Annotated in this window: 33 protein-coding genes, 4 tRNA genes, 1 other RNA gene and 1 pseudogene; 5 read left to right on the forward strand and 34 right to left on the reverse strand. The window is 35.4% G+C overall.

Features of this window, described 5'->3' with window-relative positions; genetic code table 11:
* From A9G42_RS00840 to A9G42_RS00895, 11 genes are all read right to left on the reverse strand, one after another.
* Nucleotides 1-198, reverse strand: a 198-nt coding sequence (locus tag A9G42_RS00840; RefSeq protein WP_218837730.1) for an ESPR-type extended signal peptide-containing protein, incomplete at its 3' end; no start/stop codon positions are given.
* Between the two features lie 238 nt (nt 199-436).
* Nucleotides 437-646, reverse strand: a complete 210-nt coding sequence (locus A9G42_RS00845) for a hypothetical protein (RefSeq protein WP_065652362.1) — start codon at nt 644-646, stop codon at nt 437-439.
* 246 nt (nt 647-892) lie between these two features.
* Nucleotides 893-1,267 carry an IS3 family transposase gene (locus A9G42_RS00850; RefSeq protein ID WP_179854577.1) on the reverse strand — a complete coding sequence of 125 codons (375 nt, stop codon included), beginning with the start codon at nt 1,265-1,267 and terminating at the stop codon, nt 893-895.
* Nucleotides 1,268-2,697: 1,430 nt separating this feature from the next.
* A complete protein-coding gene (gene era, locus A9G42_RS00860; protein ID WP_065582467.1) occupies nt 2,698-3,603 on the reverse strand; it encodes a GTPase Era in 906 nt (301 codons plus the stop codon).
* Nucleotides 3,600-4,277, reverse strand: a complete 678-nt coding sequence (gene rnc / locus A9G42_RS00865) for a ribonuclease III (RefSeq protein WP_442902718.1) — start codon at nt 4,275-4,277, stop codon at nt 3,600-3,602. Before rnc ends, era begins: the two co-directional genes overlap by 4 nt.
* A 2-nt stretch (nt 4,278-4,279) precedes the next feature.
* A complete protein-coding gene (gene lepB, locus A9G42_RS00870) occupies nt 4,280-5,281 on the reverse strand; it encodes a signal peptidase I (RefSeq protein ID WP_065587888.1) in 1,002 nt (333 codons plus the stop codon).
* A 48-nt stretch (nt 5,282-5,329) separates the two neighbouring features.
* Nucleotides 5,330-7,126 carry a translation elongation factor 4 gene (gene lepA, locus A9G42_RS00875; protein WP_065652364.1) on the reverse strand — a complete coding sequence of 599 codons (1,797 nt, stop codon included), beginning with the start codon at nt 7,124-7,126 and terminating at the stop codon, nt 5,330-5,332.
* Between the two features lie 149 nt (nt 7,127-7,275).
* On the reverse strand, nt 7,276-8,187 hold the full coding sequence (locus tag A9G42_RS00880) for a MucB/RseB C-terminal domain-containing protein (RefSeq protein ID WP_065580196.1): 912 nt from the start codon (nt 8,185-8,187) through the stop codon (nt 7,276-7,278).
* A gap of 78 nt (nt 8,188-8,265) precedes the next feature.
* Complete coding sequence (locus A9G42_RS00885) at nt 8,266-8,940, reverse strand: RseA family anti-sigma factor (RefSeq protein WP_179854578.1); 675 nt, start codon at nt 8,938-8,940, stop codon at nt 8,266-8,268.
* Nucleotides 8,912-9,484, reverse strand: a complete 573-nt coding sequence (rpoE, locus tag A9G42_RS00890) for an RNA polymerase sigma factor RpoE (RefSeq protein WP_065566482.1) — start codon at nt 9,482-9,484, stop codon at nt 8,912-8,914. Before rpoE ends, A9G42_RS00885 begins: the two co-directional genes overlap by 29 nt.
* Before the next feature lie 220 nt (nt 9,485-9,704).
* Complete coding sequence (locus A9G42_RS00895; protein WP_143426070.1) at nt 9,705-12,209, reverse strand: class I adenylate cyclase; 2,505 nt, start codon at nt 12,207-12,209, stop codon at nt 9,705-9,707.
* A 92-nt stretch (nt 12,210-12,301) separates the two neighbouring features.
* Here A9G42_RS00895 and A9G42_RS00900 point away from each other — a divergent pair, with 92 nt between their 5' ends.
* Nucleotides 12,302-12,913: an NUDIX hydrolase gene (locus A9G42_RS00900; RefSeq protein ID WP_065652366.1), complete on the forward strand. Its 612-nt coding sequence runs from the start codon at nt 12,302-12,304 to the stop codon at nt 12,911-12,913.
* Between the two features lie 363 nt (nt 12,914-13,276).
* On the forward strand, nt 13,277-14,077 hold the full coding sequence (locus tag A9G42_RS00905) for a YdgH/BhsA/McbA-like domain containing protein (protein ID WP_065580192.1): 801 nt from the start codon (nt 13,277-13,279) through the stop codon (nt 14,075-14,077).
* 260 nt (nt 14,078-14,337) lie between these two features.
* Here the strand turns inward: A9G42_RS00905 and A9G42_RS00910 are convergent.
* From A9G42_RS00910 to A9G42_RS01010, 22 genes are all read right to left on the reverse strand, one after another.
* Nucleotides 14,338-14,412, reverse strand: a tRNA-Gln gene (locus tag A9G42_RS00910).
* A 26-nt stretch (nt 14,413-14,438) separates the two neighbouring features.
* Nucleotides 14,439-14,523: transfer RNA gene (locus A9G42_RS00915), tRNA-Leu, on the reverse strand.
* 37 nt (nt 14,524-14,560) lie between these two features.
* Nucleotides 14,561-14,637 (reverse strand) — tRNA-Met (locus A9G42_RS00920).
* Between the two features lie 116 nt (nt 14,638-14,753).
* Nucleotides 14,754-15,851, reverse strand: a complete 1,098-nt coding sequence (locus tag A9G42_RS00925) for a CCA tRNA nucleotidyltransferase (protein WP_065652367.1) — start codon at nt 15,849-15,851, stop codon at nt 14,754-14,756.
* Nucleotides 15,852-16,469 carry a TIGR04211 family SH3 domain-containing protein gene (locus tag A9G42_RS00930; protein ID WP_065652368.1) on the reverse strand — a complete coding sequence of 206 codons (618 nt, stop codon included), beginning with the start codon at nt 16,467-16,469 and terminating at the stop codon, nt 15,852-15,854. It lies immediately after the preceding gene.
* A gap of 924 nt (nt 16,470-17,393) precedes the next feature.
* Entirely contained in the window at nt 17,394-19,109 is a 1,716-nt protein-coding gene (locus tag A9G42_RS00935; protein WP_082211737.1) for a carbohydrate porin, read from the reverse strand.
* A gap of 581 nt (nt 19,110-19,690) precedes the next feature.
* Entirely contained in the window at nt 19,691-23,161 is a 3,471-nt protein-coding gene (gene recB / locus A9G42_RS00940) for an exodeoxyribonuclease V subunit beta (protein WP_065652369.1), read from the reverse strand.
* Nucleotides 23,140-23,583 carry a phosphohistidine phosphatase SixA gene (sixA, locus tag A9G42_RS00945; protein WP_218837731.1) on the reverse strand — a complete coding sequence of 148 codons (444 nt, stop codon included), beginning with the start codon at nt 23,581-23,583 and terminating at the stop codon, nt 23,140-23,142. The genes recB and sixA overlap by 22 nt, the downstream gene beginning before the upstream one ends.
* 42 nt (nt 23,584-23,625) lie before the next feature.
* Nucleotides 23,626-23,922 (reverse strand): YfcZ/YiiS family protein, encoded by a 297-nt coding sequence (locus A9G42_RS00950; RefSeq protein ID WP_065567220.1) that lies wholly within the window; start codon nt 23,920-23,922, stop codon nt 23,626-23,628.
* Between the two features lie 328 nt (nt 23,923-24,250).
* Nucleotides 24,251-26,017, reverse strand: coding sequence for a DEAD/DEAH family ATP-dependent RNA helicase (locus A9G42_RS00955; protein WP_082211739.1), 1,767 nt, complete (start codon nt 26,015-26,017; stop codon nt 24,251-24,253).
* A gap of 354 nt (nt 26,018-26,371) precedes the next feature.
* Entirely contained in the window at nt 26,372-27,226 is an 855-nt protein-coding gene (nlpI, locus tag A9G42_RS00960) for a lipoprotein NlpI (protein ID WP_065652371.1), read from the reverse strand.
* Nucleotides 27,227-27,252: 26 nt separating this feature from the next.
* Entirely contained in the window at nt 27,253-29,367 is a 2,115-nt protein-coding gene (gene pnp / locus A9G42_RS00965) for a polyribonucleotide nucleotidyltransferase (RefSeq protein WP_065652372.1), read from the reverse strand.
* 313 nt (nt 29,368-29,680) lie between these two features.
* Complete coding sequence (gene rpsO, locus A9G42_RS00970; RefSeq protein WP_065567223.1) at nt 29,681-29,950, reverse strand: 30S ribosomal protein S15; 270 nt, start codon at nt 29,948-29,950, stop codon at nt 29,681-29,683.
* Between the two features lie 162 nt (nt 29,951-30,112).
* Nucleotides 30,113-31,036: a LysR family transcriptional regulator gene (locus A9G42_RS00975; RefSeq protein ID WP_065567224.1), complete on the reverse strand. Its 924-nt coding sequence runs from the start codon at nt 31,034-31,036 to the stop codon at nt 30,113-30,115.
* A 257-nt stretch (nt 31,037-31,293) separates the two neighbouring features.
* Nucleotides 31,294-32,064 (reverse strand): TSUP family transporter, encoded by a 771-nt coding sequence (locus A9G42_RS00980; protein WP_065588590.1) that lies wholly within the window; start codon nt 32,062-32,064, stop codon nt 31,294-31,296.
* A complete protein-coding gene (gene aroC / locus A9G42_RS00985) occupies nt 32,061-33,134 on the reverse strand; it encodes a chorismate synthase (protein WP_065588591.1) in 1,074 nt (357 codons plus the stop codon). Before aroC ends, A9G42_RS00980 begins: the two co-directional genes overlap by 4 nt.
* Before the next feature lie 30 nt (nt 33,135-33,164).
* Entirely contained in the window at nt 33,165-34,058 is an 894-nt protein-coding gene (gene prmB / locus A9G42_RS00990) for a 50S ribosomal protein L3 N(5)-glutamine methyltransferase (protein ID WP_065588592.1), read from the reverse strand.
* 146 nt (nt 34,059-34,204) lie between these two features.
* Nucleotides 34,205-34,292: transfer RNA gene (locus A9G42_RS00995), tRNA-Ser, on the reverse strand.
* A 73-nt stretch (nt 34,293-34,365) separates the two neighbouring features.
* Nucleotides 34,366-34,455, reverse strand: coding sequence for a cytochrome bd-I oxidase subunit CydH (gene cydH, locus A9G42_RS14595; RefSeq protein WP_141672040.1), 90 nt, complete (start codon nt 34,453-34,455; stop codon nt 34,366-34,368).
* A 25-nt stretch (nt 34,456-34,480) separates the two neighbouring features.
* Complete coding sequence (prc, locus tag A9G42_RS01000; protein ID WP_065652373.1) at nt 34,481-36,562, reverse strand: carboxy terminal-processing peptidase; 2,082 nt, start codon at nt 36,560-36,562, stop codon at nt 34,481-34,483.
* Between the two features lie 9 nt (nt 36,563-36,571).
* Nucleotides 36,572-37,120 carry an RNA chaperone ProQ gene (gene proQ / locus A9G42_RS01005; protein ID WP_065652374.1) on the reverse strand — a complete coding sequence of 183 codons (549 nt, stop codon included), beginning with the start codon at nt 37,118-37,120 and terminating at the stop codon, nt 36,572-36,574.
* Nucleotides 37,121-37,188: 68 nt separating this feature from the next.
* The gene (locus A9G42_RS01010) at nt 37,189-37,545 is read right to left on the reverse strand and encodes a DNA-binding protein (protein WP_065567230.1); all 357 of its coding nucleotides are present in this window, start codon (nt 37,543-37,545) and stop codon (nt 37,189-37,191) included.
* 177 nt (nt 37,546-37,722) lie between these two features.
* Between A9G42_RS01010 and A9G42_RS01015 the strand changes: the two genes are divergently transcribed.
* The 3 genes and pseudogenes from A9G42_RS01015 to A9G42_RS14200 all read left to right on the forward strand — a co-directional run.
* Entirely contained in the window at nt 37,723-37,986 is a 264-nt protein-coding gene (locus A9G42_RS01015; RefSeq protein ID WP_065567231.1) for a helix-turn-helix domain-containing protein, read from the forward strand.
* A gap of 224 nt (nt 37,987-38,210) precedes the next feature.
* Nucleotides 38,211-38,573 (forward strand): outer membrane protein assembly factor BamE domain-containing protein, encoded by a 363-nt coding sequence (bamE, locus tag A9G42_RS01020; RefSeq protein WP_065652375.1) that lies wholly within the window; start codon nt 38,211-38,213, stop codon nt 38,571-38,573.
* 84 nt (nt 38,574-38,657) lie between these two features.
* Nucleotides 38,658-38,798: pseudogene (locus tag A9G42_RS14200) on the forward strand (IS256 family transposase); the annotation flags it as partial.
* Between the two features lie 1,097 nt (nt 38,799-39,895).
* Here the strand turns inward: A9G42_RS14200 and ssrA are convergent.
* Nucleotides 39,896-40,260: a transfer-messenger RNA gene (gene ssrA, locus A9G42_RS01025) on the reverse strand.
* Nucleotides 40,261-40,530: the final 270 nt, after the last annotated feature.

Below are 40,530 nucleotides of genomic sequence, written 5' to 3' on the forward strand. Positions count from 1 at the left end.
ACTGATACTGACAAAACCCAATGATACAGAAATAAGAAAGGTTATCGGACTTAAATTGGCAAAAAGTGATTTTAATGCGGTTAGGCTTGAAGTTGAGTTGCTTTTTTCACCGCCTATCGGTGTCTTAGCAATATCAGCAACCACCATCTGCATGTTACGCTTTTTGTTAAAAATAACTCGATATAACTTCTTATTCATTGCTAATTCCTTATCCTTGATTTCTTGATTTTATTCGATATTGCCTCTGTAGTTCTAATACGGCATAGCTGACCGCGGTCTTGCCGTTTACTCATCAATAAGCTAATTACCTAACCTTCCAAGCAGCCACGCTCTACCTGTTATGTCAGTCTCTTTAATGGAATAAACCACGGTAATTGGTCTCGCTCCATTAACGCTACATGATCAATGTTAAAACAAGGTGCTTCAGTCGGAAAATCTATCCCTTTTGTGGTAACGTTCGGGGGGGTAATAAACGAATAGCGGGGGCGGTAGAACTAAGCCAATTTTGTCGTGCTTTTTGTCGTTCTTGCTGGTGGGGCAACTGCTGATCGCCCCGTGCCTGTATTGGGTGAACTTCAGCCAATACAGAGGTAAAGGGTAAGATCACAAAGGCTAAACTTACTAGATATTTTATAGAAACTTTCATCGGAAAACTTATTATCGTATCAATTTTATTCAAATGCTAGACAAAATTTGATCAGGATATTAAATGGCATTAGGCTCAATGTCCATATAAAATATTATTAAATAATATCTTTTTATATTATTTTTAAAGATATTTTTATTGCTTATGCAAGTTTACCTATTTTGGTTTTTATTGTAATTTTCTTGGATTAAAACATGAGGTGCAATTCGTTGGTATGCCGAACTTTTTAGCACAAAAAATATAAGGTTATAGATTCATTTTATATTCAATCAATGACTGATAATTTAAAGACAAACGAAACCTGTTATCATTAAACCAATCCACATAGTGATTAAATTGCAACCTAAGCTGTTTAAGTAAATCGAAAATCGTGTTTGACACAAATTCAGTCTTCACCGTTTTAAATGTCGCTTCAGCAACCGTATCATCATAGGGACTTCTCTTATTATTTAATGAACGCTGCATGCCAAATTCCTTTAAACATTCACAAAGTAAATAATTATCAGATTCTTTTTCTCTATCTGAATGAAATAACTTAACTAAATTTAAATTAATGGGAATTTGACTGATAGCATCCATAACCAATTGAGTATTCTTATGCCTTCCAGCACTTCGTCCCACGATTTCTCGATTGCTTACGGTTGATTCGTTGCTTTTTCTGTATCAACACAATATTTTTTACAGGTATATTTCGACACCAAACCCTTTTCTTGTATAATTCGACCAATTCGGCGTCTAGATAATATTATGTCTTGCTTTCTAAGCTCTGCCTGTAGTCGACTATGTTACATAGGCTTGATAGTTATCGTTAAACTTTTTTTCGCTTTTTCACCAAGCATTTTATCTGTTTTTTTCTGATTAATTGTTGTTGATAATAAAATCGATTTTTTGACATTTGTAAACATCGACATAATGCTCGTAAGCTACATCGGTATTAATTTTCTGTGATTAACTTGATTTTTGCCCTATTACTAACTTAGCTTGCTTTAGAATGTTATTCTCCATTAACAAACGCTTATTTTCTTTACGTAGGACTATAAGTACATTTTCTTGAGTATTACGATTGCCTTGAGCAGTAAACTCTTCGGTGGTTTGATATTGTTTTATCATATTATCTAATGCGAATTTAGTTAGGTCATACTCAGTGACAATATCCGCTCGTTTTTACCATTTTGATATAGCATTACCAACTATTTTTTATTCGCAAGTAAAACTGCGTTTTTCTCTTCTTGACATGTAATTTATCATTGTTGATGCCTTTTTGTTTATCATAACAATGACCTTATAAAGCGAGTAATAATTAGTGTAACCTATCCATGCTTATTGAGTAGCTGAGCTACCGCTTTTTTATTCTTTCCGACTTGTAATAATACGAAAATCGGGAATCGTTCCTTCCTAGAAAGGTGATTATAATGCATAGCAACCTCCAAACTATGGTGGTGCGAAGTAGCGAGTATAAATCATCTTTCTATTTTCTTCACTCCACCGAGTTTAAAATTGCACTTCGTGTTTTAATCTAAGAAAGCAAAAATAAAAAATCAAATAAAATCAATATCTTTTCTGACTGCTTTTTTAAGTGGCAAATAGCTTATTTTGGGAGGATTGTTATGGTTTTTGGCGTTTTGACTTTTGTAAATAAAATAAACGATTGATGATAACCGCCGATCTAGAGGATTTTATGCGCAATCCCCCAGTATCCCTCGTGCGGTTGCAGAATCATATCTTTTAACAACCATTGGCGGGTTAAAAATAGGAATATTTTTTCCTTAAAAAGGATTCAGAAAAGCTATTGATTTTATTAAGTTTTTTATTTGTGTTTTTAAGTTAAATCCAATAATTTTTGTAAAATAAATAGCGTTTCAGTATAAAATTAAATTTTGTTTTTGCTGGTATACTCTGTCATTGAATAAGACAAAACAACCTGTTTCAACTATAAACAATGAACGTATTTTTCTATAAAAACCACCTAGTAAAACTTTAATTTTATTAGGCGGTTAAAGAAAGTTAGGTATCTTTATACCTAATTTGTTACAAAAAATCGCTTAAAATTTTTAATCATCACTATAGCCTAAGCTTCGTAAAGCTCGCTCATCATCAGCCCATCCCGCTTTAACTTTTACCCAAAGTTCTAAATGGACTTTGTTGTCAAAAAAGGATTGCATATCTTTGCGGGCTTCGATGCCTATTTTTTTGATTTTTTCGCCTTTATTGCCGATGACCATTTTCTTTTGCCCATCGCGTTCAACTAAAATCAATCCGTTAATTCGGTACATTCCGTTGCGTTCATCCACTTTGAATTGTTCAATCTCAACCGTTACCGAATAAGGTAATTCATCACCTAAAAAGCGCATGAGCTTTTCACGGATGATTTCTGATGCCATAAAGCGTTGCGAGCGGTCGGTTATGTAATCTTCAGGAAAATGGTGTTCACCTTCTGGTAAATGTTTTTTGACGATATCTTTTATAATATCAATACATTCGCCTTTTTCAGCGCTAATTGGTACAACATCAATGAAATTTGCTTTTTGGCTGATCGTTTGTATATGTGGTAATAATTGTGTTTTGTCACTAACGTTGTCAATTTTATTAATCACTAGCAATATAGGGCTTTTGCAGTCTTTTAACTTGTTAGCGACCATTTCATCATCATCATTCCAATGTGTCCCTTCAACCACAAAAATAACAAGCTCAACATCACCAATTGAGCTACTTGCCGCTCGGTTCATTAAGCGGTTAATCGCCCTTTTTTCTTCAATATGAAGTCCTGGTGTATCAATATAGATAATTTGATCGTTATTTTGTGTGTCGATACCGATAATGCGGTGGCGGGTCGTTTGCGCTTTACGTGATGTAATCGAAACTTTTTGTCCAAGCAACTGGTTTAATAGCGTTGATTTACCTACATTTGGTCGCCCGACAATGGCGACAAACCCGCAATGTTGTGTTGTTTCTATCATTTTATACCTAATTGGTTGAGAGCTTCTTGTGCGGCAGCTTGTTCTGCTTTTCGGCGACTTAAGCCCCGCCCCAAATACTCGTGGCTATCGTCGTCAATTTTACATTGAATTAAGAACTCTTGTTCATGATTATCACCTGTGACTTCAAGAATTAAATAACACGGACGAGGGCGATGAGTTCCTTGTAAATATTCTTGTAATCTTGTTTTGGCATCTTTTTGTTTAATGCCAGGTTGGATTTGGCTTAATCGCGTTTGATACCATGATAAGATTAACAGGCGTATTGTTTCGATGTCGCTATCTAAGTAAATGGCTCCAATAATAGCTTCGACAGCGTCAGAAATAATGGATTCGCGACGAAACCCTCCACTTTTTAATTCACCTTGCCCCAAAATAAGGTGATCGCCCAACTTGAAATCTTTTCCAATTTCGGCAAGTGTTTGCCCACAAACCAAGGTTGCTCGCATTTGGCTTAGATCACCTTCATCTTGTTTGACAAAGCGATGATAGAGTTCATCAGCAATGACGAAACTTAAAATAGAATCGCCTAAAAACTCTAAACGTTCGTTATGCAGTTTATTAGCACTTCGGTGAGTAAGTGCTAATTCAAGTAAAGAGAGATCCTGAAACTGATAGCCGATAGATTGTTGAATTTCAGTAAATGTTTTCATAATGATTAATGTATGCCACCAATACGATTAAAGCGGATACCTGTAGGCCATTCGTTTGGTTGTTTTTCAAAGCTGATCCAAATTGCTGTAGCTTTACCAACAAAGTTAGCTTCAGGCACAAAACCGAAATATCGACTGTCGCCGCTGTTATCACGATTGTCGCCCATCATAAAATAATGACCTTGTGGTACGATCCAAGTAGCATCAGGTTGACCATCTTGGTGATAATAATATCTTGGGTTTTCTTGTGAACCTTGTGTGATTAAGATTTCGTGCGCTCTGTCGCCTAAGGTCTCTTGTTGAATTTTCATATTCAATGTCACAATAGATTCAGAGTCGACAATACCTTTATCAGCATATTGTTCTACAGTATAAAAACTAGGGTTTGGTTTCAACTGTTCGTGAACTTCTTTCCAATTGCTTGACTTAGGTTCGCTGTAATGCAAATCAAGTGGTTGCAATTGTTGGCCTTGGCAATTTATATCGGTTGGTTGGCAGGCCGGGTAGATTAGAACTTGCTTTTCTTTAACCTGATACACGATTTTATCGCCAGGCATACCAACAACCCGTTTAATCAGATCCATGCTTGGAATATCAGGGTGCTTAAATACAGCCACATCACCACGTTTAGGTTTTCCTGTAGGGATGATAACAGTATTGGTAATAGGATCACGCATGCCGTATGCATATTTTTCAACAGCAATAAAATCGCCAATTAATAACGTTTGCATCATTGAGCCAGATGGAATTTGAAACGGCTCATATATAAATGAGCGAATAACAAACACCACAAACAAAACTGGGAAAAATGATGATAAGTTTTCAACCCAGCCTTTAGGCTTGCCAACTTGAGCAAGGACTTTTCCATCGACTTCACCATCGCTTTGTGTGCGGATTTCTTCAACTTTGCGTTGTCTTGCTGGTTTCCATTTGAATTTTTCTAAAAACCAAAAAATACCTGTAATAAGTGTCGCTAATGTTAATATGATGGCAAATGTTCCAGCCATTTTTTTCCCTCTTTAAATAAATCTTTTTATCGATTTGTCTTTAATTGGTTAATCTTTCCCTACATGCAAAATCGCTAAAAATGCTTCTTGCGGTAATTCCACATTACCTACTTGTTTCATTCGCTTTTTACCTTCTTTTTGCTTCTGTAGAAGTTTCTTTTTACGGCTTACGTCGCCACCGTAACATTTGGCTAATACATTTTTACGTAATTGTTTTACGGTTGATCGTGCTATAACATGATTACCAATAGCTGCTTGAATGGCGATATCAAATAGTTGACGGGGAATAAGATCTTTCATTTTTTCAACTAATTCTCGCCCTCGATATGGTGCATTATCTTTATGGGTGATTAAAGCTAATGCATCAACGCGTTCACCGTTAATTAATACATCCAATCTTACCATGTCGGCAGCTTGGAATCGTTTAAAACTGTAATCTAATGAGGCATACCCGCGCGATGTCGATTTTAACTTATCAAAAAAGTCTAATACAACTTCAGTCATTGGGATTTCATACGTTAAAGCAACCTGATTGCCATGATAAACCATGTTGGTTTGTACGCCGCGTTTTTCAACACATAATGTAATTACGTTACCTAAATAAGTTTGTGGTACTAATATGTTACATTCAGCAATCGGTTCGCGTAATTCTTGGATGTTATTTACTGCCGGTAATTTAGCTGGGCTATCAACATAAATTGTTTCGTTCAATGTGGTTAGCACTTCATAAACAACCGTTGGCGCGGTAGTGATAAGATCGAGGTTGTATTCACGCTCTAAACGCTCTTGAATGATTTCCATATGTAGTAAGCCAAGAAAACCACAACGGAATCCAAATCCTAAAGCGCCTGAATTTTCTGGCTCATAAAATAGTGAAGCATCGTTTAGGCTCAATTTTCCAAGCGCATCACGGAAAGCTTCGTAATCGTCAGAACTGGTTGGAAATAACCCTGCGTAAACTTGTGGTTTGACCTTTTTAAAACCTGGTAATGGGGTTTGTGCAGGTGCTTTTGCCAAAGTCAGAGTATCCCCCACTGGAGCGCCTAATATATCTTTGATAGCACAAACAACCCAACCTACTTCACCACAATTGAGGCGCTGTGTGTCTACTTGTTTTGGAGTAAAAATACCTAGCCTGTCCACGTTATAAGTCATGCCAGTACTCATTACTTTGATCTTATCGCCTTTGTTTAACTCACCATTTTTAATGCGAATTAGTGAAACTACACCTAAGTAGTTATCAAACCATGAGTCGATAATTAGTGCTTGTAATGGCGCATTTGAGTCGCCTTCTGGTGGAGGGATGTCGCTAACTAATTGTTCAAGTACATCAATAACACCAACACCAGTTTTAGCCGAACAGCGAACCGCATTACTTGCATCAATGCCAACAATATCTTCGATTTCAGCCGCAACACGTTCTGGTTCGGCTGCGGGTAAATCGATTTTATTAAGAACGGGGACAACTTCAAGATCCATATCTAACGCGGTATAGCAGTTTGCTAGTGTTTGTGCCTCTACCCCTTGCCCTGCATCCACAACTAATAATGCACCTTCACAAGCAGCGAGCGAACGAGATACTTCATACGAAAAATCAACATGCCCTGGCGTGTCGATAAAATTAAGCTGATAGGTTTCGCCATTTTTAGCATGATAATCAAGTGTTACACTCTGTGCTTTAATCGTAATGCCACGTTCACGCTCAAGATCCATTGAATCGAGCACTTGAGCTTCCATTTCTCGATCTGAAAGCCCGCCACAAATTTGAATGATGCGGTCTGAAAGCGTTGATTTACCATGGTCAATATGGGCAATGATTGAAAAATTGCGGATATTTTTATTCATATTAATAAATTAGTATCTTGGTTATTAACGGTTAACTATCTAAAGTGCCTTTTGGTTATTACCAGCATTGCTAATAATTACATAGTCAGAAAGAGGAACATTTTACACATTTATCACTACTAAGCATAGCGTTATCGAGAAGTTTGTCTTTATTTCTGGATAATATTTTGTGCAATACGCTCAACAGTAGTTTGTGGCAAATTACCAATGATGATAATATTTTTGTGCCTAAAGTTCGTTGAATAAATAGTCCGCCCGCCTTGTTGGATGATTTGATTTGATTGTTTAGCTTGCTCAGAAGATACATTAACCGTAAACGAAAACACACCATCTGAGTACAATTTAGTCGCAATATCAGAGCGATAAAAATTCAAATTATAGGCAGCTATTTCTTTAAACCCTTTAGGCAACCAAGCTAATCGCCATTGACCAAGCACATCTTTTTGCTTTTCAATCGATAATAAAATCGGATAAGTTCGGCTGTTGATGTAGTTTGCCAGTTCATTCTTATCAAAATCTTTCTCAAGTTGAACCACTTTTAGTTGGTTGATGACATCATTATTTTGATCTAATAAATCAATTCTCATCGGTAAATCGGTTTCATCATCAATCCAAATCACATAGCTATAACGGTCGTTATCTTTAGCGACAACTTTTACCAATTGTACACTTCGGTTAGCAGTTCTAGTTTGACCTAATTCAATAAAATCATAAATGTCTTTAAGCGCATCGAAATTGTTATAAATCACATCAGGAAAAGCTTCCAAAATACGTGAGCTTGTAATAGAAAATGATGGGCTATCAGGCTGAAAATAACTGGTGACGCCTTTATGTAAAATGATCTCTTTATCAGGACCTTCAAGATAACGCAAACACGCATTAATATCTTCTTTTTTAGTAGCGCCCAAATGGCTATATTCAAATGTGCTTACATATTGGTTTTTATCTTGAGATAAAAAGTAAATTCGGTAATCTTGCGTTTTTACAGCATGATTCATTCTATTTAAGCGTATTAGGGCATCGTCGGTATCTTGAGCAAAAATAGACGCTGAAAAAAACACAAAAAACAGAGCAAATATAATATTTCTGCTCTGTTTTAGAGAATATATAACAAAATAATGTAATGATTTCATTTCGAATTAACGAGCATTTAATCTTTTTTGTAATTCATAATCTTGTACAAGCAATCTAATTTTGTCATATTGGCGTTTTTCAAGTAATTGCTGATCGTTTTGTTGGTGAGTTCCCCCCACTGGTGCAAGGTTTACCCCTACTGGTACTGTATTTAATATAGGGCTTGCGTTAACACTATCTGCTTGTCCTTGATGATATTGCACACCAACAATAATGCCAAGGGTTACACACGCTGCAAGCCCAACTTGGCTAGCTTTAGCAAAAAAGTCTTTAACGTGAATCCACATGAGATTTTCAGATTTTGGTGGCGCAGTGGCTTCAACACTAGGTTGATTTGTCGGTTGGTTATATAAATCTTCAGCCATAATTACTTTAGCTACTTGCTTAGAAACATCTAGCGTTAATAAGCTACTATGCAACTCGCCACGCATTGTATTTCTTACAAGGTGGTAGCGCTGCCAGCATGACTGCAAACTTTCGTCATATGATATAGCATCGACAATATGATCATTGTCAAACTCACCGTCCATAAGTAATGAAAGTTGCTCTTTCTGTTCTATTTGCATAGTAAATACCTTAAATTTATGACTAATGCTTTCAATTTGTTTGTAACTGTTAACTTGTTTGTAACCGTTAACTTGTTTGTAACCGTTAACTAAGTAATGGTTTAATTTTTTCATCAATTGCATCGCGTGCTCTAAAAATACGTGACCGCACTGTCCCTACAGGGGTATCCATAATTTTAGCGATTTCTTCATAGCTTAAACCGTCAATTTCGCGCAACATGATTGCCGTTTTTAAATCGTCGGGTAATGCCTCTATCGCAGCAAATACTGTTTTTTTCACTTCGTCTGAAAGCGCTAAATTTTCAGGATTATCGAGATCTCTCAATGAATCTGCACCTTCGTAACTTTCAGCCTCGTTAGCATCAATATCTGATGCTGGAGGACGCCTTCCTTGAGACGCTAAGTAATTCTTTGCCGTATTAACCGCAATTCGATACAACCATGTGTAAAAAACACTTTCACCTTTAAAAAGGCTTAATGAACGGTATGCCTTTATAAAAGTATCTTGCACAACATCAGGAACTTCAGACGCTAATACATAACGAGAAACCAAATAAGCCAATTTGTTTTGATAACGAACAACAAGTAAATTAAAAGCGTTTTTGTCTCCCTTAAGAACGCGATCAACTAGTACTTGGTCTGTTACTTGCTCCCCCATTAAAGGCCATTCCTTATTGTGTTAATAACTGTCGTTCGGCCCAAATTTGCGCACACAAACAGTTAGATTCTTAAATTGAAAAAAAGTTCCCACTATTTTAATAGAAATTTAATTATTTTACTCATTAATTGTAAATATTTAATCTTTATATACTCAAAAATAAGTTTTTCTGAAGTTTTTTGACAACGATTACTGCAAATAAGATCGGGTTTCGATTTTTTTAATTAAGCGGAACGATCTCTCGCTCACCACGTTCATTATAAGTGATTTGATAAAATTGAGGTAGATTAAAATTAACCGAGCTACTGGTGGTAAACGTAAAACGATCGTCAGATAAAACATAAAATTCGTTGATATCTTTCACCATATTATCTCTTGAACCGTTGCAGTTACGATAAATTTCAACTTGATTATGTTCATTTAAGATGAAAAGATCAAAGCCCGAATCGGTATTTTCAAAGAAGAATTGAATAATCCCAGCATAAGCAACGCTATCAATTTCTTTCGGTAGTTCGTTAGTTTCGTCTAAAATATTCAGTGGCCTACCTTGTATTTTATTATTTGATACCGCGCCATAAAAATCAATTGCATTGTCAAATTGATGGCTTGATACACCTAGTCGTTCAAAAAACAGATACCAAGAAGCTCCTCCAACCCTTAATGGTTTGACTTGCGTTGAGTTGTTTTCAGTGGTGGTTAAACGTAAATCAATACATTCATCCATTAGCTTTTTCATGTCTTGCTTGATTTCATTGCTTAGGTATTCACTATAACAAAAAATTTCGATTGAACTGGGCAAGTCAGCGTCTTTGTGCATACGATTTAACAAAGCCTTAATCGCTTCAAGCACCGATAGTGTACCACTAAAATGAAGTACGCGAATTTCATTCCATGAATTACGATAAAGAAGATCTATCGATCCCACCAAGCTCAGCTCATGCTGACCATAATTAAGCACGCTATTAGTTACTTGATCGTCTAATTCAATATTCACTGTTGGATCGTCTTCTAAATTTAAAATAATGGCTAAATGACGAATTTCACATGGTCCATATAACTGATCTTCAGTTGCTGTAGGTACATCAATAGGAAAATATTTTTTTAGATCCTCAATCAACTTATTAATTTTTGTGTTGTTTCGATTTTCTCCATCGCGATAATAAAAAGAGGTAGAATCGGCTATTAAGCCGTTAAAGTAACACCATCCTACTAGTTTTACTAAATATTTGCTGTATTCTAGATATTGATGACCAACAATTGATTTCAACATAGGTTTTTGATTATAAACATACCACCCAGATCGATTAATGCGGTCTTTAGCAACATGAATAAATGTTAATACCTCTTCTTGTAGATTATCCGATATATTAAGCTTTAAAGTGGTAATCTTGCCCGGCAGTACTTCAAAAGCAGCATAAAGCTTTCGTGTTAATATCGCCAAATCTTTAGGGCTAATCTGTGAGTCTAAATTATTACGCCGACCAAAATTAAGCAAATTTCGATAACCCGCCATCATGGTGTGTAACAAAATTTCGTGCATTTCTCGAACTTGTCCTATTTTCCATTTTTGGCAAGCATCTAATTTTGCAATTTGTTGTTTATTCCATCCCCAGCTTTTAACTAAGTCACTCAGTATAGCACGGCGCCAAGAAGGTGATTTCATTGGAATAGAGAGCTTTTCATTTATTTTTAAATAAAAACAGTTGCGAATTAACTCAAGTCGTTGCCAATCGTTAATTTCAATAAGATATTTACTGATTCTATCTAATAACATGTAATACGAATCTAGATACATTCCATTATGTATTTCACCCTTTTGAATAAATTCTCTCATTTGATAAGCAACTGGCTTATTTTGGGGATAGATCCATGAATATGCTTCTAATAACATAGTTTTAAGCACAGCTTTAAAAGGTGAATCAATGCTTTTATAAAGTTGCCACAAACTTGCACCAAAATACTCTTCAGCTGATAGATTTGTTAACGGGCCAAAATCAATCCACTGATCTCGTTCAATTAAATTAAGATCAACCATGGCGTTAACACATTGTTCATAAGTGGAGTAAATGACGTTATTCACAGTAAAGTTATGGGGCACCACAAACCACAACAAAAATTTGCCAGCTAATAAATTTGCGGAGCGGTAAAACTCCTCAAGCAACAAAATGTGCTGTGCAGAACCACAATTCTCGCCCATTAAGCATTCATGATGTTTATTAATAAACCGATCGGCATCAACGACAAATAATGTTAATTTAACTTGCAACGTTGCAGCCCAGTCTTCAATTAGACGACATTTTAACTGTAAGAATTCTTTTTGTTGGTCAGTTAAACTATTTTCAATACATATCCAAATATCAAGATCCGATTGAACCGACTGCCCCATAGAACAGGTGCTGCCCATTGAATATAAAGCTGATATTGCAGGAGCTCGAGTCACTTTAGTTTTATTTTTGGTGGGAGCAAAATTAAATTTATGTTTAAGTAGTTTTTTTGTATCAGTAGATAATTGATAACAAGCAATCCCTGAAGGTATATTACCTTCCATATATCCGGGTAATTCAGGCGTATGATAGTGAAAAAGAGCAGGAAGCAACAAAAATACTTGTTGAAATTCATCAGGCATGCCAACAAGAGCTCGTTCACGCTTTAGATTGGCAAGCTCTTCAAGTTCTTTTTTTATGTTATTGATATAATATTGCATAGCTTCAATTAGGTAAAACACGCGTATTAAACTAACGCATTAGGTAAATCTAGCATGTTATTAGTGCAAGGTAAATAGGGCTAAAATTTAATCTTAGAGTAAAACACATTAATATGATCACAATTGAAAATATAACTAAACAAATCCAAAAAAAGCAGGCAACTAAATTTGTCGATAATAAAGCTGCGGTATTGTTACCAATCGTCGAGGTTAATCACCAATTGCATCTGTTATTTCAGGTCAGATCAGAAAAGCTAAAATGGCAACCTGGCGATATCTGTTTTCCTGGTGGTCGGGTTGAATTGGCTGACCCAAATCCCCAATACACCGCCAAGCGTGAGACTGTTGAAGAATTAGGTATAGCCTACAATCAAATAACGATTTTAGGGCAATTACCTAAATTTATTGCAACATTAGGTATGATTATTTACCCATTTGTAGGCACAATAAGCTCGCTAAATGATTTGCAACTAAACCATGACGAAGTAAAACAAATCTTTACCGTTCCGGTTGAGTGGTTTATTCATAACCGCCCAATGAGTGCAACAATGTTTGTAGGGCATAAACCTGCCGATGATTTCCCTTTTAATATCATTACTAACCGTTCACAAAACTGGCAAAAACGATCCGAGCATCCCGTTTATTTTTATCAGTATCGTAATAGGGTTATTTGGGGATTAACCGCTCAAATTCTTATGCATTTCATCGAAACAATTCGTGAATAATCTATAGGGTAAATACAATTTTACAAAAGTAATCACAGATTTAATCAACAAAAAGTTAACACTTTTTTTAACAATTTATTTCATTTTAAGCAATTCGTGCTAGGCGCTATTCTATTTAATGAAAAGAACTTGAGGATTATCACTGAACATCTTATAACTATAGATAGTTGTTTTACAATTCATTCAAACCAAAACAACTATTATATGTCTTAACACTTTTTACAAGTAGACAAGGACAAAACATTCTGGAGCTCCACAAGTTAGAACATTCTCAAAGCAACACTATATTAATATATCTGTAAATTAAATAAGCGTTAACAAAGTGATTTTCTATTTTAATAATTCAAAACGAAGGATTCAATCATGAAACGTTTTACCAAAACTTCTATTGCTTTAGCCGTACTATTATCTTTACCCGTTGCGAGTCTTTACGCTGCTGAACCTTTGACAGACAAAGAAAGTAGGCATCTAGTGCCATTAAAAGAAATTTCAGTGACTGGCAGTTACTTACAAGCCGATAACGCAGCTAATGATATTTCACGCGCAGCCGACGAAGCGGGAGCTAAATATTACCACATTACTGCCATCGAAAGTCCAGCTAATGGCACTTCATCAGATCGCGCTATTGTTTATGCCAATATTTATCAATCTAATGCACCTATTGCCGTGCAAAAAGATGAAACCACCTATAATGGTGTAGTTTCTTATAATCGTTCAAAGGCACTTTACTATTTACCATTTGAAATTGTTAAATTTAAAGGTAATTACAATAACACATCCGAAATCACCCAAGCAGCAAGTAAATTAGCCGCTGAGAAAAATGCTTATGCGTTTTATATCGATTCAATTTCGTCGGCTAATGCCAGCAGTCAAGCAGAGGATATCGAAGTTTATTTATACAAACAAGATGCACCAATTAGAGATTATATCGCTACAAATGCGATACAAGGTCAAGATGCTTACGAAATCAGTAGTGAAGCATTTAAACATATGACCCCATTTAGTACAATTAGCTTCCATGGTGTATTTAACAATACTGCAGAAATTAGCTCGGCTGCACAAAAACATGCTATTGCTAATGGCGCCCATTTTTATTACGTAAAAGAAGTATCAACCAATCCTGCAAACACAGCGCAAACGGTGTTTGTAAGCCTATATAAATAAAGTCACAGTTTTCTAAAATAAGTTCTACATGAGCAATGTTTTTTGCTCATGTGGGCTTCACATCAAAAACGTTAATCTAAAACATTAGCTTTCATGGTAATTGCTTAATTATTAATATCAATTTTTAACTAAAATCGGTCAGATATCCCAAATTAAGCATACAGATAACATCCTGCCAATCTCATTTAGCAAAGACAAATAGATAGCAATTAGGAATTTCAATCGAAAGATACACTTTTGCAATCAAAATGATCAAAGCATGGCTGGGGTACCAGGATTCGAACCTGGGCGTGGCGGGATCAAAACCCGCTGCCTTACCGCTTGGCTATACCCCAATTAAAGGATAAACATTAAGATTAAATGGTGCGGGTGGAGAGACTTGAACTCACACACCTTGCGGCGCCAGAACCTAAATCTGGTGCGTCTACCAATTTCGCCACACCCGCACTGGATACTTCCGGTAAAAGTATTACCCAATCTTAATGGTGGCTACGACGGGATTCGAACCTGTGACCCCATCATTATGAGTGATGTGCTCTAACCAGCTGAGCTACGTAGCCATTCATTCGCAACGTCGTAACCAACATTGCGAGGCGCATTATGCTTGTGTTACGACAAATCGTCAACCCTTTTTTTAAGATATTTTGAAAAAAAGTTGCGATTGATTAAGATGCAATCAAATCCAGTTTATTAACGCTTCAATTCGCCTTTTTTGTAACTCGCAATGAATTTGTTTTCCAGTATAACCATCAGCAATAATGTGTTGCACGTTAACACCATTGGCGATGCTATAAGCTTCTTTTAAATAATTTGCTTGTGTAAACGATGTTGTTTTAGCGAAAGCTTGGCTTGCGATGATTAATTGATTTAGGTGCAAAGGGTTGCGCCATACATCAATGTTATTTAACAACGAAACAATTTGCTCAGCAGTGAGTGTCTGCGCTCTTTCAACATCGCCACGATATTGGCGAGTCATAATCGCAATTTTAGTATAGTTGTTGGGGGCTTTGATTTTTGCGCACAATGATTCGACCACAGACTTACTAGGCAACAGCCCACACAATACAGCAAAACGTATAGTTAAATCGTCAGTTAGTAGGGTTGATTTTTTTAGCGCATCAAGAATATCAGCTGATAGGCATAATAATGGAAACAACAACGTAAGCGCCCCACATTGCTCAAGTACTTGAAAATAGATTTGCGGATTTGAAGTTGACAATGCTTTTTCTGTTTCCTTCCATACGCGTTCTGGCGTTAAACAACTCACCTCACCAGCTGATACCATTTGTTTCATTAAATCTAAGGTTTGTGGCGCTACAGTAAAGCCTAATTGATGAAAACGCGCTGCAAAACGTGCAACTCGTAATATACGTAGCGGATCTTCTCGAAAAGCTGGTGAGACATGCCGTAAGATTTTATGTTTGATATCATCAACACCATGATAAGGATCGATAATATTGCCATTTTCATCCATGGCAATGGCGTTAATGGTTAAATCTCGGCGAATCAGATCTTGTTCTAATGTAATTTCTTTACTAAAATCACAAATAAATCCAGTATAACCTTTACCGGATTTTCGCTCAGTCCGAGCCAATGCGTATTCTTCTTTTGTTTTGGGGTGCAAAAATACTGGGAAATCTTTACCGACTTGTTGATATCCTAATGCCAAAAGCTCCTCTGGCGTAGCACCAACAACAACCCAGTCATGATCAACAACAGGCAGATGCAACAAACTATCGCGCACACTACCTCCAACAAGATAGGTTGCACTCATCTATCGCATCCAACGATCTTTTTTACGTCGACTAGGTATAATCCTTGGTAATATAAGCCCTAAAATAAGGCCACCACCAGCTACAAGACCACCATAGGTGAACCAAGTTACAATAAGATCAAGGCGTTTATCATCCACTTGATTCAGCATTGATTCAATTCGCGTCCCCTGCTCTTTGAGCTGTTGTTCTAAAACTTCATTTTTACTTTGAAGTGTTTCAATTGTTTTTTCCGCTGATTGCAACTTTTGGATGTATTCATTGACCAATTTCTGTTGGTTCGCATCGGCGTTATCGGCTTTATCTTTATATTCTGCAAATTTTGCTTCTAACTCAGGAAAGCGTTCTTTATAGCTAGCTTGTTCGTTCAGTTTAGCCGTTTCTATCCAAGCAACACTACCATTATTAAGTTGAATACGACTGTATTTACCATCTGCACTTTTTTCTAGCTCAATGACCTTTTCTCCAGCTTTAACTGCATTAGAAAACGCATACTGCGAACCAGGGCCTCGCCGCAAATAAATATCAACATCATCTGTCACATATTTGTCTATAGCATAACTATTAAAAGCAATCGCAAAAAGCGGAAGCATTGTAATAACATTATGTTTTTTCATCATATTTACAACAATAACCTATAAATATTTACATAATAACATAAATAAATGGTAATTAGCATAATCATTTTATTTGTAAGTGGTTATCAATCTTAAAATAAAGTTAATATCCCCAGAAATGGAATTGGTTATATTTTGTGCTTTGCTAACCACCAAATAAGGAATTAAAGATACCCTTTAAGACACATAGCCATATGAATCGCCGCCTCAACAATCGCAATATAGATGTCTATTTTCGTACTGCACCTTAGCAGAGCTATATTATTTTGGTAAACGATTACAAAACTCGCAACCACAAACAATTGACAAGTTGAGCCCAACTGAACCTAATTGTTGTATAAACGCCAATATGCCATCTACTCTGTGCCCAGAAGAAAGTTTAGGTAATTTTATGCACGTCAGGGCTTGAAAGTTACCAAAATAGTAAAGGCTGACTACCAATCTTTGCAATAAAAAAACTTTTTAAAACCGATAATAGCATACTATTATTAGCAAAGATTGTATTGCTAAACTGCATTAAACCAGTCACTTTATTTTAGATAAAAGAGGCATATTGTATATGCCAAAATACTTTAATCAATTTAGGTGAAAAACCATATTAAGTTAATCGATTTTCAGTGATATTGCTTATTTTTGAGCGAACACAAAAGCTCATGGCGTTTAGTGACTACTGGATTAAAGAATTCTTGCCTCACAAAACCCCAATAACCCATTATGGTTCTTCATAAAAAAATCGCCACACGCGAACATCACTTGCAAAATTTCATGTTTATATACCAGCTTTAGCTAAAAATAACGTAGGTCTACAGTAGGTCTACACCAGTAAACCGTTAACTTTTCATCTGAACTATATAAATAAGCGGTATTGAGCTAAACCTATAATAAAGTTCAGATGATAAGTTTTATATCATATCTATAAAATTACAATTAAAACCAGACTTCGGTTTGTACACCAAAACTAATTTGATGATCTTTACCATTAAAATCAAATTTACTGATATCATTTTGTAATGCCTCTATATAAGAAACATAAAAACGGATATCGGGTCGTGAAGACAAAATACTTTTTCCAACTTTGAACGAATGATAAAGCGTGGTTTTGTATCCTTCTTCAACATAAGTTTTATTTTTGACTTTGTTCTTTTGTCGAAAATAACCAAGCTCAACACCACTTTGATTATAAGTATCCCAGATATAAGCTGGTCTTATAGCTGATTTAAAGCTTGTAAAATCGGCATGTGGGCGGTTAAGATCGTAAGAGTAAACATCATTACCTGAAGTTAACGCCAAAGCATGAGCCACAATAATATCATTACTTAGATAAGCTTCCCCTTCTGATACAAAGCGATAAGCTTTACCTCCTGTATGCGTACCAATATAGTCATTATCTGAATTACTGGCAAATTCTGGATTATTCGTATTAATATTTGCTAACTGTGAAGCAACAGAATTGGTTGCTGTCTGCAATGTAAACTGATTAAATCCACCAAAAAATTTATTTTGACGCAAAACAAAACTACCAAGCCAAGCATTTTTTACAGATACATTATCTTGGATTTTAGATTTATTTGGAGCTGAATAACGAGCATTCACCCCAAGCGTTGCATCTTTCCATAATGGAATATCACGATAGCGGATTTCTAGCTCATTTAAATCAACTTCTTCTTTTTTATGTTGAATAATTTCATTGCCATTGCTATCTATTTTAGCTACTCCTTTTTTGCTCTTTACATTTACATCTGCTCTTACTAAAGCGACATCAAAAGCGCCGATACCGACTTTAAGATTTTCAACACCAATCCCCCCACCAGCGGGTGTTTTTTGGGTTTTCCAATCAAGCATTTGAATTTCATTATAAGGTAATGAGTGCTTACCAACCCATAATTTTGCATCAGGAAAACTTGGTACAAATCCTTTTGTTTCTAAATAAATATCTGAAAATTGCATAAGATTATCATCTTGAGTATTAAATAACCCCGCAGCTTTATTTGTCGCTACGTTTCCATCAATCATAACAATAGTATCAACACGTCTTCCATCTTGATCATAGATTTTTTGCTTAAAGACAAGATCATACCAACCGCCATATTCATTACCAAATCGACCTAATGCTCCTTCAGCATAATTCTTAGGTTTACCATTACTTGAAGTTGACCAGCCACCACGAAAATAACCATTATAAGAAAAACCAATTTCATCTTTAATATAGTCTTTAAATTCAGCTAAAGTAAATGATCTCTTTTCTGGTGGATTTTCACCTAGCACGATGTCTGCTTTTGGTGTATTAACTAGCACAATTTGATTATTACTTATTTGTGTTGGGTTACTAGGTGGCTGTTGCTTTGTAAGTACTGCTTTTTGGCTATTTTTAAGCGCTTTTTTCTGATTATTTATAACAATTTGTTGTTTTTGAAGATGATTATTTAATTGAGCGAGCTGTTTATTCGACTCAATCACTTGCTTTTTCAAATCATTAGACTCTTGACTAAGTGCTAATAATTTTTGTTCTAATAATGCAATTCTTGCTTCTAATTCATCTTGAGTAGCAGCAATAGCATTTGGTAAATAACATAAACAAAGCATCGTCATTAAAACAATTCGTTTTGGTTTTACTTTACATACTGTTTTTATTAAATATTTCATTTTTCTCTACTCATTATTTTAAAGAATAAATAAAATCTTTTAGATTTAAAACAAAAAAAACCTAAAGGGTAGCCATTACTGCCCTTTAGGTTTTGCCCGCTATAGATCGGTAACAATCCAATGCTTTTTAATAAGCAATTTTAATATAGCGAATAAAAACGATTGTTCAAAAGCTAAATACTAATAGTGTGATTGATATCACATTAAAAATTATCATTTTATATACATATCGTGCAAAATACAGCCAGCAGCCTTTAAAAAATAGGAAGTGACAAAAACATTTAATAATATATAGATACCATTCTATACAGGCTAATTAGATCGTTGTTTTTCATCGGATGTAATGGATAAAAATTGTTGGGGGTGTGAGCATAACTATGATTAAAAATTATTATAAACAAGCCCTGCAAGTAGGAAATATATAAGTTTCCTTTTCATTGAAAATGGTAATTAATTATCTAGGAAGTATACGGCAAAAAGTATCTTTGATTTTTACTTTAGTCATAAATACACCTATTGAAAATTTTTATAAGTTGCAACATCTTGAAAGCATAGCACTAAAAATTGATGATGCAAATAAATTAAACAATGTTTTTCCCATCAAATAACTTATCAAGCTCTTCAATAAAGGCTTGTTCAGGTCGATGGTAAAAGACGCCATGTTCAGGCATGCCACGCAAAAACAGGTAATAAACACCGCCAAAATGCGTTTGGTATTGATAATTTGTTAAGCGATTTTTTAAAAAACGATGCAATGCTAAACAATAAAGTTGATATTGCAAATCATAGCGATGCTCACACATCACTTTTTCTAAAGCGGCTTGATGATAAGATTCAACGCACTTACCTAGCCAATTTGATTTGTAATCAACCACATAATATTTTCCTTCAAATTTAAAGACTAAATCAATAAATCCTTTTAACATGCCTTGTACAGCGTCAAAGTCTAACTTTGGGCATAATTTTGACAAATTATCATATCGTTTACATAAGCTATCTAATTGCTGGCTAGTTACCGTTTTGCGTATAGGGAGATAAAATTGCAATTCATTAATATGTTGATCCAATAATACTTTTGATAAGATTAAATTTGGCTTATGCAGTTGTGTACCCAATACTTGCTGCATCCATTTAGTTATTACACTATGCCATGCTGGTTCTAAATTTAGCTTTGTCAACATGTTATTGCATAATGCATCAAGGTTATCTGGCGTGACCTCTTCCATAATGCTATGCATTAATGTACCGACATATGCCCCTTTAGGAAAATGATGAATATCATATTGAAAATCGGCTGGCAGGGAACTGTTTGTGTCAAGTTGTGGTTCGTCCCAGTCATTAATAATATCAGGATGGTAAGCCAATATTTGATCATTATGTTTTTGTAATTCCGTGTAACTTGTGACCCGCCAATCACTTGAGATATTGCGCGAAAATACGTTAGCTGACAAAACTGGGTTTGGCAAAATTTGAGGAATATACTGCTTACACTCTACGGGTAATTGTACATCGACTAAATTAGCCATACGTTCAATTGATCTTAATTCACTATTTAATAAATAATTAATAGCAGATTGATTGGCCTTCAATGAGGCAAGACCAATGTAACAATGGTAAACAGAGCGCGTCATTGCAACATATAATAATCGTAAATCTTCAGCAAGTCGTTCGTTTTCTATTTGTTGTTTAATCTCGTCAGTTAACCGCCATACATAATTTAGCTGATAATCATCATTTTTATCATGATAAAATTGGCTATCTGATATTCGACACAATGAAATAAATGGTAACCAAACAATCGGGAACTCCAATCCCTTTGATTTATGAATAGTAATAATCTTAACGAGATTTTCATCACTTTCGAGGCGTTGCTGATGATTTTCTAAGTTAAGATCTGGGCTAACTATTTGCTTTGTAAACCAACGAATTAACGCATGTGGGCTATCTAATTCATGTGATGCATCTTGTAGTAATTCCCCCAAATGCATTAAGTTGGTTAATATTCGCTCACCATCTTTGTGAGCTAATATGTTTTCAGCTAAATGACGTTTTTTCATCATTCGGCGTAACATAACTAACACACCATAATATTGCCAAATTGCTTGGTATTGTTTGAACTCTTCAACTAAACTTTCCCATTTGTCTTGATTGTCAGTGATTTGCTCTAGCTCAGTCATGGTTTGCCCTAGCAATGACGTCATCAACGCTAACCTTAGTGTTGCTTCGTTTTCAGGCATTAAAACAGCCTGTAGTAGATTCAATACATCTTTTGCCTCATTTGACGAAAAAACACTACTATGGTTTGATAGATAAACACTTTTAACACCACAATTAGCCAATTTTTGTTGAATAATTTCTGCTTCACGCCCAGTGCGTACTAAGATGGCAATATCAGCCGTTGTTACGGGGCGCTGTTGTTTTTCATTATCAATTAATATTGATGAGTTAGATAACAAAGTCACAATTTGATCAGCACAACAATTTGCCATGTGATTTTGATAATCTGTTTTGGTTGTAATTTCGTCAGGCAATAAATATGCCGTTAAGGCACCTATTTCTTGGTTATTAATTTGCAAAGACTTTTGTTGATTCTGCTTTGCTACATCCATAGGTAAAAAAGGAATATCTTCAAATATGAATGGATTATCGCAATTAGCAAACAATTGGTTAACAGCGTTAACCATTGCTGCCGACGAACGATGGTTTACATCCATGGTAAAATAATTTTCTCCTGCCGATTGTTTAGCTTTTAAATAAGTGAATATATCAGCGCCCCGAAAACTGTAAATTGCTTGCTTAGGATCGCCAATAAACAGTAAGCCTCGATCGGTCTGTTTGTTACCATAGATATGGTTAAAAATTTGATATTGCGCAGGATCGGTATCTTGGAATTCATCAATCAAGGCAACACAGTATTTTGAAGCTATACTTTTCGCTAATCGTGCACCTGTTTTTGCATGTAATGCGCGATTAAGTTGCCCAATAAGATCATCAAAGCTCATTTCGCCATTTTTAAGTTTCTCGTTGTAAAGATCTTTTTGAATCACACTGACGATATCTATTAAAATTTGGCTACGTAAATCAAACGATTGTTTGAATAAGCCGTCAATCTGATCAAAAACAAAATGGTATGGCGCATTCTTTCCTTCTTTTGTCTTTTCGATTAATACCGATTGCTTAAATTTTTTAAGTTCATCTGGTAATTCAAACGTTTGAGTTGCGCTGTTAGCCCATGCTGATACTTTTATTACCCAATTGGGTAAATGTCGGCTACTATAAGATTGTTTGCTGACACCTGATTGAGAAATGATATCGACTAACTCATCAACCGACGCTAGCCAAGACTGCTTAACATTTTCAATTTTCTCATAATTTATTTGATGAAACGCTTTAATTTTAGCTGTGATATCTGGATTTATCGGTTTATTGTCGTTTAGATCTAAGCCTAAATATGGGGTAATATCTTTCAATAATTCCGTTGGATCTTGCCATGTTGCAAGGACTAAATAGGCAAGCGATTTATCCAGTGGCGTAAAGTAGTGGCGCCAAAAGTCTTGTGTTACTCGCAATTTTAGTTGTGATTCATCTGAAACTAACTTTTGCTCAAATAACACGCCAGATTCAAACGCATGACTGGTGAGTATACGCTGGCAAAAACTATGGATAGTATAAATTGCCGCATCATCCATTGATTGTTGAGCAACGGTAAGTCGTTGCACCGCTAATTTTCGATCGTCAACTAATTCAATGAGTTGTTGATAAATAGGATCTTGATGTTGTCCTTCCAATAATCCAATTCGTAGTTCTTGTATATTTTTCCTTATTCGAGAACGTAGTTCTTGGGTCGCCGCTTTGGTAAAAGTAACCACCAGAATTTCGTTAACCTCTAAAGGTCTTGGGTAGCTATTTTGGCCGATGCCAAGTAATAACCTTAAGTAAATGAAGGTGAGTGAATAAGTTTTGCCTGTTCCAGCCGATGCTTCAATTAAAGCTCGACCAGTTAACGGCAAATCAAAAAGATTAAGTTTTTTTACTCCGCTTGATAAAACCATTCAAGTTTTCCTGCAGAGTCTAACGACAAATTAATACAAGCAATTGCCGCTGTAGGAAACATAGGAGGATTGATTTGCGGGCACAATTCATTAACTAAATATCCCACTAGCGGTAGATGTGATACCACTATTACATTTTCAGTTCCTTCAGCTAGCAACATCGTTAATATGCCAGCGGCATGTGATGAGTTACCACCGGGCACTAAAAACTGATCAGTTTCAATCTTTGCAACATTAACATGTGATGATAATGCAGTAAATGTCTGTTGAGCACGTAAATAAGGGCTGACTAAACCAAGCTCAAATTGATAACCTTGCCCTTTAAGCCACATTCCAGCTTGATTCGACTGTTTTATACCATAATTGGTTAAGACTCTGTTAAAATCCGATGAAGCAGAAAACCCTGCTTCACCGTGTCTCATAATGCAAACTTTCATTTATAGTTAATTTTCATCTATAGTTAATTAACGTAATTTTAATTGAAAAATCATAGATTCTGCACCACAGCAAAAGGTAAATTTTACTGATAATTTAAATCCATCGTTAACTTTTTCAATATTGCTATCAATTTTGCATGGTTCTGTTTCAACATTTTTTGCAGCTTGTGTTAATGAAGCCAATTTAGCTTGAGCTTCTGATTCTGTTGCAAAAACGTGCTCATAACCAGCAGTACAATCTTCGTTGTCAATTATTGTACCAACATCCACACAACAACATGCTGCTGTTTCATTAGCTTTACATTTATTTAAGGAATTTGCCATGCTATACCTCTGTTTACCGTTTAATATTAGCAACAGTATACTCTCAATCCTAACTTAGGGCAAAACACTAACATTGTTTTATTTTAGTTTATTTCTCAGAAAAATTTATGGCTAATTCATTATGTCTATATTACTTATTTGCAATAACTAGGCCGCTAACCATACTTACCTCGTATTGATTAACTTTTGAAGTTATATCATTAATTTTCTAACTCAATCTTGCATGGCCTCAATATTGCATGGCATATAGGGCGAACTACTTTGCTAGTAGTTGTTCAAAATGAGAGGAGATAAATTTACCTCTGCCAGATGGCAGAGGTTAACATCATTAAAATTTAGGTGCTGAAGGGCGACCACGCTTTTTTGCAAATCCTTTATCAGATATATCAGATTTGCCACTTTTACGGCCTCGCTTTGCTTCAGCCGTTGTGCCAGTACATAGGCTCATTTTCATTGGTTGATTAAGAACTCTTACTTTTTCAAAATGTTTCAACATGTCTTTCGGCATGCCTTTTGGTAATTCAACAGTTGAATAAGTATCATAAAGTTTAATATTACCAATGTACCGACTACTAATATCAGCTTCATTGGCAATTGCTCCAACAATATGACGAACTTCAATACCGTTTTCTTTACCCACTTCAATGCGGTACATATCCATATCGCCAACATCTCGGCGCTCTCGACGTTTGGGTGATTCACGGTTATCACCACGCAACCGGCGCTCGCCTCCTCGGCTATCACGATCTCGCATTTCTCGTGCAGGTTTAAATACTGGATCTGGTGGTAAAATTAGTGGGCGTTCACCTTGCGCTAATTTTAATAAAGCAGTTGCAATTGTTTCTAAATCAGCTCCGCTATCAGATTGTATTTGTGCTAATAGATTTTGGTATTGATCTAAATCGCTACTTTCAAGTTGTGTTCGGACTTGCTCAGTAAATTTAACTAAACGACGTTTTTCGAGTAGCTCTTTAGATGGTAATCCAACTTCTGGAATCGGTTTTTTAATAGTTTGTTCGATATTCTTAAGTAAACGACGTTCACGGCTATCAACAAATAAAATAGCTCGACCTGCTCGACCTGCTCGACCTGTTCGTCCAATACGGTGAACATAAGATTCAGAATCTAATGTGATATCATAATTGATAACTAAACTAATACGCTCAACATCTAACCCACGAGCAGCAACATCAGTTGCAATTAAAATATCAAGCCGACCTTTACGTAAGCGATCTAAGGTCTGTTCTCGTAATTGTTGTGTCATATCGCCATTTAAAGCAGCGCAACTATAACCATTTTTTTCAAGCACATCAGCTACATCTAAAGTGGCTGATTTTGTTCGAACAAATATGATAGCGGCATCAAAATCTTCTGCTTCTAAGAAGCGAACAATCGCTTCGTTTTTACGCATACCACGAACAAGCCAATAACTTTGATCAATATCAGGTGCTGTTTGATTAGTCCCTTTAATTTGAACTTCCTTTGGATTATGCATAAATCGTTTAGTAATACGACGAATTGGTGCTGGCATTGTTGCCGAAAATAATGCTGTTTGATGATCTTCTGGGATCGTTGCCATGATGCTTTCTACATCATCAATAAATCCCATTCTTAGCATTTCATCTGCTTCATCAAGTACTAAACCTTTTAGATTGGAAAGATCCAATGTTTTGCGATTTAAATGATCGAGTAAACGTCCTGGTGTACCAACCACAATTTGTGGACCTTGTTTTAAGGCACGTAACTGGACGTCGTAGCGTTGCCCACCATATAAAGCAAGAACTTTTACTCCTTTCATATATTTTGAATATTCAGAGCAAGCATCAGCAACTTGTATTGCTAATTCTCGCGTTGGTGCTAAAACTAAAAGTTGTGGTGCTTTTAAATTTGCATCAATATTCATTAAAAAAGGAATTGAAAACGCAGCTGTTTTACCGCTACCTGTTTGTGCCATACCCAATACATCATTACCATCTAATAATAGAGGAATACACTCAGATTGGATAGGTGATGGTTTGCTAAAACCAAGATCATTTAAGGCGTTAAGGATATCCTCGGATAAACCAAGGTCAATAAAAGAAACTTCTTTTGTCATGTAAACTCGCTTATAAATTTTGAATATATAAACTTATTTATTTCGTTGGCAAAGATATTAATATTTATGAATAAACATCAATAGTTAATTATCTTATTTTGCCAAGCAAATAAACAAAGCAAATATAAATTTATGCCAGCTCACTAAATTGAAAATTTACAACTAACCCCAATAACTAACTGCCGATATCGACTTAACAACGATTCGATATAAAACAAAATAGATTTAAAACTAATTAACGTTTATATAATCGAAAATAAAGCTAACAGCATTATTAAATGTTAAGAATATATTACTGGCAAATCAGAATACGCTATAACGACATTTTCACTTTTAAAACTGGCATGACCCTTGTTACTTTTCTTCAAGTAACTTCATTTCATAGAGTGCCTGTTGATGTTCAACATAATTATAAATATTATTTGCTAAAGCATATTTAAATAACATTTTGGCACGCTCGTCGTCACCTTTACTTTGGTAATACTTACCTAAGTAAAAGTAGGCTTCACAAAGGCGTTCGGCTAACTGCCGATTACTCTCAACGCCTTCTTGAAGGTTTTGCATTAATTTAGACTCACTTATTTTTCCTAAATAAAATGCAATAATATTACCACTGTAACTCGTTTTATCATTAATCAGCTCATAACGTTTTTGTAGCTCATTTTGAGCAGACTTATTGTCTGTTTCCTTTTCGATCAAATAAAGCCATAAAATCCTGATAGGTTCATTCACATCATATTGATAAAACTGCAATGCATCACGTTCTGCTGCTTGGTAATGCCCAGTGCGATACAAGGTAATTGCCCGATTTAAATAGGCATAAGCATAAGTAGGATCAAGCTCTAATGTAGTATTAAAGGACGTTAAAGCCTCATCAAAATTACCTTCTCGCAGAGCATAAGTTCCCAAAAAATTATAAACATCAGGAATTCCAGGGTTAAAATTTAACAAATAAGAAAAATCACTTTGTGCAAAAGCTTTAAACCCTAATGAATCGTAAACAATTCCACGCTGAAAAATGAGCTGCATACGCGTTGCAGTGTCAATATTTTTTTGAGATAACTGCTGGCTGATCTGAGCAATTTTTAACTCATCATCATAAGAAACTTGCTCAGGAACAGCCAGCAGGAGCTGAGAGTTAGAACAACCCGACAAAAGAATAACAGCCAGTAAAAAGCAGCATACAGTCCTCAGGTTGAATAATCTCACTTTTATCCCCCTAGTGAATAATATATTTATTCTGCGGTCGGAGCTACGTCTACTGCTGGCTCAACAGCATCTTTCATACTCAGACGGATTCTACCTTGGCGATCAATTTCAAGCACTTTGACATTGACTTCTTGACCTAATTTTAGATAATCAGCCACTTTTTCGACTCGATGATCAGCTATTTGGGAAACGTGGACTAGCCCTTCTTTTCCGCCGATAACAGATACAAAAGCGCCAAAGTCAACAATTCTAGTTACTTTTCCCGTATAAATTTTACCTATTTCAACATCAGCAACCAAGTTAGTAATGCGAGCCATAGCATCTTTAGCTTTATTTCCATCAGAGGCTGCAATCTTAACGGTACCATCGTCTGCAATTTCAATGGTTGTACCTGTCTCTTCGGTTAAAGCACGAATTGTTGCACCGCCTTTACCAATAATATCGCGGATCTTATCTGGATTAACATTCATCGTATAAATACGAGGAGCAAATTCAGAAATCTCTTGACGAGGTTGATTAATAGCTTGTTCCATTACACCTAAAATATGTAATCGAGCACCCTTAGCTTGATTTAATGCAACTTGCATAATTTCTTTAGTGATACCTTCAATCTTGATATCCATTTGAAGCGCACTCACACCGTCGCGAGTACCAGCTACTTTAAAGTCCATATCACCAAGATGATCTTCATCACCTAAAATATCAGATAACACAACAAACTGATCGCCTTCTTTCACTAGCCCCATTGCAATACCAGCAACAGAAGACTTAATCGGTACACCAGCATCCATAAGCGCAAGCGAAGCGCCACAAACCGAAGCCATTGAAGACGAACCATTTGACTCAGTGATTTCAGAAACCACACGCACAGTGTATGGGAATTCTTCCTTACTTGGCATTACCGCAGCCACACCACGTTTAGCTAAACGACCATGACCGATTTCTCGACGTTTTGGAGAGCCTACCATACCTGTTTCACCAACAGAATATGGAGGAAAGTTATAATGAAGTAAGAAGCGCTCAGTATATTCGCCTGTTAACTCATCTATGATTTGTGCATCACGTTCAGTACCTAAAGTCGCCGTAACTAATGCTTGCGTTTCACCACGCGTAAACAATGCGCTACCATGTGTTCTTGGTAAAACATTAGTACGAATATCAAGCGCACGAATCATATCTTTTTCACGACCATCAATACGTGGCTCACCGGCAATCACACGTTGACGAACAATTTGGCTTTCTAAATCGACAATAATATTAATCGCTTCGTTTTCATCAAGCTCTTCATTTTGTTCTTTTAACGTAGCTAACACTTCTTCTTTGATTAAATCAATTTGTGCATAACGCGCTTGTTTTTCGGTAATACGATAAGCTTCACCTAAACGCTCTTTAGCTAGCTCAACAATCGCATTATATAATGCTTCGTTTTTAGCTGGTGCTACCCAATCCCATTTTTCGCAATTGGCTTTTTTTACAAATTCATTAATATTGTCAATAACAACTTGTTGTTGTTCATGACCAAATACCACCGCTGCTAACATTTGATCTTCAGTAAGTAAATCAGCTTCAGATTCAACCATTAAGACTGCACTTTTAGTTCCAGCAACCACTAAATCTAAACGACTTTTAGCCAATTCTTTTACAGATGGATTTAAGACAAATTCATCATTAATAAAGCCTACACGTGCAGCACCAATAGGACCATGGAATGGCACACCTGATAAGCAAAGCGCAACAGAAGCACCAATCATAGCAACTAAGTCTGGGCTCACATCAGGATTTACTGAAACCACGGTCGCAATAATTTGGATTTCATTAACAAACCCTTCAGGGAATAATGGGCGAAGTGGACGGTCAATCAAACGTGCAATTAAGGTTTCACCTTCACTTGGACGACCTTCTCGTTTAAAAAAACCACCAGGAATACGCCCAGCTGCATAGGTACGTTCTTGGTAATTAACTGTTAGTGGGAAGAAGTCTTGACCTTCTTTCACTTTTTTATTGGCAACAACGGTAACAAATACGGCGGTATCATCCATATTCACCATAACAGCTGCCGTTGCTTGACGAGCCATAATACCAGTTTCTAAAGTTACTGTATGACGGCCATATTGAAATTTTTGAGAAGTCGGGTTAAACAAAATAATGTCCTCTTGTTATTTATTATGTTGAAGTTTGATATTTCGACTGGGAGTAACATTACACTACTCTTATTGATATTCTCTTCAACAATGTGGGGGATACTTTCAACAAAAAGATTATTTCACTGTCACGACTAATGACAAATCTATAAGTTATAAAGCTCTCATTAGTCGCGCGAAACATGAGACACAATCTTCACTTTGTTGAATTACATAAAATGTTAATTTTTATTTTCGTGCTCTACATTATATCAGAACGCTGTTTTTTCACAACGAAAAAGAGGCCTAAGCCTCTTTTCAAGTAGATTATGAATTAGCGACGTAAACCTAGTTTCTTAATCAATTGACTATAACGTTCAATATCTTTACGACGTAAATAATCTAATAATTTACGACGACTAGACACCATACGTAATAAACCACGACGACTATGATGATCTTTCTTGTGCTCAGAAAAATGACCTTGTAAATCATTGATACGTGCAGTCAAAAGAGCAACTTGAACTTCAGTTGAACCAGTGTCGTTAGTTCCTCGCCCATATTCGGCAACGATTTTCGCTTTAGCTTCTACAGTTAGAGACATAACAAACCTCTTAAAATCAAAATAAAATACGGAATGACCGATCTCTAATTCAGACATTCCTCGATATTCATATAGTAGCTATATTAGTAGCTATATGAATTACGCGCAATTATACTAGAATTTATTAAAATAGCAATTCGATTTATTCTTAATTTAACAACCTTATTTCAACTTAAAACCATATTCTTCTTGAATGAGTTTTTTAAGCGCTTCAATATAATTTTGCGCTGATATACTTAATTGCGCTTTTTGTGAGGTGATCCAGCCAATTAGGATTTTTTCTTCTACATCTAACGGTATTGATAAAATATCAGATCCATTTAAATCGGTACTTAACACCCCAGTGCTAATAGTATAACCATTAAGTCCATGCAATAGATTAAACAAAGTTGCCCTATCACTCACATGAATACTTTTTTTATGGTAAACCGTACTTAAAATCTCTTCTGAAAAATAAAATGAGTTATACTCACCTTGCTCAAAAGAGAGGTAAGGGTAATCTTCTAAATCATCTAACGTTAATGATTTCATTTCAGCTAATGGATGGTGAGTACTGATAAATACATGAGGATGCGCTTCGAAAAGTGGATAAAATGTTAATCGATGCTCTTTTAGTAAACGTAAAATGACCTTTTGATTGAAATCCGTTAGGTATAAAATGCCAACTTCACTGCGCAAATTGGCAACATCGGTGATAATATCATGGGTTTTTGTTTCTCTTAAAGTAAACTCGTACTCATCAGTATGGTTTTTTTTAATTAAATTAACAAAAGCATTCACCGCAAACGCATAATGCTGAGTAGATATGCTACATAATTGCTTAGAAGGCTCTTTTTTGGAATAGTGTTGTTCTAATAACTCGGCTTGATCTAATACTTGCTTAGCATATCCTAAAAACTCAACGCCATCTGGCGACAAAGAAACACCTTTAGAGCTACGCACAAAAATTTCAATGCCAAATTCAGTTTCTAAATCTTTCACTGCCGTTGATAAACTTGGCTGAGTAATATACAGATTCTTAGCCGCTTCATTAATTGAACCCGAACGAGCAATTTCTAAAATATAGCGTAATTGTTGAAGTTTCATAATGTTAGTTAACAGTGTTATCACAAACTATCTTAATTAATACAAATATATACTAAATAATATTTAAGTGAAGTGAATAATTGTTTCCACTTTTATACTGAAACATATAATTTTCTAAAATTTTTTAACAATAGCTTACTTGCGATTAGTCGAGAAAAATGAAAAGAGATGCGACTGACTGAACGATAAAATCGCTTTAGTTATATTAGCCAAAGCCACTAACGCACAATTAATATTAAAATAGAGCAAAGCGCTAATTATTTAACTGGAAATAAATTAAAAAAATTTTCATAAATCAATTTGATACTCATAAGAGTTGAAACGGTAATTAGCATGGGCCTGATTAATTTGCGACCTTTGGTAAGAGCCATCTTAGCGCCAATTCTAGCACCTATAAATTGACCGACTAGCATTACAAGCCCAAGCGACCATACCACTTCGCCACCGACAATAAAAAATAGCAAGCCAGCTAAATTTGAGGTAAAGTTTAGCACTTTGGTATGCGCGGTTGCTTTGGTTAAATTAAAGCCTGCCAATGTAATATAGGCTAAAGCATAAAACGAACCAGCACCAGGTCCAAAAAAACCATCATAAAACCCAATACCCAAAGCAGGAACAAAAGCAAATTGGATAAGTGTAAGTTGGCTTTTTCGATCGTTTTCACCAATGGTTGGAGATAGTAAAAAATAAAGCCCAACTCCGATGGTTAAAATAGGCAATAATAGTTTCAAAAAATCAACTTGGACATGCATCACTGATAATGAACCCATTGCAGAGCCAATAAAAGCAAAAGCAATTGCCCATTTTTGTTGTGTTAGATCCACCATGCGCTGACGAATAAAATATAAGCTAGCCGAAAATGATCCCCCACAACTTTGTAATTTATTTGTAGCCAATGCACTTGCAGGCGGTAAGCCAACTGCTAGTAAAGCTGGCACAGTTAATAAACCACCACCACCCGCAATTGAATCAATAAATCCCGCTAAAGTAGCAATGACAAACAGTAAGATAAGTAATTCATAGCTCATAGCTGATTTACATCGCTACATTGAGCTCGGTAACGTAAATAATGATCCATTAGCACAATAGCAACCATTGCTTCAGCTATGGGTACTGCACGTATTCCCACACAAGGATCATGTCGTCCATGGGTTGAAACTTCAACTTGTTCACCATAAATATTGATTGATTGACCAGCAATTTCAATACTTGGCGTCGGCTTTAAGGCTATACTTGCTAATATCGTTTGCCCTGAACTAATCCCCCCTAAAATACCGCCAGCATGGTTAGATAAAAAACCTTGCTTGGTTATTTCATCTCGATTTTCACTGCCTCGTTTATTAACAACTGCATAACCATCACCAATTTCAACGCCCTTCACTGCATTAATACTCATTAACGCATGTGCAAGTTCAGCATCTAATTTGTCAAATACGGGTTCACCAAGTCCTACTGGAGCATTTTCGGCAACAATACAAACTTTAGCGCCAATTGAGTCGCCTTCTTTTTTTAGCGCTCTAAGTAACTGATCAAGTTCTTTTAATTTACTTTCATCAGCGCAAAAAAATGGGTTTTGTTCAACTTGTTGCCAATCTTTTAATTCGCATTTTACATCGCCCATTTGAGCTAAATAACCACGAATAGTTACGCCAAGCTTTTCTTGTAGATACTTTTTAGCAATAGCGCCTGCAGCAACCCGCATGGCTGTTTCACGGGCAGAAGAGCGACCTCCACCACGATAATCGCGTATACCATATTTATTTTGATAGGTATAGTCAGCATGACTTGGTCTAAATACATCTTTTATTTTGCTATAATCTTGGGAGCGTTGATCAGTATTTTCAATAAGCAAACCAATACTTGTGCCTGTTGTAACACCCTCAAACACGCCTGATAAAATCTTGACTTGATCTGCTTCACGGCGTTGAGTGGTATAACGAGATGAGCCAGGTCGACGACGGTCAAGATCATATTGCATATCCGATTCAGTTAAAGCAAGTCCAGGAGGAACACCGTCAACAACGCATCCTAATGCGATGCCATGCGATTCTCCAAATGTGGTCACTTTAAATAATTTTCCAATTGAGTTTCCTGCCATAATAAATTTATTCCAATTATTAAAAACAGCTTATTTAAAACAGTAATGGTATTGAACCAGCGCTTCACGTGTGATTGAAAATACTCCCAGTCCACCATGCTTAGTTTCAATCCAATTAAAAGGTACATTGGGGTATTGTTGCTGTAGGCTAACCCAACTATTACCAACTTCACAGACTAATACACCCTCAGGTGTTAAATAATCTATCGCATCTCGTAAAATTCTTTTTACAAGATCTAAGCCATCAACGCCTGCCTCTAATGCTAATTTAGGTTCATATAAAAATTCGTCAGGCAAATCACTCATATCTTCACTATCAACGTAAGGTGGATTTGTGACAATTAGGTCATATTGTTTTACAGGCACATCATTAAATAGATCTGACAAAATAGGCGTAACTCGAAAATCCATTTCGTGCATTTCAATATTTGTTTGTGCAATATCTAATGCTTCTAATGAAATATCGGTGATATCAACTTGAGCATCGGTAAACTCATAAGCACAAGCAATGCCAATACAACCACTGCCCGCGCATAAATCTAAGATATTTTTAGGTTCAGCGGATATTATCTGTTTAAAATGGTTATCAATTAATTCACCAATAGGAGAACGAGGAATTAATACCCGTTCATCAACATAAAAAGCGTGCCCACAAAACCAAGCTTGATTAGTTAAATAAGGCGTTGGCACACGATCTTTAATGCGTTTATGAATAATCTCCAACAGTTGATTTTTTTCTTCATCGGTCAGATTTGCGGAATAAAATTCTGCAGGGACAAATAACGATAATCCTAATGTTGCCAAAATTAATTGTTTAGACTCATCAATAGGATTATCCGTACCGTGCCCTAAAAAGACATCTGATAGGCTAAGTTGTGATGCCGTCCAGCGTATAAAATCCTGAACTGTGCGTAAATTTTCCATAGTAGCTCCAAATAATCTAGGAGAGGAAGGTATTATTTGTTATTGTAGCTAGCGACCCTCAATAAAGAGAATTTGTTAAAGCAAACTTAACGATTACTTCTAACAATAATGTTGAACTAAGTGTTCTATTCTTCAATAACAAAATATGGCGGTGAGGAAGGGATTCGAACCCTTGATACGTTGCCGTATACACACTTTCCAGGCGTGCTCCTTCAACCACTCGGACACCTCACCTAACTGTTAGAGCCAGCTTTTTTTAAAGCAGGCTGCATACTATAATAATCACAAGATAATTAATCAAGCTTTTTTAATTCATACAAACAATAATACCAAATGTCGCTAGTACAGCTAGTATGCCAACTGTTGTGATCAATGCATATTTTAAATTTAAGCACATTATTATTACCTCCACTTATTTATTATTAGTTAGCCTTTTCGATCGGTGAATCAAACGAAATAATTTCGTTAATAGATTTATTGCTTTCAATTTTCGGATATTTAGGCACAAAATCAAGCAGTATCTCGATAGATTCATCTAAGTAAGCATCAGGTTGTTTATAATCTTTGGGTAAATCGTCTAATTTATTAATTGATGGTAAACCAGCCTTCTTTAAACGCTCATTCATTCTTTTCAAATCGCGTTCATCATTTGTTTTTTGTTCTGCTTCTCGTTTATTTTTATTAAGCGAAACAATATATTGGCGATCTTTTTGATCATTGAACCTTTTAATATCTTCATCAATATAAATAAATTCAGGATTTTTTGAAATTCTAGCCAAGTGCAATGATTCAAGCTCAGGTAACAGTAACTTGATATTGGCAAGAGTCAAATAATTAGCTGACGGTATTTTATCCCAAGGTAACGCATTATCTAAGAATCGTTCACCTGTCTTATCAGCATACTTCATTTTATTCATTTCAATATCTGGTTCAACACCTTTTAATTGAGTGCTTCCACCATTAATACGATAAAACTTCTGAATAGTGTATTGAGCTCCTCCCAATTCAGGCCAATTCGGGTGTAATCTCGCATCAACTGGATAAGAAATGTTACGAGATGTTTGTACAGTTCCTTTCCCATAAGTTGTTTCGCCAACAATTAATGCACGTCCATAATCTTGCATAGCTGCAGAAAATATCTCTGAAGCAGATGCACTATAGCGATTAATCATGACAACAAGCGGCCCACTATACTCAATGCCTTTATTCTTGTCATCGTAAGTGATGACTTTTTGTAAATTATCACGAACCTGAACAACTGGTCCCCTATCAATAAATAAACCAGTCAAATTAATAACTTCGGTTAATGAACCGCCGCCATTATCACGTAAATCAATGACTAGACCTTGCAAATTTTCTTCATTTGCTTTCGATAAAAGAGATTCCACTTTTTCGGTTAATCCCATGTAGAAACTCGGTATTTCAATAACCCCTACTTTACCGCGCTGATTATCAATGATCTTCAATTTCGCTTCACGATCTTCAAAATGAATTTTATCACGAGTAAGCTCAATGACTTTGGCCTTACTATTGTTACCTGCTGGTAAAATTTCTAACTTAACTATAGTCCCTTTTGGTCCACGAATTTTATCGACAATATCATCTAAACGCCAACCAATAACATCTTCTATTGCAGAACGGCTTTGACCTACACCAATAATTTTATCGCCTACAGAAAGTAGCTTACTTTTTTCTGCAGGTCCACCTGTTACAAAAGACATAATTACTGTATAGTCATCTTGCTGGCTTAACGTTGCGCCAATACCTTCAAATGATAAACTCATTTCAGAGTCAAAATCTCGTTTTTTACGCGGTGCCAAGTAGCTAGTATGGGGATCGATTTCTCTTGCAAATGCATTCATAAAAATCTGAAAAGCATCTTCATTATTTGATTGAACTATCGTCTTTAAAACACGATTATAACGTTTAGTCAAAACTTCGCGGATCTCTTTCTCATTTTTTCCTGATAAGGATAAACTTAATTCGTCATATTTAACACGCTTATTCCAATAAGTATTAAGTTCAGCTTCAGAAGTTGGCCAAGCAATGTCTTCACGATTAAAATCAACTTCATCATTGGTAGAAAAATCCATTGGGCGTTGTAAAACTTCAAGTGCATATTGATAACGGCTATAACGTTTTTGTAAAAAAAGATTATAAATGTCATAAGCTGTTTTTAAATTGCCATCAATTAATTCTTGCCCTAAAGATTCTTGCCTATTTCGAAAGCTATCAACATCGCTTTGTATAAATATAAACTTATTGCCATCTAATAATTTAAAATAGCGGTCAAAAATCTGAGCAGAAAAAGCACCATCTAAAGCAAAATTACGATAATGTGATTGAGTAAAAAAATTAGTTACACGTTTAGCAACAACTTGGTGGATCTCATCTTGCTTCAAAACTGGAATTTGCTCTTTATTTTGTGGTTTTGCCTGAACATTTTGACCAGCAACACTCAAAATAAGACCAAGAGCAATGATACCTTTCAGTAATTTATTCATTCAAATTCTCTACTTATTGATAATATGTTCAGGTTTAACCGTTAATTCCATACCTGCCCCAATCTTTACTTTAATCTGCTCTTTTTCAATATTAATTATTTGCGCTTTTATAGGTTTTTTACCTATTAAAACTCTAATAAAATCACCATTTTTTAGAATTTTAGTTTTTTTAGAGGGAGCATGAGTAGTTTTACGTTTTTCTTTTGCTTGTTCTTTAAAACGCTCTTTAGCCTTTTCCTTACTCTCTTTCAACTGTTGTTGAGCATGTTCCATCTGTTCTTGGTTAATCGCCTCACTTGGGTTTCCATCTAAATCAACGCGATTAACCCCTTCTTTTATACTGTATAAGTAACGCCAACTCATTGTGTATGCTCTCAGTGCAGCACGTAACTTAGTTTTACTTAGCGCTTCATTCTCGTTTAAACGAGAAAGTATATCTTGAAAAATTCCAATCTTTAATGGTTTTGCTTCACCTTCAAGGGTAAAACAATTAGGAAATTGTTGAGATAAATAAACAATAATTTCTTTACTATTTGTTAATTGAAACTGACTTTCCATTGGTTATTCCATAGCAATTAAATTGAACTCTACATAGGTTAAAGTATATCGCAGCTTACACAATAACACTAATTATCTTTTTTCTGTTTGTTAATAAAAGTAATAAATTCTTTAATACCATTTCGCATCAACCATGAAGCAACAATAGATTGCTCATCAACGGATAACTGTTCAAACGCAGTCATCCATAGTTGTAAAGGCTCGATCGGCGAAACGACATAACTAGCACTTTCTTCTTCAATATATAACGCTTTTTTAACATTAAGCGGTAAACTACCTATATGATATTCTACAGCCTTACCGCGAACACCAACTCTTTTTCGGGCTGTCCAATTTTCAGCTCTCGCTTTTCGATTAACCCCTTGTATCGTTGATGGCATCCCTGCAATATTTGATAGCTCTTTTGATGAGAACCACTCTTTCATTTTTACTATCCCATTTTAACAAAATAAGAAAAAGTTATAGAAATTAAAGAAACTTTGATACAATAAATAAGAAATAAAAATTATTATTAGCTAAAGTCCAATTATAAACTTACACGTTTTAGTAACATAAGAGCATAACATAGATATACAAGGTTATAAACTAAGAGGAAATAAAAAATGAAAATAAAGTCTAATGATTGGCATCCTGCAGACATTATTGCCGCCCTAAAAAAGAAAGGTACAACACTTGCAAATCTATCACGCCAATCCGGTTTAAGCTCATCAACGCTTAGCAATGCGTTAGTTCGCCCATGGACAAAAGGGGAGGTTATTATTGCTAAAGAATTAAATTTAGAACCTCACCAAATTTGGCCTAGCCGTTATATCGATCGAAAAACTAAGCAGCCAATAAAGCGAGTGTTGCGACAGAGTAAGGAATAAACTTTCAACTAAATCATAATAAAAAATGAACATAAAAACACCATTAAGAAAAAATATGGAAACATAAAGAAACAAAAATAACTGTTTCCATATTTTTATTATTAACAGCCTATTCTAATTTAAATATTATTTGTCAATAATAAAAAATACAAGCTCACCTTGAACGTTGCCCAACATGTGCTATTATTGGCAAACATCAAGGTATTAACATTAAACAACGATACATGAAAAATTTAAAAAAGTTTCTTATTGCATTCCTATCGATCATAATTTTATCAAGTTGCTCAAAAAAGAATTTTTTAGAACAAGGAACCACATTAAATAAAGAAAAAGTGAGTAAAATAGTCGAAGGATCAACAACTGAATCACAAATGATTAAACTATTTGGTGAGCCAACAATTCGAAAAGAGATTAATTCAAATGAAATACAATGGACATATCAATATGTCAAAAAAAGTTCAACCAGTCATATGCTTATCGGTGAAACCCAATACGATATTGTTGAAGGAACTCTTGATGTTATCGTGTCAAAAGGCTTAGTCATTTGGTTTAATTATAATGAAGAACACAAACAGAAAAAATGGTAATTAAAAGACAATCTAATCCTAGATTTACCCCTATAAATAATTTTGTGTATTTGCTTACTTTTAATACCTTGTAATATAAAATAAAATGGGAATTATCACAGCAAGGCTGTTTATACCCTACTCACCCTGAATTTAGCAGCGAAAAAGAAAGCATTAGGTTTATATTTATCTGAAAACGAAAGGGTGCATTTTTGGTTATCTATTTTGACCGATTTGCAAAACAAATGAAAATAGTTTGCTCAAGCTGTGGTATTTGAGGTGGCAAAATGCAAGAAAATACGGGCAATACTAACCCAAAATTTGAATTTAGCATTGTCACAGTTGATGATATTTTTCTCTAATCGTCTTGATAAGGTACTCTCTTTGTGAATTAAACTGACACAAAATTATGAACAATCTCCACTCGTTCTATTGATTGCCAATGCAAAAACATCATATTGATTTAATCATTTTCAGCGTAAATCTCTATAATCAACTGTTATTTAACTTAGTCTTACTGTCGCATGATCCTCGCCAAAACATTAGATAGACTTTTAATCAAAGAATTAATATCATTACCCACCACCATAAAAAACTTAAATAAAATCAATTAGTTTTCTGACTGATTTTTATCATGCCGATTTATCCTTCTTACTGTCTCATCGCAGCCTTAGTCCCTGATATCATGGACTAAGCTTGGCGCGCTTAAACATGCATTAAATAAAGCGTAATCAACCGCCTATTGTTTGAATGCTATATTAAATTTTTACTTATATTGATTTAACATAGATATTGAGCAGATAATATACAGTGTATAACCATAAGGATAAGTAATGCAGAGTATTTATCGGCAAATTCGGAGGTATAAATCATATTGTATGCTTATTCGTTTTCTTGCTGAAAATTCAATATTGTTAAGTTTAAGCTACCGTATCACTACTAAGGTTTACCTCTGAACCTCGCTTACTGTAATGAAACCTAAAGATAACTTTCAAAGCTAATTAATGCGCCTTTTTGGGGATACAGATACGTATACTTATAAACGCCTGGTTTTAGAATTATTCAATTTAACCAAGAGATATATACTACCAACATCAAATAAAGAGTAATTTTTATCTCTTGGCTTGATGGCTTTTATTTAAGTGTCTGTTAATGGATGTTTTTTCTAACCATAATTATTTTAGGTATACGAGATATAGATATATTGCGTCCGTATACCTAAAAATTTTGGTTGTGAATGTACCTTAATGATACTTGCAGGGTAATAAAATTGCTTTTAAGACCTGTTGTTACTAGGTTTGGCAGGCTTTAAGCGCTTTAAAGAATGTTACTGTTTATTGAATTGGTGGAGCTGGCGGGAGTTGAACCCGCGTCCGAAATTTCTACATCCTTGGTACTACATGCGTAGTTTGTTTTTAAATTTCATCAACCCGCTGCGAACAAACACGCTACTGATTGACTAGCTTGATTAAGTTTAATGCTTCCGCCCCAAGCAAGGCTTCCACACGATCTCGTTTAGGTTTGACTCCTCTTGGTCCCCGTCCTACGAGCGGAGGCTAGGGAGAGAAGGCTCTATGCAGGTTATTAAGCTGCTAGTGCGTAGTTTTCGTCGTTTGCGACTATTTTTTTGCGGTTTATTTACGAGGCCTACCGCACCTCGGCATGCACCTTGGGTTTCGCAAATCCCGTCGAATCCAGAATCAGCCCCAAATGTGGTTAGTATAAATATAATATCTAGGCATTATAGGCGAATTCAAGTACGAATACAAGTTAGCTTGCTTTTAGGTTAATTTTGCGTTGCTGTATATCGTTATTTCTATAATTATATTAAGCATTTGTAGCATTCTTTTATAAAAAATCTTCAGGGAAATAGATGTTTTAGTATAAGAATAAATTTTATGAACGTTAAAAGTAAGAATATCAACCAATCAATTATGTAACAGCTTAATAAAATAAATGGGGAATATTGTGAATAATT

It is taken from the genome of Gilliamella sp. Nev6-6 (genome assembly GCF_001690605.1).
Taxonomy (GTDB): domain Bacteria; phylum Pseudomonadota; class Gammaproteobacteria; order Enterobacterales; family Orbaceae; genus Gilliamella; species Gilliamella apicola_C.

Bases quoted from the DNA above. Each gene is read 5' to 3' on its own strand.
- A9G42_RS00930 (WP_065652368.1), bottom strand. From the start codon at position 16,469: ATGATGAAAAAACATAATGTTATTACAATGCTTCCGCTTTTTGCGATT.
- A9G42_RS00950 (WP_065567220.1), bottom strand. From the start codon at position 23,922: ATGGCAAATTCCTTAAATAAATGTAAAGCTAATGAAACAGCAGCATGT.
- A9G42_RS00935 (WP_082211737.1), bottom strand. From the start codon at position 19,109: ATGAAATATTTAATAAAAACAGTATGTAAAGTAAAACCAAAACGAATT.
- A9G42_RS00845 (WP_065652362.1), bottom strand. From the start codon at position 646: ATGAAAGTTTCTATAAAATATCTAGTAAGTTTAGCCTTTGTGATCTTA.
- A9G42_RS00955 (WP_082211739.1), bottom strand. From the start codon at position 26,017: ATGACAAAAGAAGTTTCTTTTATTGACCTTGGTTTATCCGAGGATATC.
- aroC (WP_065588591.1), bottom strand. From the start codon at position 33,134: ATGGCAGGAAACTCAATTGGAAAATTATTTAAAGTGACCACATTTGGA.
- A9G42_RS00980 (WP_065588590.1), bottom strand. From the start codon at position 32,064: ATGAGCTATGAATTACTTATCTTACTGTTTGTCATTGCTACTTTAGCG.
- A9G42_RS00900 (WP_065652366.1), top strand. From the start codon at position 12,302: ATGATCACAATTGAAAATATAACTAAACAAATCCAAAAAAAGCAGGCA.
- bamE (WP_065652375.1), top strand. From the start codon at position 38,211: ATGAAAAATTTAAAAAAGTTTCTTATTGCATTCCTATCGATCATAATT.
- A9G42_RS01010 (WP_065567230.1), bottom strand. From the start codon at position 37,545: ATGAAAGAGTGGTTCTCATCAAAAGAGCTATCAAATATTGCAGGGATG.
- prc (WP_065652373.1), bottom strand. From the start codon at position 36,562: ATGAATAAATTACTGAAAGGTATCATTGCTCTTGGTCTTATTTTGAGT.
- prmB (WP_065588592.1), bottom strand. From the start codon at position 34,058: ATGGAAAATTTACGCACAGTTCAGGATTTTATACGCTGGACGGCATCA.
- era (WP_065582467.1), bottom strand. From the start codon at position 3,603: ATGATAGAAACAACACAACATTGCGGGTTTGTCGCCATTGTCGGGCGA.
- A9G42_RS00885 (WP_179854578.1), bottom strand. From the start codon at position 8,940: ATGAAAAAATTAAACCATTACTTAGTTAACGGTTACAAACAAGTTAAC.
- sixA (WP_218837731.1), bottom strand. From the start codon at position 23,583: ATGAGACACGGTGAAGCAGGGTTTTCTGCTTCATCGGATTTTAACAGA.
- lepA (WP_065652364.1), bottom strand. From the start codon at position 7,126: ATGAATAAAAATATCCGCAATTTTTCAATCATTGCCCATATTGACCAT.
- lepB (WP_065587888.1), bottom strand. From the start codon at position 5,281: ATGGCTGGAACATTTGCCATCATATTAACATTAGCGACACTTATTACA.
- recB (WP_065652369.1), bottom strand. From the start codon at position 23,161: ATGGTTTTATCAAGCGGAGTAAAAAAACTTAATCTTTTTGATTTGCCG.
- rpoE (WP_065566482.1), bottom strand. From the start codon at position 9,484: ATGGGGGAGCAAGTAACAGACCAAGTACTAGTTGATCGCGTTCTTAAG.
- A9G42_RS00925 (WP_065652367.1), bottom strand. From the start codon at position 15,851: ATGAGTGCAACCTATCTTGTTGGAGGTAGTGTGCGCGATAGTTTGTTG.
- A9G42_RS00905 (WP_065580192.1), top strand. From the start codon at position 13,277: ATGAAACGTTTTACCAAAACTTCTATTGCTTTAGCCGTACTATTATCT.
- A9G42_RS00975 (WP_065567224.1), bottom strand. From the start codon at position 31,036: ATGAAACTTCAACAATTACGCTATATTTTAGAAATTGCTCGTTCGGGT.
- proQ (WP_065652374.1), bottom strand. From the start codon at position 37,120: ATGGAAAGTCAGTTTCAATTAACAAATAGTAAAGAAATTATTGTTTAT.
- cydH (WP_141672040.1), bottom strand. From the start codon at position 34,455: ATGTGCTTAAATTTAAAATATGCATTGATCACAACAGTTGGCATACTA.
- rpsO (WP_065567223.1), bottom strand. From the start codon at position 29,950: ATGTCTCTAACTGTAGAAGCTAAAGCGAAAATCGTTGCCGAATATGGG.
- A9G42_RS01015 (WP_065567231.1), top strand. From the start codon at position 37,723: ATGAAAATAAAGTCTAATGATTGGCATCCTGCAGACATTATTGCCGCC.